This is a genomic window from Curtobacterium sp. Csp2, from assembly GCF_013347165.1.
Genome location: NZ_CP054593.1, coordinates 336,314 through 393,666 on the forward strand (window position 1 = coordinate 336,314; position 57,353 = coordinate 393,666).

Annotated in this window: 60 protein-coding genes (1 of these 60 cut by a window edge); 56 read left to right on the plus strand and 4 right to left on the minus strand. The window is 69.7% G+C overall.

The features are described from left to right. Positions 1-38: 38 nt before the first annotated feature. The 3 genes from HUN59_RS01710 to HUN59_RS01720 all read left to right on the plus strand — a co-directional run bounded on the left by HUN59_RS01710 (position 39) and on the right by HUN59_RS01720 (position 8,575). On the plus strand, positions 39-821 hold the full coding sequence (locus tag HUN59_RS01710) for a hypothetical protein (protein WP_174777330.1): 783 nt from the start codon (positions 39-41) through the stop codon (positions 819-821). 336 nt (positions 822-1,157) lie between these two features. After that, the gene (rpoB, locus tag HUN59_RS01715; RefSeq protein ID WP_174777331.1) at positions 1,158-4,646 is read left to right on the plus strand and encodes a DNA-directed RNA polymerase subunit beta; all 3,489 of its coding nucleotides are present in this window, start codon (positions 1,158-1,160) and stop codon (positions 4,644-4,646) included. A gap of 47 nt (positions 4,647-4,693) precedes the next feature. Beyond that, the gene (locus HUN59_RS01720) at positions 4,694-8,575 is read left to right on the plus strand and encodes a DNA-directed RNA polymerase subunit beta' (protein ID WP_058741131.1); all 3,882 of its coding nucleotides are present in this window, start codon (positions 4,694-4,696) and stop codon (positions 8,573-8,575) included. Between the two features lie 139 nt (positions 8,576-8,714). On the opposite strand, the gene HUN59_RS01725 is transcribed toward HUN59_RS01720, so the two are convergent. Further along, positions 8,715-9,080 (minus strand): VOC family protein, encoded by a 366-nt coding sequence (locus HUN59_RS01725; RefSeq protein WP_058741130.1) that lies wholly within the window; start codon positions 9,078-9,080, stop codon positions 8,715-8,717. 317 nt (positions 9,081-9,397) lie between these two features. Between HUN59_RS01725 and HUN59_RS01730 the strand changes: the two genes are divergently transcribed. The 43 genes from HUN59_RS01730 to map all read left to right on the plus strand — a co-directional run bounded on the left by HUN59_RS01730 (position 9,398) and on the right by map (position 44,316). After that, positions 9,398-11,068 (plus strand): GspE/PulE family protein, encoded by a 1,671-nt coding sequence (locus HUN59_RS01730; protein WP_174779329.1) that lies wholly within the window; start codon positions 9,398-9,400, stop codon positions 11,066-11,068. A 22-nt stretch (positions 11,069-11,090) separates the two neighbouring features. Continuing rightward, positions 11,091-12,767: a type IV pilus twitching motility protein PilT gene (locus tag HUN59_RS01735; protein ID WP_174777332.1), complete on the plus strand. Its 1,677-nt coding sequence runs from the start codon at positions 11,091-11,093 to the stop codon at positions 12,765-12,767. Next, a complete protein-coding gene (locus HUN59_RS01740; RefSeq protein ID WP_174777333.1) occupies positions 12,767-13,990 on the plus strand; it encodes a type II secretion system F family protein in 1,224 nt (407 codons plus the stop codon). The genes HUN59_RS01735 and HUN59_RS01740 overlap by 1 nt, the downstream gene beginning before the upstream one ends. Positions 13,991-14,171: 181 nt before the next feature. Next, the gene (locus HUN59_RS19915) at positions 14,172-14,672 is read left to right on the plus strand and encodes a type II secretion system protein (RefSeq protein WP_058741128.1); all 501 of its coding nucleotides are present in this window, start codon (positions 14,172-14,174) and stop codon (positions 14,670-14,672) included. A 70-nt stretch (positions 14,673-14,742) separates the two neighbouring features. Then, positions 14,743-16,125, plus strand: a complete 1,383-nt coding sequence (locus tag HUN59_RS01750; RefSeq protein ID WP_174777334.1) for a type IV pilus modification PilV family protein — start codon at positions 14,743-14,745, stop codon at positions 16,123-16,125. Then, on the plus strand, positions 16,122-16,820 hold the full coding sequence (locus tag HUN59_RS01755; RefSeq protein WP_174777335.1) for a PulJ/GspJ family protein: 699 nt from the start codon (positions 16,122-16,124) through the stop codon (positions 16,818-16,820). The genes HUN59_RS01750 and HUN59_RS01755 overlap by 4 nt, the downstream gene beginning before the upstream one ends. Next, positions 16,817-18,601 (plus strand): hypothetical protein, encoded by a 1,785-nt coding sequence (locus HUN59_RS01760; RefSeq protein ID WP_174777336.1) that lies wholly within the window; start codon positions 16,817-16,819, stop codon positions 18,599-18,601. Before HUN59_RS01755 ends, HUN59_RS01760 begins: the two co-directional genes overlap by 4 nt. Next, positions 18,598-19,437: a prepilin peptidase gene (locus HUN59_RS01765; RefSeq protein WP_254629965.1), complete on the plus strand. Its 840-nt coding sequence runs from the start codon at positions 18,598-18,600 to the stop codon at positions 19,435-19,437. The genes HUN59_RS01760 and HUN59_RS01765 overlap by 4 nt, the downstream gene beginning before the upstream one ends. Positions 19,438-19,458: 21 nt before the next feature. Beyond that, entirely contained in the window at positions 19,459-20,508 is a 1,050-nt protein-coding gene (gene pilM, locus HUN59_RS01770; protein ID WP_174777337.1) for a type IV pilus assembly protein PilM, read from the plus strand. Further along, positions 20,505-21,257 (plus strand): hypothetical protein, encoded by a 753-nt coding sequence (locus HUN59_RS01775; protein ID WP_174777338.1) that lies wholly within the window; start codon positions 20,505-20,507, stop codon positions 21,255-21,257. Before pilM ends, HUN59_RS01775 begins: the two co-directional genes overlap by 4 nt. Then, a complete protein-coding gene (locus HUN59_RS01780) occupies positions 21,254-22,261 on the plus strand; it encodes a hypothetical protein (protein ID WP_174777339.1) in 1,008 nt (335 codons plus the stop codon). The genes HUN59_RS01775 and HUN59_RS01780 overlap by 4 nt, the downstream gene beginning before the upstream one ends. A 20-nt stretch (positions 22,262-22,281) precedes the next feature. Then, on the plus strand, positions 22,282-22,857 hold the full coding sequence (locus HUN59_RS01785) for a hypothetical protein (protein ID WP_174777340.1): 576 nt from the start codon (positions 22,282-22,284) through the stop codon (positions 22,855-22,857). Positions 22,858-22,915: 58 nt separating this feature from the next. Next, positions 22,916-23,368 carry a DUF6121 family protein gene (locus tag HUN59_RS01790; protein ID WP_174777341.1) on the plus strand — a complete coding sequence of 151 codons (453 nt, stop codon included), beginning with the start codon at positions 22,916-22,918 and terminating at the stop codon, positions 23,366-23,368. Between the two features lie 100 nt (positions 23,369-23,468). Next, positions 23,469-24,599: a hypothetical protein gene (locus HUN59_RS01795; protein WP_174777342.1), complete on the plus strand. Its 1,131-nt coding sequence runs from the start codon at positions 23,469-23,471 to the stop codon at positions 24,597-24,599. 337 nt (positions 24,600-24,936) lie between these two features. Beyond that, complete coding sequence (rpsL, locus tag HUN59_RS01800; RefSeq protein ID WP_058728453.1) at positions 24,937-25,305, plus strand: 30S ribosomal protein S12; 369 nt, start codon at positions 24,937-24,939, stop codon at positions 25,303-25,305. A gap of 5 nt (positions 25,306-25,310) precedes the next feature. Beyond that, a complete protein-coding gene (rpsG, locus tag HUN59_RS01805; RefSeq protein ID WP_058742332.1) occupies positions 25,311-25,781 on the plus strand; it encodes a 30S ribosomal protein S7 in 471 nt (156 codons plus the stop codon). Between the two features lie 99 nt (positions 25,782-25,880). Next, positions 25,881-27,995, plus strand: coding sequence for an elongation factor G (gene fusA, locus HUN59_RS01810; protein ID WP_058742333.1), 2,115 nt, complete (start codon positions 25,881-25,883; stop codon positions 27,993-27,995). Between the two features lie 137 nt (positions 27,996-28,132). Continuing rightward, positions 28,133-29,320: an elongation factor Tu gene (tuf, locus tag HUN59_RS01815; protein ID WP_058742334.1), complete on the plus strand. Its 1,188-nt coding sequence runs from the start codon at positions 28,133-28,135 to the stop codon at positions 29,318-29,320. A gap of 136 nt (positions 29,321-29,456) precedes the next feature. Further along, positions 29,457-30,434, plus strand: coding sequence for a DNA topoisomerase IB (locus HUN59_RS01820; RefSeq protein WP_058742335.1), 978 nt, complete (start codon positions 29,457-29,459; stop codon positions 30,432-30,434). 113 nt (positions 30,435-30,547) lie between these two features. Next, positions 30,548-31,363, plus strand: a complete 816-nt coding sequence (locus tag HUN59_RS01825; protein ID WP_174777343.1) for a DarT ssDNA thymidine ADP-ribosyltransferase family protein — start codon at positions 30,548-30,550, stop codon at positions 31,361-31,363. A 517-nt stretch (positions 31,364-31,880) separates the two neighbouring features. After that, positions 31,881-32,189, plus strand: a complete 309-nt coding sequence (rpsJ, locus tag HUN59_RS01830) for a 30S ribosomal protein S10 (RefSeq protein WP_022903286.1) — start codon at positions 31,881-31,883, stop codon at positions 32,187-32,189. 13 nt (positions 32,190-32,202) lie between these two features. Beyond that, positions 32,203-32,856, plus strand: coding sequence for a 50S ribosomal protein L3 (gene rplC / locus HUN59_RS01835; protein WP_022906340.1), 654 nt, complete (start codon positions 32,203-32,205; stop codon positions 32,854-32,856). Positions 32,857-32,858: 2 nt separating this feature from the next. Then, complete coding sequence (rplD, locus tag HUN59_RS01840) at positions 32,859-33,518, plus strand: 50S ribosomal protein L4 (RefSeq protein WP_058742337.1); 660 nt, start codon at positions 32,859-32,861, stop codon at positions 33,516-33,518. Further along, on the plus strand, positions 33,515-33,814 hold the full coding sequence (gene rplW, locus HUN59_RS01845) for a 50S ribosomal protein L23 (RefSeq protein ID WP_058742338.1): 300 nt from the start codon (positions 33,515-33,517) through the stop codon (positions 33,812-33,814). The genes rplD and rplW overlap by 4 nt, the downstream gene beginning before the upstream one ends. An 18-nt stretch (positions 33,815-33,832) precedes the next feature. Continuing rightward, positions 33,833-34,672: a 50S ribosomal protein L2 gene (gene rplB / locus HUN59_RS01850; RefSeq protein WP_022903282.1), complete on the plus strand. Its 840-nt coding sequence runs from the start codon at positions 33,833-33,835 to the stop codon at positions 34,670-34,672. Positions 34,673-34,683: 11 nt separating this feature from the next. Continuing rightward, positions 34,684-34,965: a 30S ribosomal protein S19 gene (gene rpsS, locus HUN59_RS01855; protein WP_017885529.1), complete on the plus strand. Its 282-nt coding sequence runs from the start codon at positions 34,684-34,686 to the stop codon at positions 34,963-34,965. Positions 34,966-34,990: 25 nt separating this feature from the next. Next, positions 34,991-35,383, plus strand: a complete 393-nt coding sequence (rplV, locus tag HUN59_RS01860; protein ID WP_058742339.1) for a 50S ribosomal protein L22 — start codon at positions 34,991-34,993, stop codon at positions 35,381-35,383. Continuing rightward, on the plus strand, positions 35,383-36,180 hold the full coding sequence (rpsC, locus tag HUN59_RS01865; RefSeq protein ID WP_058742340.1) for a 30S ribosomal protein S3: 798 nt from the start codon (positions 35,383-35,385) through the stop codon (positions 36,178-36,180). The genes rplV and rpsC overlap by 1 nt, the downstream gene beginning before the upstream one ends. Before the next feature lie 2 nt (positions 36,181-36,182). Beyond that, positions 36,183-36,602 carry a 50S ribosomal protein L16 gene (rplP, locus tag HUN59_RS01870; RefSeq protein WP_022903279.1) on the plus strand — a complete coding sequence of 140 codons (420 nt, stop codon included), beginning with the start codon at positions 36,183-36,185 and terminating at the stop codon, positions 36,600-36,602. After that, complete coding sequence (gene rpmC, locus HUN59_RS19920; protein ID WP_058742341.1) at positions 36,602-36,922, plus strand: 50S ribosomal protein L29; 321 nt, start codon at positions 36,602-36,604, stop codon at positions 36,920-36,922. The genes rplP and rpmC overlap by 1 nt, the downstream gene beginning before the upstream one ends. Next, positions 36,922-37,206 (plus strand): 30S ribosomal protein S17, encoded by a 285-nt coding sequence (rpsQ, locus tag HUN59_RS01880; RefSeq protein WP_058728266.1) that lies wholly within the window; start codon positions 36,922-36,924, stop codon positions 37,204-37,206. Before rpmC ends, rpsQ begins: the two co-directional genes overlap by 1 nt. A gap of 31 nt (positions 37,207-37,237) precedes the next feature. Then, positions 37,238-37,606, plus strand: a complete 369-nt coding sequence (gene rplN, locus HUN59_RS01885; RefSeq protein ID WP_017885523.1) for a 50S ribosomal protein L14 — start codon at positions 37,238-37,240, stop codon at positions 37,604-37,606. Between the two features lie 3 nt (positions 37,607-37,609). Continuing rightward, on the plus strand, positions 37,610-37,969 hold the full coding sequence (gene rplX, locus HUN59_RS01890) for a 50S ribosomal protein L24 (protein ID WP_058742342.1): 360 nt from the start codon (positions 37,610-37,612) through the stop codon (positions 37,967-37,969). Beyond that, on the plus strand, positions 37,969-38,559 hold the full coding sequence (gene rplE, locus HUN59_RS01895; RefSeq protein ID WP_058742343.1) for a 50S ribosomal protein L5: 591 nt from the start codon (positions 37,969-37,971) through the stop codon (positions 38,557-38,559). The genes rplX and rplE overlap by 1 nt, the downstream gene beginning before the upstream one ends. Positions 38,560-38,713: 154 nt before the next feature. After that, positions 38,714-39,112, plus strand: a complete 399-nt coding sequence (gene rpsH, locus HUN59_RS01900; RefSeq protein ID WP_058725384.1) for a 30S ribosomal protein S8 — start codon at positions 38,714-38,716, stop codon at positions 39,110-39,112. 6 nt (positions 39,113-39,118) lie between these two features. Further along, positions 39,119-39,655 (plus strand): 50S ribosomal protein L6, encoded by a 537-nt coding sequence (gene rplF / locus HUN59_RS01905; RefSeq protein WP_058742344.1) that lies wholly within the window; start codon positions 39,119-39,121, stop codon positions 39,653-39,655. A 2-nt stretch (positions 39,656-39,657) separates the two neighbouring features. Then, positions 39,658-40,029, plus strand: coding sequence for a 50S ribosomal protein L18 (gene rplR / locus HUN59_RS01910; protein WP_058742351.1), 372 nt, complete (start codon positions 39,658-39,660; stop codon positions 40,027-40,029). Positions 40,030-40,034: 5 nt separating this feature from the next. Then, positions 40,035-40,760, plus strand: coding sequence for a 30S ribosomal protein S5 (gene rpsE / locus HUN59_RS01915; protein WP_058742352.1), 726 nt, complete (start codon positions 40,035-40,037; stop codon positions 40,758-40,760). Further along, complete coding sequence (rpmD, locus tag HUN59_RS01920) at positions 40,760-40,945, plus strand: 50S ribosomal protein L30 (RefSeq protein ID WP_031273241.1); 186 nt, start codon at positions 40,760-40,762, stop codon at positions 40,943-40,945. Before rpsE ends, rpmD begins: the two co-directional genes overlap by 1 nt. Continuing rightward, the gene (gene rplO / locus HUN59_RS01925) at positions 40,942-41,406 is read left to right on the plus strand and encodes a 50S ribosomal protein L15 (protein ID WP_058728270.1); all 465 of its coding nucleotides are present in this window, start codon (positions 40,942-40,944) and stop codon (positions 41,404-41,406) included. Before rpmD ends, rplO begins: the two co-directional genes overlap by 4 nt. Before the next feature lie 146 nt (positions 41,407-41,552). Further along, the gene (secY, locus tag HUN59_RS01930) at positions 41,553-42,875 is read left to right on the plus strand and encodes a preprotein translocase subunit SecY (protein WP_058742353.1); all 1,323 of its coding nucleotides are present in this window, start codon (positions 41,553-41,555) and stop codon (positions 42,873-42,875) included. After that, positions 42,872-43,462 (plus strand): adenylate kinase, encoded by a 591-nt coding sequence (locus HUN59_RS01935; protein WP_058742345.1) that lies wholly within the window; start codon positions 42,872-42,874, stop codon positions 43,460-43,462. Before secY ends, HUN59_RS01935 begins: the two co-directional genes overlap by 4 nt. A 23-nt stretch (positions 43,463-43,485) precedes the next feature. Then, entirely contained in the window at positions 43,486-44,316 is an 831-nt protein-coding gene (map, locus tag HUN59_RS01940) for a type I methionyl aminopeptidase (RefSeq protein WP_288466890.1), read from the plus strand. Between the two features lie 233 nt (positions 44,317-44,549). Here the strand turns inward: map and HUN59_RS01945 are convergent, their stop codons facing one another. After that, the gene (locus tag HUN59_RS01945; RefSeq protein WP_174777344.1) at positions 44,550-45,830 is read right to left on the minus strand and encodes an LCP family protein; all 1,281 of its coding nucleotides are present in this window, start codon (positions 45,828-45,830) and stop codon (positions 44,550-44,552) included. Between the two features lie 303 nt (positions 45,831-46,133). Between HUN59_RS01945 and infA the strand changes: the two genes are divergently transcribed. The 8 genes from infA (at position 46,134) to HUN59_RS01985 (ending at position 53,895) form a co-directional block, all read left to right on the plus strand. Continuing rightward, entirely contained in the window at positions 46,134-46,355 is a 222-nt protein-coding gene (gene infA, locus HUN59_RS01950; RefSeq protein ID WP_017885509.1) for a translation initiation factor IF-1, read from the plus strand. Between the two features lie 70 nt (positions 46,356-46,425). Then, positions 46,426-46,542, plus strand: a complete 117-nt coding sequence (gene rpmJ, locus HUN59_RS01955; RefSeq protein WP_022903266.1) for a 50S ribosomal protein L36 — start codon at positions 46,426-46,428, stop codon at positions 46,540-46,542. 139 nt (positions 46,543-46,681) lie between these two features. Continuing rightward, positions 46,682-47,056 (plus strand): 30S ribosomal protein S13, encoded by a 375-nt coding sequence (gene rpsM / locus HUN59_RS01960; protein ID WP_058742347.1) that lies wholly within the window; start codon positions 46,682-46,684, stop codon positions 47,054-47,056. 9 nt (positions 47,057-47,065) lie between these two features. Then, positions 47,066-47,464: a 30S ribosomal protein S11 gene (gene rpsK, locus HUN59_RS01965; RefSeq protein WP_017885507.1), complete on the plus strand. Its 399-nt coding sequence runs from the start codon at positions 47,066-47,068 to the stop codon at positions 47,462-47,464. A gap of 206 nt (positions 47,465-47,670) precedes the next feature. Continuing rightward, entirely contained in the window at positions 47,671-48,663 is a 993-nt protein-coding gene (locus tag HUN59_RS01970; protein WP_058742348.1) for a DNA-directed RNA polymerase subunit alpha, read from the plus strand. Positions 48,664-48,723: 60 nt separating this feature from the next. Then, the gene (gene rplQ, locus HUN59_RS01975) at positions 48,724-49,299 is read left to right on the plus strand and encodes a 50S ribosomal protein L17 (RefSeq protein ID WP_174777345.1); all 576 of its coding nucleotides are present in this window, start codon (positions 48,724-48,726) and stop codon (positions 49,297-49,299) included. Positions 49,300-49,459: 160 nt separating this feature from the next. After that, the gene (locus HUN59_RS01980) at positions 49,460-50,572 is read left to right on the plus strand and encodes an FUSC family protein (RefSeq protein ID WP_174777346.1); all 1,113 of its coding nucleotides are present in this window, start codon (positions 49,460-49,462) and stop codon (positions 50,570-50,572) included. 26 nt (positions 50,573-50,598) lie between these two features. Continuing rightward, positions 50,599-53,895 carry a BTAD domain-containing putative transcriptional regulator gene (locus tag HUN59_RS01985; RefSeq protein WP_174777347.1) on the plus strand — a complete coding sequence of 1,099 codons (3,297 nt, stop codon included), beginning with the start codon at positions 50,599-50,601 and terminating at the stop codon, positions 53,893-53,895. Between the two features lie 22 nt (positions 53,896-53,917). Here the strand turns inward: HUN59_RS01985 and HUN59_RS01990 are convergent, their stop codons facing one another. Both HUN59_RS01990 and HUN59_RS01995 read right to left on the minus strand, forming a co-directional pair. Continuing rightward, positions 53,918-54,751, minus strand: a complete 834-nt coding sequence (locus HUN59_RS01990) for an ABC transporter permease (protein WP_058743221.1) — start codon at positions 54,749-54,751, stop codon at positions 53,918-53,920. Beyond that, complete coding sequence (locus HUN59_RS01995; RefSeq protein ID WP_174777348.1) at positions 54,748-55,749, minus strand: ATP-binding cassette domain-containing protein; 1,002 nt, start codon at positions 55,747-55,749, stop codon at positions 54,748-54,750. Before HUN59_RS01995 ends, HUN59_RS01990 begins: the two co-directional genes overlap by 4 nt. A gap of 166 nt (positions 55,750-55,915) precedes the next feature. Between HUN59_RS01995 and HUN59_RS02000 the strand changes: the two genes are divergently transcribed. Next, complete coding sequence (locus HUN59_RS02000; protein WP_254629966.1) at positions 55,916-56,833, plus strand: tRNA pseudouridine synthase A; 918 nt, start codon at positions 55,916-55,918, stop codon at positions 56,831-56,833. Beyond that, positions 56,830-57,353 carry the 5' portion of an MBL fold metallo-hydrolase gene (locus HUN59_RS02005; protein ID WP_058743224.1) on the plus strand. It continues 223 nt past the right edge of the window, so 524 of the gene's 747 nt are visible here — the first part of the coding sequence; the start codon lies at positions 56,830-56,832; its stop codon lies off the right edge, out of view. Before HUN59_RS02000 ends, HUN59_RS02005 begins: the two co-directional genes overlap by 4 nt.

Genomic DNA, 57,353 nt, shown 5'->3' on the forward strand with positions numbered 1-57,353 from the left:
GACCCGCTAGTGTTTTTTTTTTCCGAGAAGAGAGGGGCATGCGAGATGCGCAGGAGTCCCGGGGGCTCGGAGATGTGTATAAGAGCAGGGGCCTGGGGCGGGCCCTCCGCGGGGCCCCGGAGCCGCCGGCGGCTGAAGCCGACCACGGCGGCGAGCAGCACGCCCGCGCCGGTGCCGAGGACGACCGACACCGAGGCGCCCGCAACCACGGCGGTCCCCGCGACGAGGACCACGGCGACGACCGCCGCGACCGGCCCCACCCGCAGGAGTACCCCGTGACCGACACCGTGAACGTCCCGACGTTCCGCCTCGCCGAGGCGACCCGACCCACCCGGACCACCCGTGCCTCCCGGCCGACCACCACCCACGCGCCGGTGGCCGCCGACGGCGAATCGGCACCCACCTGGATGCGCGCGCTCGGCGCGGTCCTGCTGCTCGGCGGCGGTGCGCTGACCGCTGCCGTGCTCGGCTGGCCCGGTGACGCACCGGAGGTCGCGCTCCTGGTGCCCGGTGTCGTGGCGCTCGTCGGCGGTGCCCTGCTGCTCCTCGCGCGGACGCGCATCGCGGTGACCGACACCGAGGTCGTGCTGCGCTTCCGGCCCCTCCCCGCACGCCGGATCGACCGTCGGCGGATCGCCGACGTCGCGGTCGTCGAGGCGGACGCGGCCACCTACGGCGGGCTCGGCCTGCGCGTCCGACGGGGCGTCCGTGCCCTCATCCTGACGCCCGGACGGGGCGTGCGCATCACGGACGACCGCGGCCGCGTGACGTTCGTGCGGGCCGCGGAGCCGGAGCGCGTCCTGCACGCGCTCGACGACTGAGATCGGGCCCGGCGCCGGGTGGCCAGCGCCTTATACACGCCTGCGACGAATCCGGTCAAGCCAGGACTGGACAGCGCGGGTCAGGGCGACCTATGATTGCAGTTCGCGCTCCCTGGCATTCGTGTGTCGTCATATTGCGGTCGAACACGCGCCCTGGTGCAGCCGGTCCCGTATATGGCGGCGGGTCCCGCTCACCGATCTTCGCACAAGTCCAACCGGACGCTCGTCCGGCTGTGCACCGTGTGTCGGTCCCGGGGTCGCGCCGAGCGATCAATCCACTCACCTACGTGCTGCTCGTCAGTACCGGCCCGACGGGGCCTACCGGAGGTCACACCCTTGGCTGCTGCGCCCAACGCATCCACCAACCCCAAGAACGGTCGCAACCACTCGCGACTCTCGTTCGCCAAGATCACGGACACGCTCACGGTCCCTGATCTGCTCGCACTCCAGACGGAGAGCTTCGACTGGCTCGTCGGCAACGACGTCTGGAAGGCCCGCCTCGCCGAGGGACAGGAGCAGGGTCGCACCGACCTCGCACTGCACTCCGGCCTCGAGGAGATCTTCGAGGAGATCTCCCCGATCGAGGACCTCGGCGAGACGATGCAGCTCTCGTTCACGTCCCCGGAGCTCGAGGACCCGAAGTACTCCATCGACGAGTGCAAGGAGCGTGGCAAGACCTACGCCGCTCCGCTCTACGTCAACGCCGAGTTCATGAACCACATGACCGGTGAGATCAAGACGCAGACCGTCTTCATGGGCGACTTCCCGCTCATGACCGAGCGCGGCACGTTCATCATCAACGGCACCGAGCGCGTCGTCGTCTCGCAGCTCGTCCGCTCGCCGGGCGTGTACTTCGAGCGCCAGCAGGAGAAGACGTCCGACAAGGACATCTACTCCGCGCGCATCATCCCCTCGCGCGGTGCCTGGCTCGAGTTCGAGATCGACAAGCGCGACCAGGTGGGCGTGCGCATCGACCGCAAGCGCAAGCAGTCCGTGACCGTCTTCCTCAAGGCCCTCGGCCTGACGAGCGAGGAGATCATGGAGGAGTTCCAGGGCTTCGCCTCGATCGAGTCGACGCTCGAGAAGGACGCCGTCCTGACGAAGGAAGAGGCGCTCAAGGACATCTACCGCAAGCTGCGTCCGGGCGAGCAGGTCGCCGCCGAGGCCGCGCGTGCGCTCCTCGACAACTTCTACTTCAACCCGAAGCGCTACGACCTGGCCAAGGTCGGTCGCTACAAGCTCGACCGCAAGCTCGGCATCGACGCGCCGCTGTCGGACTCGGTGCTCTCCGTGCAGGACATCGTCCGCACGATCAAGTACCTCGTCTCGCTGCACGCCGAGAAGACCACGCTCGACGGTGTCCGCGACGGCGAGCCCGTCCAGCTCCGCCTCGACGTGGACGACATCGACCACTTCGGCAACCGTCGCATCCGCGCGGTGGGCGAGCTCATCCAGAACCAGGTCCGCACGGGTCTGTCCCGCATGGAGCGCGTCGTCCGCGAGCGCATGACCACGCAGGACATCGAGGCCATCACGCCGCAGACGCTCATCAACGTGCGTCCCGTCGTGGCTGCGATCAAGGAGTTCTTCGGGACGTCCCAGCTGTCGCAGTTCATGGACCAGAACAACCCGCTCGCGGGTCTGACGCACAAGCGTCGCCTGTCGGCCCTCGGCCCGGGTGGTCTGTCCCGTGAGCGTACCGGCGTCGAGGTCCGCGACGTCCACCCGTCGCACTACGGCCGCATGTGCCCGATCGAGACCCCGGAAGGCCCGAACATCGGCCTGATCGGCTCGCTCGCGTCCTTCGGTCGGATCAACTCGTTCGGCTTCATCGAGACGCCGTACCGCCGGGTCGTGAACGGTCAGGTCACCACCCAGATCGACTACCTGACGGCATCGGAAGAGGACGACTTCGTCGTCGCCCAGGCCAACGCGCCGCTCACCGACTCCTTCCACTTCGCGGACGACAAGGTCCTCGTGCGGAAGAAGGGCGGCGAGGTCGAGCTCGTCGGCAAGGACGAGGTCGACTACATGGACGTCTCGCCGCGCCAGATGGTGTCGGTCGCGACCTCGCTCATCCCGTTCCTCGAGCACGACGACGCGAACCGCGCCCTCATGGGTGCGAACATGCAGCGCCAGGCCGTGCCGCTCCTGCGTTCCGAGTCGCCGCTCGTCGGCACCGGCATGGAGGGCTACACCGCCATCGACGCCGGTGACGTCGTCACCGCCGACAAGGCCGGTGTGGTCTCCGAGGTCTCGGCCGACGCCGTGACCCTGCAGCTCGACGAGGGCGGCACGCAGACCTACTACCTGCGCAAGTTCGACCGCTCGAACCAGGGCACGAGCTACAACCACCGCGTCATCGTCTCCTCAGGCGAGCGCGTGGAGCAGGGCGAGGTCATCGCCGACGGCCCCGCGACGGAGAACGGCGAGCTCGCGCTCGGCAAGAACCTCCTCGTCGCGTTCATGCCGTGGGAGGGCTACAACTACGAGGACGCGATGATCCTGTCGCAGAACCTCGTGAAGGACGACACGCTCTCCTCGATCCACATCGAGGAGTACGAGGTCGACGCCCGCGACACCAAGCTCGGCAAGGAAGAGATCACCCGCGACCTGCCGAACGTCAGCCCGGACCTCCTGGCCGACCTCGACGAGCGCGGCATCATCCGCATCGGTGCCGAGGTCCGCCCCGGCGACATCCTGGTCGGCAAGGTCACGCCGAAGGGCGAGACCGAGCTCTCCGCCGAGGAGCGCCTGCTCCGTGCGATCTTCAACGAGAAGTCGCGCGAGGTGCGCGACACCTCGCTGAAGGTGCCCCACGGTGAAGAGGGCACGATCATCGGCGTCAAGGTCTTCGACGCCCAGGACGGTGACGACGAGCTCGGCTCCGGTGTGAACCAGCGCGTGGTCGTCTACATCGCCCAGAAGCGCAAGATCACCGCCGGTGACAAGCTCGCCGGTCGTCACGGCAACAAGGGCGTCATCTCGACGATCCTGCCGGTCGAGGACATGCCGTTCCTGGCGGACGGCACCCCGGTCGACATCGTGCTCAACCCGCTCGGCGTCCCCGGCCGCATGAACTTCGGCCAGGTCCTCGAGATCCACCTCGGGTGGCTCGCGAAGCAGGGCTGGAACGTCGAGGGCATCCAGGAGTGGGCGTCCGCCCTCCCCGAGGCCGCCCGCCACGCGGAGCCCGGCACGAAGGTCGCCACCCCGGTGTTCGACGGTGCGTACGAGCGCGAGATCGAGGGCCTCCTCGACTCCACGCTCCCGAACCGCGACGGGGAGCGCCTGATCGGCTCCTCCGGCAAGGCGCAGCTCTTCGACGGCCGCTCCGGCGAGCCGTTCCCGGAGCCCGTCTCGGTCGGCTACATGTACATCCTCAAGCTGCACCACCTGGTCGATGACAAGATCCACGCCCGTTCGACCGGTCCGTACTCGATGATCACGCAGCAGCCGCTGGGTGGTAAGGCGCAGTTCGGTGGCCAGCGATTCGGTGAGATGGAGGTGTGGGCGCTCGAAGCGTACGGCGCCGCCTACGCCCTCCAGGAGCTCCTGACGATCAAGTCCGACGACATCCTCGGCCGCGTGAAGGTCTACGAGGCGATCGTCAAGGGCGAGAACATCCAGGAGCCGGGCATCCCCGAGTCGTTCAAGGTCCTCATGAAGGAGATGCAGTCGCTCTGCCTGAACGTCGAGGTCCTCTCGGCAGACGGCCAGGCGGTCAGCCTCCGCGACACGGACGACGAGGTCTTCCGTGCCGCTGAAGAGCTCGGCATCAACATCTCCTCGCGGTTCGAGTCGTCCTCCGTCGACGACATCTGATCCCCGCCCGCACCGACACGTCTCGAACTCAGCAAGAGAGAAGAACATTGCTCGAAGCAACTTCCTTTGACGCCATCCGGATCGGTCTCGCGACCGCCGAGGACATCCGTCAGTGGTCGTACGGCGAGGTCAAGAAGCCGGAGACCATCAACTACCGCACCCTGAAGCCCGAGAAGGACGGTCTGTTCGGCGAGCAGATCTTCGGTCCGTCCCGGGACTGGGAGTGCGCCTGCGGCAAGTACAAGCGCGTGCGCTTCAAGGGCATCGTGTGCGAGCGCTGCGGCGTCGAGGTCACCAAGTCCTCGGTCCGTCGTGAGCGCATGGGCCACATCGAGCTCGCCGCCCCCGTCACGCACATCTGGTACTTCAAGGGCGTCCCGTCGCGCCTCGGGTACCTCCTCGACATGGCGCCGAAGGACCTCGAGAAGGTCATCTACTTCGCGGCGTACATGATCATCGACATCGATGAAGAGGGCCGTCACGCCGACATGCCCGGTCTCGAGAACGAGATGCGCCTCGAGATCAAGAACCTCGAGGGTCAGCGCGACTCGATCATCGCCGACCGCCTCAAGAAGCTCGAGGACGACCTCGCAGCGCTCGAGGAAGAGGGCGCCAAGGCCGACGTGAAGCGCCGGACCAAGGACACCGCCGAGAAGGAGATGTCCCAGGTCCGCAAGTCCTTCGACGAGGACATCACCCGCCTCGAGCGCGTGTGGGAGGACTTCCGCAACCTCAAGGTGGGCGACCTCAAGCCCGAGGACGCCGTCTTCCACGAGCTCCAGGACCGCTTCGGGATCTACTTCGACGCCTACATGGGCGCCGAGGCGATCAAGCTGCGGCTCGAGGCGTTCGACCTGGCCGCCGAGGCCGAGGCGCTGCGCCTGCAGATCGCCGAGGGCAAGGGCCAGAAGAAGATCCGCGCGATCAAGCGTCTGCGCGTCGTCAGCTCCTTCCTCGCCACCGGCAACTCGCCGGCCGCGATGGTGCTCGACGTCGTGCCGGTCATCCCGCCGGAGCTCCGCCCGATGGTGCAGCTCGACGGTGGCCGCTTCGCCACGTCGGACCTCAACGACCTCTACCGTCGTGTGATCAACCGCAACAACCGTCTCCGCCGCCTGCTCGACCTCGGTGCCCCCGAGATCATCGTGAACAACGAGAAGCGCATGCTGCAGGAAGCGGTCGACGCGCTGTTCGACAACGGTCGTCGTGGTCGTCCGGTCACGGGTACCGGCAACCGCGCCCTGAAGTCCCTGAGCGACATGCTCAAGGGCAAGCAGGGTCGTTTCCGCCAGAACCTGCTCGGCAAGCGCGTCGACTACTCGGGCCGTTCGGTCATCATCGTCGGCCCGCAGCTCAAGCTGCACCAGTGCGGTCTGCCGAAGCAGATGGCGCTCGAGCTGTTCAAGCCGTTCGTCATCAAGCGCCTGATCGACCTGTCGCACGCGCAGAACATCAAGTCGGCCAAGCGCATGGTCGAGCGTTCGCGTCCGCAGGTGTGGGACGTGCTCGAGGAGATCATCCGCGAGCGCCCCGTGCTGCTGAACCGTGCGCCGACGCTGCACCGTCTGGGCATCCAGGCGTTCGAGCCGCAGCTCGTCGAGGGCAAGGCCATCCAGCTCCACCCGCTCGTGTGTGCTGCGTTCAACGCGGACTTCGACGGTGACCAGATGGCCGTGCACCTGCCGCTGTCGGTCGAGGCCCAGGCCGAGGCCCGCATCCTGATGCTCGCGTCGAACAACATCCTCAAGCCGTCGGACGGCCGTCCGGTGACCCTGCCCGCACAGGACATGATCATCGGTCTGCACCACCTGACGACCGTCCGCGAGGGCGCCGTCGGTGAGGGCCGTTCGTTCTCCTCGGTCGCCGAGGCGATCATGGCGAAGGACCAGAACACGCTGGACCTCAACGCGATGGTGAAGATCCGCATGTCGGGTGTCCACTTCGCCGAGGGCGAGGCTCCCGAGGGCTACGAGGTGGGTCAGTCGATCCTCCTCGAGACCACGCTGGGCCGCGCGCTCTTCAACGAGACCCTGCCGGCGGACTACCCGTTCGTGCAGCGCGTCACCGACAAGGGCACCCTCTCCGCGATCGTCAACGACCTCGCCGAGCGCTACTCCAAGACCGAGACGGCCGCCGCGCTGGACCGGATCAAGGACGCGGGCTTCTACTGGGGCACGCGCTCCGGTGTGACCGTCGCGCTCTCCGACGTCGTGACGCCGCCGCGCAAGAAGGAGATCATCGCGGGCTACGAGGTCCAGGCCGCCAAGGTCCAGGGCGAGTTCGACAAGGGTCTGATCACCGACGCGGAGCGCCGCGCCGACCTGATCAAGATCTGGACCGAGGCCACGAACGAGATCGCGCAGGAGATGCGCGACAACTTCCCGATCGACAACACCATCAACCGCATGGTGTCGTCGGGTGCTCGTGGTAACTGGCTGCAGGTGCGCAACATCGCCGGTATGCGTGGTCTGGTGAACAACCCGAAGGGTGAGATCATCGCCCGCCCGATCATCAACTCGTACCGCGAGGGCCTGACCGTGGCGGAGTACTTCATCGCCACGCACGGTGCGCGCAAGGGCCTGGCGGACACGGCTCTCCGCACCGCCGACTCGGGCTACCTGACGCGTCGTCTCGTCGACGTCTCGCAGGACGTCATCATCCGTGAGGACGACTGCGGCACGACCCGTGGCCTCGAGCTGCCGATCGCGACCAAGGGCGAGGACGGCAAGCTCGTCCGCGACCCGCGCGTCGAGAACACGGTGTACTCGCGCACCCTGGCCGTCGAGGCCGTGGACGCGAACGGCACCGTGGTGGCCGAGGCCGGTTCGGACGTCGGTGACGTCCTGCTGGACACGCTGCTCGAGGCCGGTGTCGAGAGCATCAAGGTGCGCTCGGTCCTGACCTGCGAGTCCGCCGTCGGTGTCTGCGCGAAGTGCTACGGCCGTTCGCTCGCCACGGGCAACCTCGTCGACATCGGCGAGGCGGTCGGCATCATCGCCGCCCAGTCCATCGGTGAGCCCGGTACCCAGCTGACGATGCGTACCTTCCACACGGGTGGTTCGGCCTCGGCCGACGACATCACGCAGGGTCTGCCCCGCGTGACGGAGCTCTTCGAGGCCCGCACCCCGAAGGGCGCGTCCCCGATCGCCGAGGCCCCCGGCCGCGTCACGATCGAGGACACGGACAAGGGTCGTCGGATCATCCTCACGCCGGACAACGGCGACGAACCGTTCATCTACCCGGTGCTCAAGCGTGCGACCCTCCTCATCGAGGACGGCCAGCACGTCGAGCTCGGCGAGCAGTTCATCGCCGGCACGGTGGACCCGAAGGAGGTCCTCCGGGTCAAGGGTGTGCGCGAGGTCCAGAAGCACCTCGTCAACGGTGTGCAGGACGTGTACGGCTCGCAGGGCGTGCCGATCCACGACAAGCACATCGAGGTCATCGTCCGTCAGATGCTCCGCAAGGTCACCGTCGTCGACCACGGCGACACCGACCTGCTGCCGGGTGAGCTCGTCGACCGGTCGCGCTACAACGCGCTGAACCGTGCGGCGCTGCAGGAGGGTCGCAAGACCGCCTCGGCTCGCCAGGAGGTCATGGGCATCACGAAGGCGTCCCTCGCGACCGAGTCGTGGCTGTCCGCCGCGTCCTTCCAGGAGACCACCCGCGTCCTCACGCAGGCGGCCATGGAGGGCAAGCAGGACCACCTCGTCGGCCTCAAGGAGAACGTCATCATCGGTAAGCTCATCCCCGCCGGGACGGGCCTCAGCCGGTACCGTGACGTGGACGTCGCCGCGACCGAGGAAGCCAAGGCGGAGCGGTACCCCAACCGCATCTTCGCCGACGACTCCTCGTTCTCGGACGCCGACCTGAGCTTCGTCGACTTCGACAGCTTCTCGTCGGACGACTTCACGCCGGGCACCTACAACTGAGCCTGAGCTGAACCCGGAAGGCCCCCGCATCCTCGGATGCGGGGGCCTTCCTCGTTGTCCGACCGGAAGTCACGTCGTCGGATCGGGAAACGGACTGGAGGATCGTGGCGGGCCCCGCCACGATCCTCCAGTCCGCCGGTCAGGCCGTCCGGCCCTTCTCGTCGACGAGCGAGTACAGGCTGAGCACGTTCCCGTCGGGGTCGCGGACGTCGAACCAGTCGACGGCACCGTCGACGCACTCGACCGGGCCGACGTCGATCCCGAGGGACCCGATGCGCGCGTGCTGCGCGCGGACGTCGTCGACGCCGAAGCGGACGGTCGCGGGGCGCTGCTCGGCGTCCGCGGCGGCGTACAACTGCAGCCAGATGCCGCCGATCTCGTACTCGACGACGCCGTCCTCCGGCTCGAGGTCGGGATCGGTGCGCTGGAACACGGCGCCGTACCAGAGGCACGACGCCTCGACGTCGCTGACGGGCAACCCCACGGTCACGCTCGTGATGTCCATGTCTCATCATGTCCCGCGGGTCCGGTCCGCGTCGAGGGTCGGACGCTGAACGTTCCTCCACAGCCGAATGCTCGGCGCCGTCCGTCCACAGACCGCAGGCGGGGGTCACCGTCGCGTGGTCCGCCACCGCAGGATCGACGCATGGACGTCACCCGACAGCACCCGGCACCCCTGCTCTGGGGCCACCGGACACCCCGTCGCCCCCTCGTTGTGGGACTGCGGTCCCCGCGTTCCGCGGCCCTAGCGTGGACGAGCGCCGCGACGTCGCTGCGCCGACACCCGAACCCGAGCTCGACCCGAAGGAGTTCCCGGGGCACATGGCCACGCTCTCCGAGATCCTCATCCTCAACGGCGCCCTGCCGATCGAACACCTCGACTCCATGACCGGAGACGAGGAGATCGACGAACGGTCCATCCGCGCGCTCGTCGACCAGGGCGTCGTGAGCGAGGCGCAGTACATCACCGCCCGCGCCGCGTCGCACAACTCCCGCACGGTCCCGCTCACCGACTACCCGGTCGACGGCACCGCGGTGTCGATGCTCCCCGCGGCGCTCTGCCGGCGGCACGGCGTGCTCGGCATCGGGTTCGAGGGCGAGACCCTCGTGCTCGCGATGGTCAACCCGACGAACGTGCTCGCGATCGACGACGCCCGCACCGCGTCCGGCCGGACCGTGAAGCCGCTGCAGGTCGACGAGCGCGAGCTGCAGTCCGCGCTCGACCGCTACCTGCGCGCCGACGACGAGCTGAACGACCTGACCTCGTCCCTCGAGGAAGAAGCGTCCGCGCAGGCGAACCAGCAGGTGGACCTGACCGACGGTGCGCTCGACGACGTCCCGATCGTCCGGTTCGTGAACCTGCTCGTGTCCCAGGCGATCCAGGACCACGCCTCGGACATCCACATCGAGCCCGGGGAGCACGAGGTCCGGGTGCGTTACCGCATCGACGGCGTGCTGCACGAGATGGCACCGGCGCCGAAGAACATCCAGAACGGCGTCATCAGCCGGCTCAAGATCATGAGCGACATCGACATCGCCGAGCGTCGGAAGCCGCAGGACGGTCGCATGTCGGTGCGGCACGGCGGCCGTCAGATCGACCTGCGCGTGGCGACGCTCCCCACGGTGTGGGGCGAGAAGGTCGTCATGCGGATCCTCGACAACACGAACACGTCGATGACCCTGACCGACCTCAACCTGCTCGAGCAGAACTTCGCGGCGTACCAGCGGTCCTACTCGAAGCCGTACGGCATGATCCTGGTCACCGGGCCCACCGGCTCGGGCAAGTCGACCACGCTCTACACGACCCTCAACGCCGTCGCCCGTCCGGAGATCAACGTGATCACGGTCGAGGACCCGGTCGAGTACCGGATGGCCGGCATCAACCAGGTGCAGGTCAACCCGAAGGCCGGGCTGACCTTCGCCTCGGCGCTGCGGTCGATCCTGCGATCCGACCCGGACGTGGTGCTCCTCGGCGAGATCCGTGACCACGAGACGGCGCAGATCGCGATCGAGGCGTCGCTGACCGGCCACCTCGTGCTCTCGACGCTGCACACGAACGACGCCCCGTCGGCCGTCACGCGGCTCACCGAGATGGACATCGAACCGTTCCTGGTCGGGTCCGCGCTCGACTCCGTCGTCGCGCAGCGCCTCGCCCGCCGGCTCTGCGACCGCTGCAAGGCGCCCGCGCAGTACACGCCGGCGCAGCTGCAGGCGCTCGGGTTCCTCGCGTCGGACGTCGACACCGTGCCGGAGTTCTTCGGGCCGGTCGGCTGCGCCGTCTGCTCGAACACCGGGTACCGGGGCCGCATCGCCCTGCACGAGGTCATGACCGTCACCGAGGAGATCGAGCGGCTCGCGGTCGCGCGGGCGTCGAGCGCCGAGATCGGCCGGGTCGCGCAGCAGCAGGGCATGCTGACGCTCCGTCAGGACGGGTGGGAGAAGGTCCTGCGCGGGATGACGAGCGTCGACGAGATCCTCCGCGTGGTCGCGTAGGCGCAGCAGGGACGACAGGACGATGGACGAATCCGTGTACGACATCGAGGCGGGCGACGACCCCGTCGCCGGCTGGCACCCCGGGCAGCCGGGCAACGAGGTCGGTGGCCGCCGTGCCGCACGCCTCGCCGCCGCTGCGGCGGAGGCGGCCGCGTGGACCCCGACGTCGCCCGACGTCGTCGCGCCCGCTGCCCCGGTCGCCGGCGGCGCGGTGTACGACCTGTCCGCAGAGCTCCACCCGTCGGACGAGCAGCCCTGGTACGTGCCCGGGAGCACCGGCGGCGGCGCGGCCGGTGCCCCGGGGCCGAGCTCGCTCGTCGGAGGTGCCGCCGCGGTGCCGGTGGCGCAGCCGCAGGCTGCGCCGGCAACGCCGCCGGCGGCCGTTCCCGCCTCGACGGCGTCGTACGGGTACCCCGACGCGGTGACCCAGCACCTGCCGGTGGTGCCCGCGGAACCGACCACGATCCTCCCGGCCGTGCCCGTCGCGCACCAGCCGGCCGTCGGCGGTGTCGCGCACACCGAGATCGGCTTCACCCGCCACGCGCGCGAGGTCGCGGACGCCGACCTCGTGACCGCGCTCGCGCAGGTGGTCTACCAGGACGCCTCCGACCTGCACGTCACCGCGGACGCGCCACCGACCGTCCGCGTCGACGGGTCCCTCCGTCCCGCCGTCCCCGGCGGACCGTGGTCCCGAAACAAGGTGATCGCCGCGCTGAAGACGCTCCTGACCCCCGAGCAGGCCGGCCAGTTCGACCACGAGCAGGAGCTCGACTTCGCGTACTCGCTGTCGCCGGAGTACCGCTTCCGTGTGAACTACTACCAGCAGCGGGGCAACTGGGGCGCGGCCTTCCGCATCATCCCCACGCAGATCAAGACGCTCAAGCAGCTCGGCATCCCCGACCACGTCGGCGCGTTCGCGAAGCTCCCGCGCGGCCTCGTGCTCGTCACCGGACCGACCGGCTCCGGCAAGTCGACGACCCTCGCGGCGCTCATCGACCTGGTCAACGAGACCCGCGCCGACCACATCGTGACGGTCGAGGACCCGATCGAGTTCATGCACGACCACAAGAAGGCGATCATCAACCAGCGCGAGGTCGGCGCCGACACGCACTCGTTCGCCGCCGCGCTGAAGCACGTCCTCCGGCAGGACCCCGACGTCATCCTGATCGGCGAGCTCCGCGACCTCGAGACCATCTCCGTCGCGCTGACCGCCGCCGAGACCGGACACCTGGTGTTCGCCACCCTGCACACGCAGAGCGCCCCCGGCACGATCGACCGTGTCATCGACGTCTTCCCCCCGCACCAGCAGGGCCAGATCCGGACGCAGCTCGCGGCGACGCTCGAGGGCGTCGTCTGCCAGACGCTCGTGCCGAAGGCCAACGGCTCCGGCCGGGTCGTCGCGACCGAGATCATGCGGACCACCCCGGCGATCGCGAACCTGGTCCGCGAGGGCAAGACCTACCAGATCACCTCGGCCATGCAGGCCGGGCGGGACAGCGGCATGCACACAATGGACCAGGACCTCGCCGAGCTCGTCAACGTCGGCACCATCACGCGCGCCGCCGCGATGGAGAAGGTGCAGGACGAGGACGGCTTCGACCGCCTGGTGCAGCGCGTGGAGTCGCCGTCCGACTCGTCCGCGGCGGCGATCGCCGCCTCGGAGATCGACTTCGGCGACAAGTTCTCGGGGGGCCACTGATGTCGCTCGCGTACGACTACCGGGGACGGGACGGCAACGGGAAGCTCGTCAAGGGACGGCTCGACGCCGCGTCCGAGGGTGCCGTCGTCCAGCGGCTCCGAGGGATGGGCGTCTCGCCGATCGCGATCTCCGAGGCGAAGCCGGGCACCGGGCTGCAGACCGAGATCAAGATCCCGGGCTTCGAGCGGGGCGTCGGGCTGAAGGAGCTCGCGATCATGTCGCGGCAGGCCTCGACGATGCTGTCCTCGGGGCTCTCCCTGCTCCGGGCCCTCACGATCCTCGCCGACCAGACCGAGAGCAAGAAGCTCAAGGAGATCCTCGGCAAGGTGCGGGACGACGTCGAGCGCGGCGTCTCGTTCTCGGACGCGGTCGGCAAGTACCCGGTGGACTTCCCGCCGATCATGATCAACATGATCCGGGCGGGGGAGACCGGCGGCTTCCTCGACCAGGCGATGGACTCGATCGCGACGAACTTCGAGAAGGAGCACAAGCTCCGTTCGACGATCAAGTCCGCGATGACCTACCCCGTCGTGGTCCTCGTGATGTCGCTGGTCGCGGTCGTGGTGATGCTCGTCTTCATCGTGCCGATCTTCCAGAAGATGTTCGCGTCGCTCGGGGGGCAGTTGCCGCTGCCGACGCTGCTGCTCGTCTACGCCTCGAACGCGATGGTGTGGGTCGGGCCGATCCTCGTCGCCGCGGTCGTCGCCGGCTGGTTCTGGTGGCGCGCGAAGCAGCACACCGATGCCGTCCGCGCCGTCGTCGACCCGCTGCGACTGAAGCTCCCGGTCTTCGGCGCGCTCAACCGCAAGATCGTCATCGCACGCTTCGCCCGGAACTTCTCGAACATGATCGGCGCCGGCGTGCCGATCCTGCAGGCGCTGCAGATCGTCGGCGAGGTCTCGAACAACTTCACGGTCCAGCGCGCGCTGGAGCGGGTCGCCGAAGCGGTCCGGAAGGGCGAGTCGATCGCAGAACCCCTGGCGCGCGAGAGCGTGTTCCCGGAGATGGTCTCGCAGATGGTCGCGGTCGGCGAGGACGCCGGTTCCCTCGAGGTGATGCTGGAGAAGATCGCGGTCTTCTACGACAACGAGGTGGAATCCACGACCGAGGCGTTGACCGCATTGATCGAGCCATTGTTGATCGCATTCTTGGGTGTCGTGGTCGGCGGCATGATCATCGCGCTGTACCTGCCGATCTTCAAGATCTCGTCGCTCATCCACTGAGGCGTATGCCCCGTTCAGGGGTGGTTTGGTCGCTGCCTGGCCCCGGTAATGGGGGTATTTCGCTGGCGTTCCACCCCCCGTTCTCGGGATTATGCCCGGAAAGTGCCGTCAATACGCTTGACGGCGGCGGCAGCACAGCCCCCGACCCACCCGAATGCATTCTTGAAAGAATGGAACAACCATGTACTTCGCGCTGCTGGGCAAGCTCAACGCTCGCCGCAACGAGATCGCCAAGGAGTCCGACAAGGGCTTCACGCTCATCGAGCTCCTGGTGGTCGTGATCATCATCGGCATCCTCGCCGCGATCGCCATCCCGGTGTACCTCGGCGTGCAGAACAACGCGCGTGACTCGGGTGTGCAGAACGACGTGTCGAACCTCAAGACGGCGGTCGTGAGCATCTCGACCCAGAACAGCAACACGCTGCCCGCCAACCTGTCCACGAAGGCCGCCTCTGGGCTCAACGCTGCGGGCGTGACCGGCGGCCAGACCTGGTCCGCCGCCGGCGCGACCTTCAGCGACGCCGAAGCGCAGCTCGTCTACTCCGGCTCGGGGACGTCGTTCTGCGTGATGGGCATCAGCTCGACCGGCAAGTCCTTCGCCGCGACGGAGAGCGCCGGCGTCAAGGCCGGGAGCTGCTCCGGCACCTCGTTCTCGGCCGCGAACGCGACCGTCACGCCGTAACACCCGTCGCACGGGGGTCGAGCGATCCGCTCGGCCCCCGTCCGCGCGTCGAACCGGGAAGGAGACAGTGGTGAACACCAAGGAACGACCGCGTGACGCGGGCTTCACGCTCGTCGAGGTCATCGTGGCCATCACCGTCTTCGGCGTCATCATCGCGGGCGCCCTCGTCGGCATCGCCTCCGTGATGCGCATCACCTCGGACAACTCCGCCCGCGCGCAGGCCGTGAACCTCGCCGCGGGGGCGATCGACACCGCCCGCATCCAGGCGCAGACGAACATCACCGGAATGGCCGGCAGCACCGAGACGCCGCAGGTCGACGGCCGCACCTACACGGTGCGCCGGACCCTCGACTGGCAGTACACCGACGGCACCACGAATCGCTGCTCCGCGTCCGCCGCCGGCACCACCGCACAGCTCCTGTTCCTCAACGTGCACATCAAGGTCACGTGGCCCGGCATGGGCTCGGCGGCTCCGGTCACGCAGGAGACCGTCTTCTCGCCCTCCACCAAGATCAACGACCCGACCCTCGGCACGATCCTCGTGCAGGTGCAGTCGATCACCGGGAGCGGTGGGACCGCGGGCGTGCCCGTGTCCGTCGTCCCGACGCCGCTCGCCGACGTGCCCGGCAACACCGCGCTCGCGCTCGCGACCCAGCCGACGGTGACGAACGCCGACGGGTGCACCGTCGCCATCAAGGTCGTCCCCGGCACGTACACGGTCACGCTCGGCGGTCCGGGTGGGGCGCAGTACCGGGACCAGGACCAGCAGGCCGCCCCGACGAAGACCGTCGTCGTCAAGGCCGGGCAGTCCGGTGGGGCGTCCTTCACGTACGACCCGGCGATCGCCGTCGCGATGCAGTACGCGAGCAACACGCCGGGTGCGATGCTGCCGACGAACCTCACGACCTCGTTCGTGTCGACCTACGGGGTCGCCCGGCTGACCGGGACGCCCGCCACGCAGTACCTCAGCCCGATCCCGTCGGGCTACGTCGTCTACCCGGGGATCTACGACTCGAACACGACGAACGGTGACGGTACCGTCAACGCGAGCAGTTGCCTATCGACCGACCCGACCGCCTGGCCGAAGGCGTCCGACGGACGGATCGGCAAGACCCCGACACCGGCGGTCTCGAAGGACCAGCTCACCGCGGCGGTCGCCACCGGTGCCGTCACGGTGACGATCAACCGGTCGGACACGGTCCTGACCGCGACGACGGCCGCACCGGCGAACGGCGATCCCGGCTGCCGGGTGACCCAGCGCTACACGTTCGCCCGCGCGGCGTCGGGCACGTCCGGCACGACCGACGTCACCCTCGCGCTGCCGTACGGGACCTGGTCGGTGACGGCCCAGAAGGATGCGACCTCACTGCCGCGGAACGTGACCGCGAAGGGGCTCCTCGGGGTCCTCCTGAACACCGGGTCCGTGACCCTCGACCCCCGGGTCGCGCCGTGAACCGCCTCGCGCGCACGGTCCTCGACCGCGTCCGCCGCGACGACCGCGGGTTGACCCTCGTGGAGCTCCTCATCGCGATGGGTCTCTTCGCCGTCCTGCTCGCGATCGTCGGCGGCACCTTCTACTCGATCACCACGGCGACGACGTTCGCGGCGGCGCGTGACCAGAACGGTCGGGCCGCGTCGACCGCCATGAACGAGGTCGTCCGCAAGGTGCGTTCCGCCGCGGACAACCCGCGTCTCGGGACGAGCGACGCCCCGGCCTTCGCCGTCGCGGGCACGAACACGGTGCAGTTCACGACCCTGGTCGCGACCGGGCGGACCGCGGCGCCCCAGCAGGTCCGCTTCACGGTCGGCTCCTCGGGCACACTGACCGAGCAGATCGTCCCCGGGATCACGACCGACAACGCGTACTACACGTTCCCCGGATCCGGCACGACGACGACGATCACCTCGTCGATCGAGGTCCCGGCCGCCGGGGCCACCCCGGTGTTCGAGTACCTGCAGCTCTCCGGTGCCACCCTGACCCCCGATCCGTCGACCGGTTTGCTCTCCGCGGCCCAGCTGGGTCAGATCGCGTTCGTCCGCGTCACGCTCCGGGTGTCGTCGTCGGCGAGCACCCTGCAGAACGGCACGACCCTCCGGAACACCATCGGTCTGCCGAACCTCCTCGACCCGACAGGGGACCAGTCGTGATCCGCCTCCGACGCGCACTGCACCTCGACGCGCTCCGCGACGAACGGGGCATGGCCCTCGCGATCGCCATCATCTTCGGGACGGTCGTGGTGTTCATGATCGCCACCGCGACCACGGTCGCCGTCGCCGGGATCAAGAAGTCCTCGTCCGACTCCGACTGGAACGCCGCGCTCAGTGCTGCCTACGCCGGGGTCCAGGACTACGAGGCGCGGCTCTCGAACGACACCGGGTACACCCAGTACGGGAACCCCGCCGCGCCCTTCTCCTCGACGAGCACGGCACTGACGCTCCCCACGGGGCTCGCCAGCAACCCCGCGTTCGGTACCGGTGCGACCGGCACCTGGGCGACGGTCCCGGGAGGCGACGGTCGCTCCGCCTACCGGTACGAGGTCGACGCCTCGAAGTACCTCGACACGGGGAGCATCCGGATCCGGGCCACGGGGAAGGTCGGCTCCGCCGTCCGGTCCGTCGTGGCGAGCATCCGCCAGCAGGGCTTCATCGACTTCCTGTACTTCACCGACTACGAGATCCAGGACCCGGTGCTCACGGGGGTCCCACAGTCGTGCGTCAAGCATGCGTGGGAGGGACGTCCCGCGATCCGGAACGGCAACCAGTGCGGGGAGATCGCGTTCTCCGGCGGGGACACCATCGACGGTCCGGCGCACTCGAACGACACGATGCGCATCTGCCAGGCGAGCTTCACGAAGCAGATCACGACGTCGAACCCGACCAGCGGCCTCCGGTACAACCCGGTGGACTCGAACGGCGTGTCCTGCTCCGGGCAGTCCTTCCCCGCGGGGGTGACGCAACCGGCCTTCACGTCGACGATCGGCATGCCGTCGACGAACGCGCAGCAGAAGTCCGCCACCCAGTACAACACCGTCGCGTCGGCGACCCGCACGCCCGGATGCATGTACACCGGTCCGACGGACATCACCTTCAACGCGGACGGCACCATGACCGTGCGCTCGCCGTGGTCGAAGATGACGAGGACCGACGCGACGAACCCCCTACAGGGCACCGCGCCGGCGGCGTGCGGCAAGCCCGGCACCGGTGCCGGTGCGCTCGGTTCGAGCGCCGGCGCGACCGTCCCGGTCCCGGCGAACAACCTCGTGTACGTCCAGAACGTGCCCCAGGCGGGCGACGTGAACGCGTCCTCGACGACCGCGCTGCCGGACACCTGCAACCAGGGCAACGGGGTCGGGTACCCGCGCGCCGGCGAGGTGCAACTGAGCTCGTCCCCGTGCAGCTACGGTTCCCGGTCCGGCGATGCGTTCGTGCACGGCGTCGTCGACGGGCAGGTGACCGTGGCCGCGGAGAACTACCTCTACGTGACGGGCGACACCACCTACGAGGACCGCGGCTCCGACATGCTCGGGCTCACCGCCACCAACGCCGTCATGGTCTGGAACCCCGTGCAGAACTCGGCGTGCGGACGGAGCACGTGCGTGACATCGATGCTCGGGGACACCGACCGCGAGATCGACGCGGCCATCATCTCGGCGGCGCACACCTTCCAGGTCCAGAACTACGCTTACGGCGGCGACCGCGGCACCCTCACCATCTTCGGGGCGATCGCGCAGAAGTTCCGCGGTGTCGTGCGCTCCGGGTCGAGCGGGTACCGGAAGGCCTACTCCTACGACGCGCGGCTGCAGCACTCGGCGCCGCCGAGCTTCCTCAACCCGGTGACGACGACGTACGGCGTCACGACGATGGGTGAGGTCTCCGCGGCGTACGCGGTGTCCGGTGCGTGCGTCCAGCGAGCGGGGGTGTGCGTGTGAACGCCCTGCAACCGCTCGCGCCGACCATCGTGTGCCTCGCGGCGGTCCTCGGGCTGCTCGTCGGCTCGTTCCTCAACGTCGTGGTGCACCGCGTGCCGGCCGGGCTGTCGGTCGTACGGCCCGCGAGCTCGTGCGCGGCGTGCCGAGCCGAGATCCGCGCGTTCGACAACGTCCCGGTGCTGTCGTGGATCGTCCTCCGTGGCGCCTGTCGCGACTGCGGATCGCGCATCTCGGCGCGGTACCCGCTCGTCGAGGCGGGTACGAGCGCGTCGTTCGCACTGGTCACCGGCGGAGTCCTCGCATCCGGGGTCGTGCACGCAGCGCCCGCGGGTCCGACCCTGGTGCTGCTCGTCGGGCTGCTGTACCTGATGGCCGTGTCGATCTCGTTGGCGTTGATCGACCTCGACACGCACCGGCTGCCCGACGCGATCGTGCTCCCCGCGTACCCGGTGCTCGGGGTCCTGCTCGCGACGACCTCCGCGACGACGGGGGACTGGGGTGCACTCCTGCGGGCCGTCGGCGGTGCAGCGATCATGTTCGTCCTGTACCTCGCCCTCGCCGTGGTCGTCCCGGGCGGGATGGGCATGGGTGACGTGAAGCTCGCGGGCGTCCTCGGGCTGGTGCTGGCGTACCTCGGATGGGGACCCCTCGCAGTGGGAGCTTTCGGGGGGTTCGCCCTCGGCGCTACGTTCGCCATCGGCCTGCTCGTGACCCGTCGCGCAGCGCGTGGGAGCGGCATCCCGTTCGGGCCCTGGATGCTCGGCGGGGCATGGCTCGGCATCCTCCTCGGCACGCCGCTGTGGAACGCGTACCTCGGCCTCATCGGCCTCACCTGATCACGAGCGGAAGAACGAGCAATGGCGAAGAACGTCGTCGGGATCGACATCGGCAGCACATCCATCCGTGCCGTCGAGGTCGCGCGGACCCGCGGGAACGCCCCGTCCATCCTCCGCATCGCAGAGGTCCCGCTGCCGATCGGGTCGACCAGTCGCGGTGAGGTCCTCGAGCCGAACACCGTCGCCGCCGCGCTCCGGGAGCTGTGGGCCGTCGGTCGTTTCCGGACCAAGGACGTCGCGCTCGGCATGGGCAACCAGCGGGTGCTCTCGCGGGACCTCACCGTCCCCAAGGCGCCGCTGGCACAGATCCGTGAGTCGCTCCCGTTCCAGGTCCAGGACCTCCTCCCGGTCCCGGTGGGCGAGGCCATCCTCGACTTCTACCCGATCGCCGAGGGCAGCGGCGAGGGCGGACCCGTCGTGCACGGCCTGCTCGTGGCCGCCATCAAGGACGCCGTGCTCGCCAACGTCCGAGCCGTCCAGCTCGCCGGTCTCCACCCGGTCGGCGTCGACCTGATCCCGTTCGCCCTCAGCCGCGTGCTCGCACCCACCGACGTCCCGGCCGCCGCCATCGTCGAGCTCGGCGGCAACGCCACCACCGTGGTCATCGCCCGCCACGGGGTCCCGCACTTCGTCCGGATCATCCCGACCGGCGGCGACGAGGTCACGAAGCAGATCGCCGTGCGGCTCGAGATCTCCCTCGAGCAGGCCGAGGTCGTGAAGCGCTGGATCGGCACCGGGGCGCGGGCGCAGACCGCCGACGACGTCCGCGCCGCCGCGGTCGTCCGCGAAGCCACGAACGAGCTCATCGCGAGCATCCGCAACACGCTGAACTACTTCGTGAACACGAAGGGCGACGGCGCGCCGATCGCACGGCTCGTCCTCGCCGGGGCGGGCAGCGGCCTGCCGGGCTTCGGCGAGGCCCTGGCCGAGACGACCGGCGTCCCGACCGTCGTGGGAGACCCCTTCACGGGCGTCCACTGGGCGCGGAGCATCGCGCCGGAGGTCGTGGCCGAACGCGGGCAGTCGATGGCGGTGGCCTGGGGCCTCGCCGCGGGAGGACGAGCAGCATGACCGGCACGATGGAACGGCTCCGCGCAGTCCGACCGACCTCGTCGGCCGCCAAGCTCGTGTCCGACCACGAGAAGCGCTCGAGGCAGCAGAACCGCCGGGCTCCCCGGGACCTCGTCGTCGGTGGCTCGCCCCGGGTCGACCTCCTCCCCACCGAGGTGCTCGTCGACCGTCGCCAGCGCGTCGTCGTCCGCCGGGTCTGGTTCGGGGTGGCCGTGGTCGCCGCGCTCGTGCTCGTCGGGACCGGGATGACGGCGCTGGACCAGATGACCTCGGCCAGCCAGCTCCGGACGGCCCAGAGCGAGGGCACCGCGCTGCTGCAGCAGCAGGGACAGTACTCGGACGTCCGCGACGTCGAGGGGCGCTCCGACCTCGTCCGTTCGGCGCAGGCGGTCGGCGGAGCGACGGAGATCGACTGGGCTGCGTACCTGCAGAGCGCCCAGGACTCGCTGCCCGCCGGTGTGGCCATCACCGGGGTGACCGTCGACTCGGCGTCGCCGCTCGCGCCGTACACGCAGGCGGACGCCCCGCTGCAGGGTGTCCGGATCGCCACGGTCACCTTCGACGCGGACAGCCCGACGCTGCCCTCGATCCCGGACTGGCTGGACCGCGTGCGTGGGCTGAAGGGGTTCGTCGACGCGAACGCGAACGCCGTGTCGCGTGTCGACGAGGACGGCCACTACACGGTGAACATGACCGTGCACGTGAACGAAGCCGCCTACGACGGCAAGTACGAGGAGCGAGCGAAGTGACCAGGAACCGGCTCCACCTCGTCGTGGCACTCGTCATCGGCAGCGTCGTCCTCGTCGGCGGGTTCTTCCTCGGCGTGCAACCTCAGCTGGCCGCCGCCGCGGCGAACCGGCAGCAGCAGGCGTCCATCGAGGCGACGAACGAGACCTACCGGAGCGAACTCGCCCGACTCGCGGAGCAGTCGAAGGAGCTTCCGAGCAAGCAGCAGGAGCTCGCGACGCTCGAGGCCTCCGTCCCGTCGACCCCCGCCACCGCAGCCTTCTACAAGGAGATCGACGCGGTCGCGTCCTCGTCCGGCGTCACGGTAACGGGCATCACGACGGCGTGGGCGGCCGCGTACGCACCGCCGGCGTCGACCGGGACGACCGGTGGAGTACCTGCGTCCACCGGCACGAGCGCGACCCCGGCGCCCAGCGGCGAGCCGACGGCCGCTGCGCCGACGTCGCCCGTGGCCCCGGCGACGAAGACGGACAGCCGCATCACCGGCGCCAACTTCTCGACCATCGCGGTGAGCATCGACGTCTCGGGGTCGTTCGCGCAGGCGCTGCAGTTCACCAAGGGCGTGCAGAGCGGAGAGCGCCTGTTCCTCGTCAACGGCATCACCTCGCAGAAGCAGGAGACCGCGGCCGACGCGTCCGCTGCCCCGACCGCAGGCGGGACCACCTGGACCCTCTCGGGGTTCGTGTACGTCCTCGCTGATGCGAGCCGCCCAGGTGTCGCAGGCGACCGAGAACGCGTCCGCGACCGCCTCGCCGACCCCTTCCGCCACCGCCACCCCCGCCGGCTGACATCCCCTCGGAACCCACCCCGCGAAGTGGGTGCGCCACGCCACGCCGCACCCACTTCCGCGACACCCGTCGGTGTGCCTACGATGCTCCCGACGTCGCACTCGCGACTGCTCACCCCCCTCTCGGACGGTCGCCTCTGGACGGCCGTTCCTCGTCGTGCCCGGAGTCGCGCGTGTTGGTCGGAATCGTGGAGTTCCTCGGTTGGTTCGGAGCCGTAACCGTCCTTGCTGGTTACCTGTTGTTCTCGCTCGGGAAGATCCCCAACGGGCCGCTGTACCAGGTGTTCAACCTCGTCGGAGGACTGTCGGTGGCGATCAACGTCGCGGCCCACCACGCGATCCCGTCGACCATCGTGAACGGCATCTGGGCGGTCGTCGCGGTCGTCGTGCTGGTCCGGATGGGGCGCGCGCGCCGAGCCCGGGTGCGTGCCGGCCGGTCCACGACCGAGCCCGTCGTCCTGCACGCGGAGCCGCCGACGACGACCGCGGTCCTGCCGGTCGTCGGACCCGCGCTCCGCGACCACCAGGCGGAGCCGCTCGCGCCCGCCCGGGCCGAGCCGCGCCTCCAGACCGGGCCGCTCCCCGCGGCCGAGCCGCGCCTCCAGACCGAGTCCGCGCCCACCGTGCCGATCACCGGGTCCATCCCGGTGATCACCGCGACCATCGCGCTCGCCCTCGTCGCCGCAGCGAACGAGCAGGCGGCGCAGGACCAGGCGACCCAGGACGAGGTGCCTCAGGGGCAGGGCCACGCGACCCAGGATCAGGACGGAACCGCACGGGCGCCGATGCCGGCCGACCAGCCCGCCCGCCCCTGAACCGGCCCGATCGCGCAGCCGGACGCCCCCGTGGGCGGCCCGGCGGTACGATCGCCCCATGTCCCGGTGGCTGATCGCGACGATGACGTCGGTCCTCTTCATCGCGCTCGTCATCGCGGTGACGGGCTTCGAGGCCCTGCTTGCCGACGTCGAGGCGATCCCCCAACCGGACGCGACCGCGTACCTGGGCCCGGCGATGGTCCTCGGGGCCGGCGTGGTGGTCTTCGTCACGACGGCCGCCGGCATCCGCGAGGGCAACCCCGGTGTGACCGGACTCGTGGCCGCCGCGTCGACGTACCTCGTGATGCTCGCGGTCGGTTCGTTCGGTTACTCCATGGTCCGCGGCGACGCGACCGAGCTCCTCGTGTTCCCGGCCGGCTCGGCGCTGAGCCCGTTCGTCGTCGGCTCGGTCGTCGTGGCGCTGCTCTGCGTCGTCGGCGGCATCGCGGCGGCGCGACACCAGGCCCGCACCGCACCGCAGCAGGCCCCGGCGGACTCCGACCACCGCTGACGGGCGAGGACGGGGTGCGCGGAGACCGCAGCCCGGTCCGACGTCGTCCCCCGGCGGTAGGATCCCGGAGCACGCACGCACCAGGCACGACGGGGGACGCATGACCGAGCAGCGACAGGCGGCCGACTGGGCCGCGACACCGCACGTCGACACCATCAGGGGCACGGCCGAGCAGCCGGTCGCACCCCGACCGGTGCCGCCCGGACGGCGCCTCGGTCGCGGTCCGCTCATCAGCATCATCGCCGGCGGGGCCGCGATCGTGCTGCTGGCCGTCGCCGGGATCGTCGGCTACTCCGTCGGCACCTCCTCGCATTCGCCCGACCGTCCGGTCCGCGCCTTCCTCGACGACCTGACCGCTGGTCGCGTGGACGACGCCCTGTCGGCAGCGGGCATCGAGCACGGCAAGAACGACGTGCTCCTCACGGACGCCGCGTACGCCAAGGCCTCCGGGCGGGTGACCGGCTACCGGATCGCCGCGACCGACACCGCCGGCGACACCGCCCGCGTCCGCGCCTACCTGAAGCAGGGCGGCCGCGACGTCGCCGCGACGTTCACGCTCGACAAGACGGGCACCGACTGGGGCGTCTTCCCGGTCTGGGACCTCGAGGCGCCCCGCCTCGGACAGGTGCAGGTGGCGGTGAGCGGCCCCAGCGGCACCGCGGTCCGCGTCGCCGATCAGAAGGTCGCGACGTCGAAGGACGGCATCGCGACGCTCAAGGCCCTGCCGGGGGAGTACTCGATCGCCGTCGACGGCGGCAAGTGGTTCACCGCGGACGCCCAGCGCACGACCGTGTCGGGCTTCGGCGGTGCCGGGGGATCGGTGCCGGTCACGCTGCAGACGACCCTCACCGACGCCGGCCAGCAGGCCGCGAAGGACGCGGTCGACAAGTGGGTCGACGGCTGCATCGCCTCGACCGAGACGGCGCCGCCCGGGTGCAGCTTCTACGCCTACGGCGAGGACCCGGCCTACACGTACACGAACCAGAAGTGGACGCTCGAGTCCCGTCCGGTCGTCGCGGTCAGCGACTGGGTCTCCCGCGGCTGGCTGGTCTCGACCACCACCAACGGGCGCGCGAAGTTCACGGCGGACATCTCGAACTCCGCCGGCACCGGCACGGCCTCGGCGGGTCCGATGAACGTCAACGCGAGCGGCTACATCACGGGCTTCACCGACCAGGGGGCGACGTTCGTCTCGGCCGTCGGCAACGGCTCGTCGGACTCCGGCTCCTGACCCGGCACCCGTCCGGCGGGTGGTCGGGTCCCCGGCCTGGAGGCACGACCCACCCCCGCGGATCGGCTCGCCTCCGCCGTCGGGCGGGCAACCGACCGACCGTACCCGCTCCGGCGCGCAGGTGGTGCGCGCCACGACGCGCCCGGATTGATTTCGCCCGACCGCGCGGGTAGGCTCTCCCGGGTGTGCGCCCTCGGGCGCGCCCGAAATCCCGGGTCGGCATCGTCGGCTCGGACATCCATCCCCGCCCCCTCCGCCGTCAGGCGGCGATCGGCGTGGGATGAGGAAGCCAGCGGAACGCGCTGGCCAGAGCACGAGCGAAGAACCAGGAGAACAGTTGCCTACCATCCAGCAGCTCGTTCGCAAGGGCCGCACGCCGAAGGTCGTCAAGACCAAGGCGCCGGCACTGAAGGCGAACCCCCAGCAGCGTGGTGTCTGCACCCGCGTCTACACCACCACCCCCAAGAAGCCGAACTCGGCCCTGCGCAAGGTCGCTCGTGTCAAGCTCTCGAACGGCACCGAGGTCACGGCCTACATCCCCGGTGAGGGCCACAACCTGCAGGAGCACTCGATGGTGCTCGTCCGCGGCGGTCGTGTGAAGGACCTCCCCGGCGTGCGCTACAAGATCATCCGTGGTGCCCTGGACACCCAGGCCGTCAAGAACCGTAAGCAGGCCCGCAGCCGCTACGGCGCGAAGAAGGGTTGAGTTAGATGCCTCGCAAGGGTCCCGCCCCGAAGCGTCCCGTCGTCGCCGACCCGGTGTACGGCGCGCCGATCGTGTCGCAGCTCGTCAACAAAATCCTCCTGGACGGCAAGAAGGGCCTCGCCGAGCGCATCGTCTACGATGCACTCGAAGGCGTCACCGCCAAGAACCAGCAGGATGCCGTCGCGACGCTGAAGAAGGCGCTCGACAACGTCCGTCCGACCCTCGAGGTCCGCAGCCGCCGCGTCGGCGGCTCGACCTACCAGGTGCCGGTCGAGGTCAAGCCGCACCGCGCGAACACCCTCGCGCTCCGCTGGCTCACCTCGTACGCCAAGGCCCGTCGCGAGAAGACGATGACCGAGCGTCTCATGAACGAGATCCTCGACGCGTCGAACGGTCTCGGTGCCGCGGTCAAGCGCCGTGAGGACACGCACAAGATGGCCGAGTCGAACAAGGCCTTCGCCCACTACCGCTGGTAAGTCCGGCCGGTAGTCCCGGCACCGGGAGGGCGTCGGCGGTCAAGAACCCCGGCGCCCTCCCGGACGCCAACCTCTCCTACAACTCTTCCGGAGGAACCTGTGGCACAGGACGTGCTCACCGACCTGAACAAGGTCCGCAACATCGGCATCATGGCGCACATCGATGCCGGCAAGACCACGACGACCGAGCGCATCCTGTTCTACACGGGCATCACGCACAAGATCGGTGAGGTCCACGACGGCGCCGCGACGATGGACTGGATGGCGCAGGAGCAGGAGCGCGGCATCACGATCACGTCGGCCGCGACGACCTGCTTCTGGGACAACAACCAGATCAACATCATCGACACCCCCGGTCACGTGGACTTCACGGTCGAGGTGGAGCGTTCGCTCCGCGTCCTCGACGGTGCCGTCGCCGTCTTCGACGGCAAGGAGGGCGTCGAGCCCCAGTCCGAGACCGTGTGGCGTCAGGCGGACAAGTACGACGTCCCCCGCATCTGCTTCGTCAACAAGATGGACAAGCTCGGCGCGGACTTCTACTTCACCGTCGACACGATCATCAACCGCCTCGGCGCTGAGCCCCTCGTGCTCCAGCTCCCGATCGGTGCCGAGAACGACTTCGTCGGCGTCGTCGACCTCATCGAGATGCACGCCAAGGTCTGGCCCGGCGATGCCAAGGGTGACGTCACCATGGGTGCCCAGTACGAGGTCCAGGAGATCCCCGCGGACCTCCAGGCCCGTGCTGAGGAGTACCGCGCGAAGCTGATCGAGCGCGTCGCCGAGACCGACGACGCCCTGCTCGAGAAGTTCTTCGGTGGCGAGGAGCTCACCAAGGCCGAGATCAAGGGCGCGATCCGCAAGCTCACGATCGCCTCCGAGGTCTACCCGGTCCTCTGTGGTTCGGCCTTCAAGAACCGCGGTGTCCAGCCGATGCTCGACGCGGTCATCGACTACCTCCCGTCCCCGCTCGACGTGCCGCCGATGATCGGTCACGACGTCAAGGACGAAGAGAAGGAGATCATCCGGAAGCCCGACGCCACCGAGCCGTTCTCGGCCCTGGCGTTCAAGGTCGCGGTGCACCCGTTCTTCGGTCGTCTGACCTACGTCCGCGTGTACTCCGGCTCGATCGAGTCCGGTGCCCAGGTCGTCAACTCGACCAAGGGCAAGAAGGAGCGCATCGGCAAGATCTTCCAGATGCACTCCAACAAGGAGAACCCGGTCGACAACGTCACCGCCGGGCACATCTACGCGGTCATCGGCCTCAAGGACACCACCACCGGTGACACCCTGTGCGACCCGACCAACCAGGTCGTCCTCGAGTCGATGACGTTCCCGGAGCCGGTCATCGAGGTCGCCATCGAGCCGAACACGAAGGCCGACCAGGAGAAGCTCTCCACGGCCATCCAGAAGCTCGCCGAAGAGGACCCGACGTTCCGCGTCGAGCTCAACGCCGAGACCGGTCAGACGACGATCAAGGGAATGGGCGAGCTCCACCTCGACATCCTCGTCGACCGCATGAAGCGCGAGTTCAAGGTCGAGGCCAGCGTCGGCAAGCCGCAGGTCGCGTACCGCGAGACCCTGACCAAGGTCGTCGAGCGCTACGACTACACGCACAAGAAGCAGACCGGTGGTTCCGGCCAGTTCGCGAAGGTGCAGATCGCCCTCGAGCCGATGGAAGTCACGGCCGAGAAGGTCTACGAGTTCGAGAACGCCGTCACCGGTGGTCGCGTCCCGCGTGAGTACATCCCCTCGGTCGACGCCGGTATCCAGGACGCCATGCAGGTCGGCATCCTGGCCGGGTACCCGACCGTCGGCGTGAAGGCCATCCTCAAGGACGGCGCGGCGCACGACGTCGACTCGTCCGAGATGGCGTTCAAGATCGCCGGTTCCATCGCCTACAAGGAGGCCGCCCGCAAGGCCGGCCCCGCCATCCTCGAGCCGATCATGGCCGTCGAGGTGCGTACTCCGGAGGAGTACATGGGCGACGTCATCGGTGACCTCAACTCCCGTCGTGGCCAGATCGCCTCGATGGAGGACGCCTCGGGCGTCAAGGTGGTCCGCGCGAGCGTTCCGCTGTCCGAGATGTTCGGCTACGTCGGGGACCTGCGGTCCAAGACCTCTGGTCGTGCGGTCTACTCGATGACCTTCGAGACCTACAGCCAGGTCCCGGCCAAGGTCGCCGAGGAGATCATCGCGAAGAACAGCGGAGAGTAACGCTCCGGCGTTCTCTCCACAGGCGAGGGTGCCCGGCGACGGGCCCCTCGCCACCAAGTACAGTAATGACACACACCCTGCACGCCAACGGTCTCGCGACCGGGGGCTTGCTCTCCGAGTCCTGAGGAGGACCCACAGTGGCCAAGGCCAAGTTCGAGCGGACCAAGCCGCACGTCAACATCGGAACCATCGGTCACGTCGACCACGGCAAGACCACGCTCACGGCGGCGATCACCAAGGTTCTGCACGACCAGTACCCGGACCTCAACGAGGCCCGTGACTTCGCACAGATCGACAGCGCTCCCGAGGAGCGCGACCGCGGCATCACGATCAACATCTCCCACGTCGAGTACCAGACGGAGAAGCGTCACTACGCTCACGTCGACGCTCCGGGTCACGCTGACTACGTGAAGAACATGATCACGGGTGCGGCGCAGATGGACGGCGCGATCCTCGTGGTCGCCGCCACCGACGGCCCGATGCCCCAGACGCGTGAGCACGTGCTGCTCGCCCGCCAGGTCGGCGTCCCCTACATCGTCGTCGCGCTGAACAAGTCCGACATGGTGGACGACGAGGAGATCCTGGAGCTCGTCGAGCTCGAGGTCCGTGAGCTCCTCGGCTCGCAGGAGTTCGACGAGGACGCCCCCGTCGTGCAGGTCTCGGCGCTCAAGGCGCTCGAGGGCGACGAGAAGTGGGTCAAGTCCGTCCAGGACCTGATGGCCGCCGTCGACGAGAACGTCCCGGACCCGGTGCGCGCCACCGACCAGCCGTTCCTCATGCCGATCGAGGACGTCTTCACGATCACCGGTCGTGGCACCGTCGTCACCGGTCGTGTCGAGCGTGGCACGCTCGACCTCAACTCCGAGGTCGAGATCGTCGGCATCCGCCCGACGCAGAAGACCACGGTCACGGGCATCGAGATGTTCCGCAAGCTGCTCGACAAGGCCGAGGCCGGTGACAACACCGGTCTGCTCATCCGTGGCCTCAAGCGCGAGGACGTGGAGCGCGGCCAGGTCGTCGTCAAGCCGGGTTCGGTCACGCCGCACACGGACTTCAAGGCGAACGCCTACATCCTGACCAAGGACGAGGGCGGCCGTCACAACCCGTTCTACGCGAACTACCGTCCGCAGTTCTACTTCCGCACCACGGACGTCACCGGCGTCATCACGCTGCCCGAGGGCACCGAGATGGTCATGCCCGGCGACACCGTCTCCATGACCGTCGAGCTGATCCAGCCGATCGCCATGGAGGCCGGCCTCCGCTTCGCCATCCGTGAGGGTGGTCGTACGGTCGGTGCCGGTACGGTCGAGGAGATCATCAAGTAACTCCGTCCAACGGAGTACTGCGCAAGCGGGGTCGGGCCTTCGGGTCCGGCCCCGCTTCGTCGTTCCGACGGCATCTGCTCGTCCGGCGGTGGCAGTCCGTGGTCCGTCCCAGGTGTGCACGTGTTGCATCGGTGCGGTGACCCGTCTCCGCCGATCCGCGACCAACGGCCGCGGCTACCACCGTGTCCGCAGCGGTCGCGGCTTCTCGTACCGCGACCCGGACGGCAACACCGTCACCGACCCCGAGGTGCGCCAGCGGCTCGAGGACCTCGTGATCCCGCCGGCGTGGGACGACGTCTGGATCTCGCCGTACGAGAACGGGCACGTCCTCGCGACGGGCATCGACGGAGCCGGTCGCCGGCAGTACATGTACCACCCGTCGTGGCGGGAGCGGATGGACCGGATCAAGTACGACCGGGCCCTCGCGCTGGCGGAGTCACTGCCCGGCGCGCGTCGGATGGTGACGCAGGACCTCCGCCGACCGGAGCCCGACCGTCGACGCGCACTGGCCGCGGCGTTCCGGATGCTCGACCAGGGATCGCTCCGGGTGGGCTCGGAGCGCTACGCGACCGAGCACGGGAGCCGTGGGCTCTCGACGCTCCTGTGCGCGCACGCCCACGTCTCGGGGAACGACATCGAGCTCGACTTCCCGGGCAAGAGCGGGCAGGAGTGGTCCTCGACGATCCACGACGCCGACCTGGCGCGGGTGATCGCCGGGATGAAGCGCCGTGGGGCGAACGCCCGGCTGCTGGCCTTCCGGGAGCGTCGCGGCGCCGAGTGGGAGCCGCTCGCCGCCGAGGACATCAACGAGTACGTCAAGGAGCGCGCCGGCGACGCGTTCACCGCGAAGGACTTCCGGACCCTGCACGGGACCGTGGCGGCAGCGGTCGACCTGGCGAAGACCGGCACGCAGCCCAGCCAGGCGAAGCGGAAGAAGGCGGTGTCGCACGCGGTGAAGGCCGCCAGCGAGGAACTCGGCAACACCCCGACCGTGTGCCGGCAGAGCTACATCGACCCGCGGCTGCTCGATGCGTACGAGCACGGCGAGACGATCGACCCGGCGCGGCTGCACGCAGCGGAGTCCGAGGTGCGCGCCCTGCTCTACCGCCAGTGACGCCGTCCCGCTCTGACGACGACGGGCGGTGACCGCGTGCGCCGGATCATGACGTACGGTTGGACACCGTGCCCGACCACCCCCACACGGGCACGGAAGGACCCTCCCCAGTCGTGACCGACGAGTGCATCCACGGTTTCCCCACCGAGCTCTGCGACATCTGCTCCCCCCGCCAGCGCGAGACGCCGGCGGTCCCCACCACGCCGGCGCCCCGCCGGACCCGCATCACCACCGACCTCCGATCCACCCCCGCGCCCGCGCGCGGCTCCTCGTCGCTGCGGTCGCCCGCTGCGCCCGAGCTGCCGGAACCCCGTGACTTCGCGTCGCTCCGGGCGCACCACGCCACCCACGTCGACAACCTCGCGTCGATCGTCGCCGAGGGCGCGATCCTCGCGGCCGACGCGGCGACACCCGCGGTCGACGTCAGCTCCCCGGCCACCCGCGCCGCACGCGCGGACGCGTCCGCGCCGAACGGCGGTCCGGTGTCCGGGCACGTGACGTTCTCGCTCTCGCCCGACGCCACGCGGTGGGACGAGCTCCGCCGCGGCGCCGAGGGGGAGCGGTGGTCCGACGCCGCCCGACGCACACGTGCGGTCGAGTACGTCGTCCTCGTCGTGCCCGTCTCCGCCTTCGGCGCCTCGGTGATCGTCGCCGACCAGGACGCCGACGCCGAGGACGTCCGGTTCGCCGTCGGCCCCGCGGCCGCGACGAACCTCATCCGCCGCACGGACTTCACCGACCCGGAGATGCACGGCCTCGAACTGCTCGCCGGGCCGCGCGTGCCGCTGTCCTCGGTCGCCGTGATCGGCGTCCCGAACGACCGCGTCCGCCAGCAGGTCAAGACGCTCCTGGCCGAGCAGGGGGGCCGCGCGCCCCGCGTCGCGGTGTTCCCGCCGTGGTTCGTGCCGCCCGTGGTGGACGCCGACTAGGCGTCCGGAGCATCGCCAGCGCACCCTCCCGACCACGTCGGGAGGGTGCGCTGCGTGACGGGGGTGATCCGATCCTCCAGGCCGGTCCGAAGTCCGCGGATCCGGGCCCGTGAGCCGGCCGCGACACGCCACGAATTCGCGACACGCCCGGGTTGCACGCTTGGCGTGCCTGTGCGAGACTTGTCCGGTTCCGAATTCCGCGGGCGTTCGCGCGCGCAGGATCACTGCTCTGGCAGTGCACAACCCCTCCGTCCAGCGGAGCTGGGTTGGGCCGCAGGCAGCAGAACACGATCGAATCCCCACCACGGTGTGCGGCACTGCTGTGCCACGGCGCCGGGGAAGCGACATGCCCACGCTGGACGGCCCCGGTCGCCCTGCGCGGTTGACAGGAGAACAGCGGTCATCCCCAGCGGATGCGGCCGGTTGGTTCAGGAAAACAGCCAAGCCCTGCAGGAATGCACGGCACGGCGGCGTCAGGCGGCCCGAGGGTGCGCGGCGCAGAGAGGACAAGAGACACATGGCGGGACAGAAGATCCGCATCCGGCTCAAGTCGTACGACCACGAGGTCATCGACACGTCGGCCCGGAAGATCGTCGACACGGTGACCCGTGCCGGTGCGACCGTGGTCGGCCCGGTGCCGCTCCCCACCGAGAAGAACGTGGTCACCGTGATCCGTTCGCCCCACAAGTACAAGGACTCGCGCGAGCACTTCGAGAAGCGCACGCACAAGCGGGTCATCGACATCGTCGACCCGACGCCGAAGGCCGTCGACTCGCTCATGCGACTCGACCTCCCGGCGGACGTCAACATCGAGATCAAGCTGTAAGGGGGCTGGACTGATGGCGAACTCAACCAAGACCGTCAAGGGCCTCCTCGGCAAGAAGCTCGGGATGACCCAGGTGTGGGACGAGAACAACAAGTTCATCCCCGTCACCGTGATCGAGGTCGGCCCGAACGTGGTCACCCAGATCCGCAACGTCGAGCGCGACGGCTACGAGGCGATCCAGATCGCCGCCGGTGCGATCGACCCGCGCAAGGTCAACAAGCCGGCTGCCGGCCACTTCGAGGCTGCTGGTGTGACCCCGCGTCGCACCCTCACCGAGATCCGCACCAACGACTCCGCCGAGTACTCGCTCGGCCAGGAGCTCACCGTCGACACCTTCGAGGCCGGCCAGAAGGTCGACGTCGTCGGGACGTCGAAGGGCAAGGGCTTCGCTGGTGTCATGAAGCGCCACGGCTTCGCCGGTGTGTCCGCTTCGCACGGTGCGCACCGCAACCACCGCAAGCCCGGTTCGATCGGTGCCTCGTCGACCCCGTCGCGTGTCTTCAAGGGCATGCGCATGGCTGGTCGCATGGGTGGCGAGCGCGTGACCGTCCTCAACCTCACGGTGCACGCCGTCGACGCCGAGAAGGGTCTGCTGCTCGTCAAGGGCGCCGTCCCCGGTGCTCGTGGCCGCTCCGTCTTCGTCCGTACCGCCGTGAAGGGTAAGTGATCATGGCCACCGAGACCGCAACCACGATCGACGTCCTCGACGCGACCGGAGCCGTCGCCGGCAGCATCGAGCTGCCCGCCGAGCTCTTCGACGTCGAGACGAACGTCCCGCTGATCCACCAGGTCGTCACCGCGCAGCTCGCAGCCGCGCGTCAGGGCACCCACAAGACCAAGAACCGCGGCGAGGTCCGCGGTGCTGGTCGCAAGCCGTTCAAGCAGAAGGGCACCGGCCGCTCCCGTCAGGGTTCGGTCCGCGCACCGGAGCACACCGGCGGTGGCGTCGTCCACGGACCGACCCCGCGCGACTACTCGCAGCGCACCCCGAAGAAGATGATCGCCGCTGCGCTGCTCGGCTCGCTCTCGGACCGCGCCCGCGGTGGCCGCATCTCCGCTGTGGAGGGCTTCGTCGCGGCTGAGACGCCGTCGACCAAGACCGCCCGCACGCTCATCGAGAAGGTCGCGCCCGTCAAGAACGTGCTCGTCGTGCTCGAGTCGGACGACGAGCTCACGCTCAAGTCCGTCCGCAACCTGCCGAACGTCCACGCGCTCTCGTACGGCCAGCTCAACGCCTACGACGTGCTCAAGGCCGACGCCCTCGTCTTCAGCAAGAGCGCCCTCGACGCATTCATCGCGTCGAAGACCGCGAAGGAGATCTCCGCATGAGCGGCTTCAACAAGGACCCGCGCGACATCATCATCTCGCCGGTCGTCTCGGAGAAGAGCTACGGCCTGATCGACCAGGGCAAGTACACGTTCATCGTGGACCCCCGTTCGAACAAGACCGAGATCAAGCTCGCCATCGAGAAGATCTTCGACGTCAAGGTCGCGAGCATCAACACGCTGAACCGTCCGGGCAAGACCCGTCGCACGAAGTTCGGCCTGGGCAAGCGCAAGGACACCAAGCGTGCCATCGTGACGCTCAAGTCCGGTTCGATCGACATCTTCACGGCTGTCGGCTGAGGACCAGAGGGATAAATCATGGCTATTCGTAACTACAAGCCGACGACCCCTGGTCGTCGCGGCTCGTCGGTCGCCGACTTCGCTGAGATCACCCGTTCGACGCCGGAGAAGTCGCTGCTTCGTCCGCTGCCGAAGACCGGTGGCCGCAACAGCTCCGGCCGCATCACGACCCGTCACATCGGTGGTGGCCACAAGCGCCAGTACCGCGTGATCGACTTCCGTCGTCACGACAAGGACGGCGTCGACGCCAAGGTCGCGCACATCGAGTACGACCCGAACCGCACGGCGCGCATCGCGCTCCTGCACTACGTGGACGGCACGAAGCGCTACATCATCGCGCCGAACAAGCTCAAGCAGGGCGACGTCGTCGAGCAGGGTCCCGGCGCGGACATCAAGCCCGGCAACAACCTGCCGCTGCGCAACATCCCGGTCGGTACCGTGATCCACGCGATCGAGCTCCGTCCCGGTGGCGGCGCGAAGATGGCCCGGTCCGCCGGTGCCTCGGTGCGTCTCGTCGCCAAGGACGGCCCCTACGCGCAGCTCCGTCTGCCGTCGGGCGAGGTCCGCAACGTCGACGCCCGCTGCCGCGCCACCATCGGCGAGGTCGGCAACGCCGAGCAGTCCAACATCAACTGGGGCAAGGCCGGCCGCATGCGTTGGAAGGGCGTCCGCCCGACCGTGCGTGGTGTCGCGATGAACCCGGTCGACCACCCGCACGGTGGTGGTGAGGGCAAGACGTCCGGTGGTCGTCACCCCGTCAGCCCCTGGGGCCAGGCCGAGGGTCGCACGCGCAAGCCGAACAAGCCGAGCGACAAGCTCATCGTCCGTCGGCGTAACGCCGGCAAGAAGCGCAAGTAGGAGTTCAGAAGATGCCACGCAGTCTGAAGAAGGGCCCCTTCGTCGACGAGCACCTGCTCCGCAAGGTCGTCACGCAGAACGAGGCCAACACCAAGAACGTGATCCGTACGTGGTCGCGTCGCTCGATGATCGTCCCGAACATGCTCGGACACACGATCGCCGTGCACGACGGCCGCAAGCACATCCCGGTGTTCGTCACCGAGTCGATGGTCGGTCACAAGCTCGGCGAGTTCGCGCCGACCCGCACCTTCCGTGGTCACGTGAAGGACGACAAGAAGGGCCGTCGCCGCTAACGCGGGGACGCAGAGGAGGAACGAAATGGTGGAGTCGATCGCACGCGTGCGACACATCCGCGTCACGCCTCAGAAGGCCCGTCGCGTCATCGAGCTGATCCGCGGCAAGCAGGCCCACGAGGCGCTCGCCATCCTGAAGTTCGCCCCGCAGGCCGCTTCGGAGCCCGTGTACAAGCTGGTCGCCTCGGCGATCGCGAACGCCCGGGTGAAGGCGGACTCGACGAACAGCTTCCTGGACGAGCGCGACCTCTACGTGAGCCGCGTCTTCGTCGACGAGGGAACGACCCTGAAGCGGTTCCAGCCGCGCGCCCAGGGCCGCGCCTTCCGGATCAACAAGCGCACCTCCCACATCACGGTCGTCCTCGCGACGCCGGATGAGGTCGAGGCTGCCGCCACGAGCAAGAAGGCGAGCAACTAATGGGCCAGAAGGTCAACCCGTACGGTTTCCGTCTCGGGATCACGACGGACCACGTCTCGCACTGGTTCACCGACAGCACGAAGGCCGGTCAGCGCTACGCCGACTACGTGGCCGAGGACATCAAGGTGCGCGAGTACCTGAAGAAGACCCTCGACCGCGCCGGTGTCGCCCGCATCGAGCTCGAGCGCACCCGTGACCGCGTCCGCGTGGACATCCACACGGCGCGTCCGGGCATCGTCATCGGCCGCCGCGGCGCCGAGGCGGAGCGCGTCCGCAGCGAGCTGGAGAAGCTCACCAAGAAGCAGATCCAGCTCAACATCCTCGAGGTCAAGAACCCCGAGACCGAGGCCCAGCTCGTCGCGCAGGGTATCGCCGAGCAGCTCTCCGCTCGTGTCGCGTTCCGTCGCGCCATGCGCAAGGGCCTGCAGGGTGCACAGCGCGCCGGCGCCAAGGGTGTCCGGATCCAGGTGTCGGGCCGCCTCGGCGGCGCCGAGATGTCCCGCTCGGAGTTCTACCGCGAGGGCCGCGTGCCCCTGCACACGCTCCGCGCGAACATCGACTACGGCTTCTACGAGGCTCGGACCACCTTCGGCCGCATCGGCGTGAAGGTCTGGATCTACAAGGGCGACATCACGAACAAGGAGCTCGCTCGCGAGCAGGCGAACCAGCGTTCGTCGCGCCCGGAGCGTCGTGGCGGCCCCCGTGGCGAGCGCGGCGACCGCCGTGGCGGCGACCGTGGCGGCCGTCAGCAGCAGGCCCCGCAGGACGCGCCGGCCGGCGCAGGAGTTGAGGCGTAACCATGCTTATTCCCCGTCGAGTCAAGCACCGCAAGCAGCACCACCCGAAGCGTTCGGGTCAGGCCACCGGCGGTACCAAGGTCAGCTTCGGCGACTTCGGTATCCAGGCCCTCACCCCGGCCTACGTGACGAACCGGCAGATCGAGTCCGCTCGTATCGCCATGACGCGTCACATCAAGCGTGGCGGCAAGGTGTGGATCAACATCTACCCGGACCGTCCGCTGACCAAGAAGCCGGCTGAGACCCGCATGGGTTCCGGTAAGGGCTCGCCCGAGTGGTGGGTCGCCAACGTCAAGCCGGGTCGTGTGCTCTTCGAGCTCTCCGGCGTCAACGAGGACATCGCCCGCGAGGCGCTGACCCGTGCAATCCACAAGCTGCCCCTCAAGGCACGCATCATCAAGCGCGAGGAGGGCGACGCGTAATGGCGATCGGTTCCAAGGAGCTCCGTCCGACGGAGCTCGACACGTTCGAGAACGAGCGTCTCGCTGACGAGCTCAAGAAGGCCAAGGAGGAACTCTTCAACCTCCGCTTCCAGTCGGCCACCGGCCAGCTGGAGAGCCACGGTCGTCTCCGTGCCGTCAAGCGCGACATCGCACGCATCTACACCGTCCTCCGCGAGCGCGAGCTCGGCATCCGTGCCACCCCCGCGCCCGTCGAGACCGCCACCAAGGCCAAGAAGACGACGAAGAAGGCTGACAAGGCCGCCGAGTCGACCGAGGCCGCTACCGCCGAGGAGAACTGATGGCGAACGAAGAGAAGAACTCCGCCGCCTCGACCCGCGGCTACCGCAAGACGCGTCGCGGCTACGTGACGAGCGACAAGATGGACAAGACCATCGTGGTCGAGGTCGAGGACCGCGTGAAGCACGCGCTCTACGGCAAGATCATCCGCCGCACGTCCAAGGTGAAGGCCCACGACGAGCTCGGCACCGCGGGTGTCGGCGACCTCGTCGTGATCAGCGAGACCCGTCCCCTCAGCGCCTCCAAGCGCTGGCGCCTGGTCGAGATCCTCGAGAAGGCCAAGTAGGCCCCGGCCTGCTTCGGAATAGGAGACAGCAGTGATTCAGCAGGAATCCCGCCTGAAGGTCGCCGACAACACGGGTGCCAAGGAGATCTTGACCATCCGCGTGCTCGGTGGCTCGGGTCGTCGCTACGCCGGTCTCGGTGACGTCATCGTCGCCACGGTGAAGGACGCCATCCCCGGCGGCAACGTGAAGAAGGGTGACGTCGTCAAGGCGGTCATCGTTCGCACCAAGAAGGAGACCCGTCGCCAGGACGGCTCCTACATCAAGTTCGACGAGAACGCGGCAGTGATCCTCAAGGCCGACGGCGACCCGCGCGGTACGCGCATCTTCGGTCCGGTCGGTCGTGAGCTCCGTGACAAGAAGTTCATGAAGATCATCTCGCTCGCGCCGGAGGTGCTGTAAGCCATGGCGAACATCAAGAAGGGTGACCTCGTCCAGGTCATCACGGGCGCCAAGCAGGAGCGTGGCGGCGACCGTGGCAAGCAGGGCAAGGTCATCGAGGTCCTCAAGGACAAGAACCGGGTCGTCGTCGAGGGCGTGAACTTCGTCACGAAGCACGTCCGCGTCGGCCAGACGCAGCGCGGTTCGAAGACCGGTGGCATCGAGCAGCACGAGGCTCCGATCCACGTCTCGAACGTCGCGATCGTCGACCCGAAGACCAAGAAGCCGACCCGCGTCGGTTTCCGTACCGAACAGGTGGAGAAGGACGGCGTCACCAAGACCGTCCGCGTCCGCTACGCCAAGAAGTCGGGTGAGAAGCTCTGATGACCGACACGACTGCCGCGCCGGAGACCAAGGTCGAGCCGCGCCTCAAGCAGAAGTACAAGAACGAGATCAAGGCTGCCCTCACCGAGCAGTTCGGGTACGCGAACGTCAACCAGGTCCCCGGCCTGGTCAAGGTCGTCGTGAACACGGGCGTCGGCGAGGCGGCTCGCGACTCGAAGATCATCGAGGGGGCCGTCAAGGACCTCACGGCGATCACGGGTCAGAAGCCGGTCGTGACCAAGGCCCGCAAGTCCATCGCGCAGTTCAAGCTGCGTGAGGGCCAGGCCATCGGCGCGCACGTCACCCTCCGCGGTGACCGCGCGTGGGAGTTCATCGACCGCCTCGTCACCCTCGCCCTGCCCCGCATCCGCGACTTCCGCGGACTCAGCGACAAGCAGTTCGACGGCAACGGCAACTACACGTTCGGTCTCACGGAGCAGTCGATGTTCCACGAGATCGACCAGGACCGCATCGACCGCGTGCGTGGTTTCGACATCACCGTCGTGACCACCGCGAAGACGGACGACGAGGGCCGCGCGCTGCTCCGCCAGCTCGGGTTCCCGTTCCGTTCTGCCGAGCAGACGGTCTAAGATACTTCGGGCGGTGCGGGCCGGAGGATTCACGTCCTCCGGCCCGCACCCTTGAACACACCGATCCCGGGGAACCGCTCCGGGATCACCCCGATCGCTCAGGTCGGCATTCGTGGAACGGGTGTCGAAACCAGGCGAAGAATGGACGACCATCATGACGATGACCGATCCGGTCGCAGACATGCTGACCAGATTGCGGAACGCGAACTCGGCGCACCACGACGCCGTCTCGCTTCCCAGCTCCAAGCTGAAGAAGAACATCGCCGAGATCCTCAAGCGCGAGGGTTACATCAGCGAGTGGAAGATCGAGGACGCCCGCGTGGGCCAGACCCTCACGATCGACCTCAAGTACGGCCCCGAGCGCGAGCGTTCGATCGCCGGCATCAAGCGCGTCTCGAAGCCCGGTCTCCGGGTCTACGCGAAGTCGACGGAGATCCCCCAGGTCCTCGGTGGCCTCGGCGTGGCGATCCTCTCGACCTCCTCGGGACTGCTCACCGACCGTGAAGCCGAGCAGAAGGGCGTGGGTGGGGAAGTCCTCGCCTACGTGTGGTGATCGACAATGTCTCGAATCGGACGTCTCCCCATCGACATCCCCGCCGGCGTCACCGTCTCCATCGACGGCCAGACCGTGGCGGTCAAGGGCCCCAAGGGTGAGCTCGCGCTCACCGTTGCCGAGCCCATCCAGGCCAAGGTCGAGGAGAACCAGGTCCTCGTCACCCGCCCGGACGACGAGCGTGAGTCCCGTGCCCTGCACGGCCTGACCCGCACGCTCATCGCGAACAACATCCTCGGCGTGACCCAGGGCTACTCCAAGGGCCTCGAGGTCGTCGGCACCGGTTACCGCGTGCAGGCCAAGGGCAGCAACGTCGAGTTCGCGCTCGGGTACTCCCACCCCATCACGGTCGAGCCGCCGGCGGGCATCAGCTTCGCCGTCGAGGGCAACAACAAGCTCACCGTGTCGGGCATCGACAAGCAGGCCGTCGGCGAGGTGGCTGCCAACATCCGCAAGCTGCGCAAGCCCGAGCCCTACAAGGGCAAGGGTGTCCGCTACGCCGGCGAGATCGTGCGCCGCAAGGCCGGAAAGTCAGGTAAGTGATCATGGCTCTCGGTATCCGAGGAAAGAGCAAGTCGGCCGCCAAGGCGCGCCGTCACAACCGTCTCCGCAAGAAGATCACCGGCACCGAGTCGCGTCCGCGTCTCGCTGTCTTCCGGTCGTCGCGTCACGTGTTCGTCCAGGTCATCGACGACGCGCAGGGCCACACGCTGGCCAGCGCCTCGACGATGGAGGCCGACCTCCGTTCGTTCGACGGCGACAAGACGGCCAAGGCCCGTCGCGTCGGCGAGCTCCTCGCCGAGCGCGCGAAGGCCGCCGGCGTCGAGGCCGTGGTCTTCGACCGCGGTGGTAGCAAGTACGCCGGTCGCGTCGCCGCGATCGCCGATGGTGCCCGTGAAGGAGGGCTGAACCTGTGAGCGACATCGCGAACAACAACGAAGCGGCCGAGACCAAGGCCCCGGCAGCCGACGCTGCTGCGGTCGCCGAGCGTCCGGTCGAGACCGCCGCGGGCTCTGCGTCCAACAACCGCGACAACGCCGACCAGCGCGGCCGTCGTGGCGGCGGGCGTGACCGTCAGCAGGGTCGTGACCGCAACAACCGCGGTGGCGACAGCCAGTTCCTCGAGCGCGTGGTGACCATCAACCGCGTCTCGAAGGTCGTCAAGGGTGGTCGTCGCTTCAGCTTCACGGCGCTCGTCGTCGTCGGTGACGGCAACGGCCTCGTCGGTGTCGGCTACGGCAAGGCGAAGGAAGTCCCGACCGCGATCTCGAAGGGCGTCGAGGAGGCGAAGAAGAACTTCTTCCGCGTCCCCCGCGTCGGCAACACCATCCCGCACCCGGTGCAGGGTGAGGCCGCTGCCGGTGTCGTCCTGCTGCGTCCGGCCGCTGCCGGTACCGGTGTCATCGCCGGTGGTCCGGTCCGCGCCGTGCTCGAGTGCGCCGGCATCCACGACGTCCTGAGCAAGTCGCTCGGTTCGTCGAACACCATCAACATCGTGCACGCGACCGTCGAGGCGCTGCAGCAGCTCGAGGAGCCCCGCGCCGTCGCGAGCCGTCGTGGCCTCGACGTCGACCGGGTCGTCCCGGCTCGTCTGCTCCACGCCGAGGCCGCGGCCCTGCGTGCCGCGACCGAGAAGGCAGGTGCGTGATGGCGATGCTGAAGATCACGCAGACGAAGTCCGTTATCAGCGAGAAGCAGTACCAGCGCGACACCCTGCGCAGCCTGGGCCTCAAGCGCATCGGCCGTACGGTCCTGCGTGAGGACAACGCCCAGAACCGCGGGTACATCGCGACGGTCGCGCACCTCGTGAAGGTCGAGGAGGTCGACGCATGAGCGACGAGAAGAACGAGCGCGTGCAGGTGCTGAAGCTGCACCACCTCCGCCCCGCTGCGGGCGCCAAGAAGGACCGCACCCGTGTGGGTCGCGGTGAGGGCTCGAAGGGCAAGACCGCGGGCCGTGGCACCAAGGGTCAGAAGGCCCGCTACCAGGTCAAGGTCGGCTTCGAGGGTGGGCAGATGCCGCTGCACATGCGCACCCCGAAGCTCCGCGGGTTCAAGAACCCGTTCCGCGTCGAGTACCAGGTCGTGAACCTGGACAAGATCGCGGAGCTCTACCCCAACGGTGGCGACGTCACCGTCGCGGACCTGGTCGCCAAGGGCGCCGTCCGCAAGAACGAGAAGGTCAAGGTTCTCGGTCAGGGTGACATCAGCGTGAAGCTCACGGTCTCGGTCGACAAGGTCTCGGCGTCCGCCGCCGAGAAGATCGTGGCTGCTGGCGGCACCGTCTCCCAGTAACCCCCGTCGGCGGCCCGTGCGTTTGCGCACGGGCCGCCGTTACGGTTTCCTTGACAGTGGCCGTCGTCCGACGGCCGGGTCGGCGCTGCCGACCGAACCGTGACGAGCCCGCTCGGGCCGTGCGGTCCCAGAAGTTCGGAGTCCTCGTGTTCAGAGCGGTCGCGCGCATCATGCGCACCCCAGATCTTCGCAAGAAGATCGGCTTCACCCTCGCGATCATCGCGCTGTTCCGCCTGGGGTCGTACATCCCCGCACCGTTCGTCGACTACGCCTCGGTGCAGAGCTGCCTCGCGAGCGCCTCGTCCTCCGGCGGGCTCTACGACCTGATCAACCTGTTCTCCGGTGGCGCGCTGCTGAAGCTCTCGGTCTTCGCGCTCGGGATCATGCCGTACATCACGTCGTCGATCATCGTGCAGCTGCTGCGCGTCGTGATCCCGCACTTCGACGCCCTCTACAAGGAGGGCCAGTCCGGCCAGGCGAAGCTGACGCAGTACACGCGCTACCTCACCATCGCGCTCGGCGTGCTGCAGTCCACGACGCTCATCACGGTCGCCCGCTCGGGTGCCCTGTTCGGCACGAACGCCTCGGCCTCCTGCTCGTCGATCATCTCGAACGACAGCTGGTACGCGATCATGCTGATGGTCGTCACGCTGACCGCCGGTACCGGCCTCATCATGTGGATGGGCGAGCTCGTCACCGAGCGCGGCATCGGCAACGGCATGTCGCTCCTCATCTTCACGTCGATCGCGGCGCAGTTCCCGTCGGCGCTCTGGGCGATCGAGCAGTCGCAGTCGTTCGAGCTGTTCCTGTTCGTCATCCTCGTCGGACTGGTCATCATGATGGCCGTCGTGTTCGTCGAGCAGTCGCAGCGACGCATCCCCGTCCAGTACGCCAAGCGCATGGTCGGTCGACGCACCTACGGCGGCAACAACACCTACATCCCGATCAAGGTGAACATGGCCGGCGTCGTGCCCGTCATCTTCGCCTCGTCGCTGCTGTACCTGCCGGCCCTGGTCGCGCAGTTCAACCAGCCGTCCGACGGCTCCGAGCCGGCGGCCTGGGTGACCTGGATCCAGAACAACCTGACCTCGGGTGACAACTGGTTCTACATGGTCCTGTACTTCCTGCTCATCGTCGGCTTCACGTACTTCTACGTCGCGATCACCTTCAACCCCGAAGAGGTCGCCGACAACATGAAGAAGTACGGCGGCTTCATCCCGGGCATCCGGGCCGGCCGTCCGACGGCCGAGTACCTCGACTTCGTCCTGACCCGGGTGACGTTGCCCGGCTCGCTCTACCTCGGTCTCATCGCGCTCATCCCGCTGGCAGCACTGGCGCTGTTCGGCGCGAACCAGAACTTCCCGTTCGGCGGCGCGAGCATCCTCATCATCGTGGGTGTCGGTCTCGAGACCGTGAAGCAGATCGACTCGCAGCTGCAGCAACGTCACTACGAAGGGCTTCTCCGTTGAGCGCACGCCTCATCATCGTCGGACCTCCCGGAGCCGGGAAGGGCACCCAGGCCGGTCGCATCGCCGAGTCGTTCGGAATCCCCGCGATCTCGACGGGTGACATCTTCCGCAAGAACGTCTCCGAGGGCACGCCGCTCGGTGTGCAGGCGAAGGCGATCATGGACGCGGGCAACTACGTCCCGGACGAGCTGACCAACGAACTCGTGAAGTCCCGGCTGTCCGAGTCCGACGCCGAGCAGGGCTTCCTGCTCGACGGGTACCCCCGCACGGTCGGCCAGGTCGCGTACCTCGACGCGCTGCTCGCCGAGCAGGGCACCGGGATCGACGCGGTCGTGCAGCTCGTCGCGGACCAGGACGAGCTCGTGGGCCGGCTGCTCAAGCGCGCCGAGGATCAGGGTCGCAGCGACGACAACGAGGAGACCATCCGCCGTCGGCAGGAGGTCTACACGAACGAGACCGCCCCGATCGTGGCGACCTACGCCGACCGCGGTCTCGTGGTCGAGGTGGACGGTCTCGGCGGCATCGACGAGGTCGGCGACCGCATCCAGTCCGCGCTCGTCTCGCGCGGCCTCGGCGCCGGCGTCTGACCCGCGGGCGTCTGACCACCCTCGTGCGTCGTCGCAAGCCGTCGATCTACAAGACCCCGGACGAGCTCCGGGCGATGGTGCGCCCCGGTCTGCTGACCGAGGCGGCCCTGACAGCCGTCCGTGCGGCGATCCGTCCCGGCGTCACGACCGGTGAGCTCGACGCGATCGCCGAGCGCACCATCCGGGACGGCGGCGGCGTCCCGAACTTCCAGCTCGTGCCGGGGTACCGGCACACGCTCTGCGTCTCGGTCAACGACGAGGTCGTCCACGGCATCCCGGGGGAGCGCGTCGTCCAGCCCGGCGACATCGTGTCGGTGGACGCCGGCGCCGAGGTCGACGGGTGGAACGGCGACAGCGCGTTCACGCTCGTGGTGCCCGGGGGCGACGCGGCGCGCACGGCCGCTCGGCAGACGCTCTGCGACACGACGGAGCGTGCGCTCTGGCACGGGATAGCGGCCCTCGCGCACGCTCGGAACCTCAACGAGGTGGGCGCGGTCATCGAGGACGCCATCGACGAGACCGGTGCCTGGGGCATCATCGAGGACTTCACCGGGCACGGCATCGGCCGCTCGATGCACGAGGACCCACCCGTCTTCAACTACCGGGTCCGCGGCGCTGGTCCGGCGGTCCGGCCCGGTCTCGTGGTCGCGATCGAGCCGATGGTCACCGCCGGGACGATCGACAGTTCGACGGACGACGACGACTGGACGATCCGCACGCTCGACGGCTCGGACGCGGCGCACTGGGAGCACACCGTCGCGGTGCACGCCGACGGCATCTGGGTCACGACTGCCTCGGACGGCGGTGCGGCCGGTCTCGAGCCGCTCGGCGTGACACCGGTCCCCGTCCCGTAGCGCGGCTCGCCCCCGACTCTGGTCCGGCGACGGCCTGGAGGCACGTCCCACCCGGCGCGCGCCCGCTGCGGTCCGCCGGCGTCCGCGGCTCGCGGCGTGCGGTGTCCCTCGGGCGAGTCTCGGCCCGACGGACACGACTCGCGCTCCGGGAGGCGAGTCTCGTCCGTCAGCGCGAGACTCGCGCCCGTCCGCCCGCCGCCCGCTCGGCCGGAGGACGCCCCCGACCGGTGCGGTCAGTTGCCCACGGAGCAGGTCTGCTCGGAGGCGCTCTGCCCGGTGATGCTCGAGGGCAGCGGGGTCGCGCTCGGCGTCGACGTCGCGGCGGTCCCGCCCGTGGCCGGTGCGGAGGACGATCCGGTGGCCGGTGCTCCCGTCGCCGGGGCCTCGGTCGGTGTGGGTGTCGAGCCCGCTGCCGGGGTCCCGCCCGCGTCGGGCGCCTCGGCGGACGCGCGGCCCGTGGTCGAGTCGGTCAGCGAGGTCTTCTGGTCCTGCTGCAGCGCGACGTTGAGCGCGTGCGCGGGTTCCTCGGACACGAGCACGTGCGCGGAGTCCGACGGGTCGTCGACCACGGGGTACTGCACGAACAGCATGTTCGACGTGCTCATGCCGCGGAGGGTCGAGGCGAGCCCGACGAGGGTGCGGGTCTGCGCGAGGCCGTCGGACAGGGTCATGTTCGACAGGGCCGCCCCGGCGAGCTTGTAGAGCAGGATCGGGTTCGAGAGCGTGCCGTCCGAGGTCACCTTGCGCAGGAGCGCGGACAGGAAGACCTGCTGCGAACTGATCCGGGCGAGGTCACTGCCGTCGCCGACACCGTGCCGGCTGCGGAGGAACGCGAGCGCGTCCTGGCCGGTGAGCGTGTGCTGGCCGGCGGAGAGCTGCAGCCCCGTGTAGGTGTCGTCGATCGGCTTCGCGACGCAGACGTCGACGCCGCCGAGCGCGTTCGACATCTCGATGACGCCGTCGAACGTGATGAGGCCGGCGTACGGGATGGTCAGGCCGGTCAGGTTCTCCACCGTGTCGACCACGCACGAGACGCCGCCGTGGCCGAGGGACTCGTTGATGAGCTCGCTGCTCGCGGCGGGGTAGGTCGTCCCGGTCTGCGGGTTCGTGCACGCCGGGATCGGCACCTTCAGGTCGCGGGGGAAGCTGACGGCCGTGAGCTGCTGGTGGTCCTGCGAGATGTGGACCAGGATCGTGACGTCGTTCCGGGCGCCCTCGACGTCCTCGTCCGAGTCGAACTGCCCGATCCGGGTGTCGCTGCCGATGAGCAGGATGTTCGCGCCGCCCTTGATCGCGGTGATGTCCGCGACCTTCGCCGTGTTCTGGTCGTCCTTGCTCAGCTGCACGGTGTGCGGCGCGGTTGCGAGCTGTGCTCCCGCGATCGCCGCCACGCTCGTCCCGCTCACGAGCACCACCGCCAGGGCCGAGGCGACGACGGTGGCGGCGGTCGCCCACCCGCGACGGCGCGGCAGGCGCCCGTGGCTGGCGATGGGGCGGCGGGGCGCGTTCGGCACGTGGTCTCCGTTCGGTGGTCCGGCGTCGGCAGCGGCCGCGCGACCGGGTCGTCGGCCAGGCTACGGTCGGGACCGTCGCCGGGACCCCGGAGCGGCCCGTCAAACCACTGTGGAACGCTCAGGGAGCCAGCGGAAGCCCCACTCGTGGGGTCCGCGCGTGCGGGCCTGCCGTGCTGCACTTGGCAATCGCGGGTCTATCACATAAGGTTGATCTTTGGTGTGCCATGCCCAGCGGCGTGGCGCCCGACCCGCAGACCGGCTCGGGGATCACACCGGTTCATCCAACCAAGCGACAGTGAGGCTATGGCCAAGAAAGACGGCGTCATCGAGATCGAGGGCTCGGTGCTCGAAGCTCTGCCCAACGCGATGTTCCGCGTTGAGCTGACCAACGGACACAAGGTCCTCGCGCACATCTCCGGGAAGATGCGCCAGCACTACATCCGCATCCTCCCCGAGGACCGCGTGATCGTGGAGCTGAGCCCGTACGACCTGACCCGCGGCCGGATCGTCTACCGCTACAAGTGATCCGCGAGCTGGAAAGGAACGGCTCGGCGAACCCGCCGGGCACGAAGCCAGCGAGCACGAGGAAACAACCATGAAGGTCAACCCCAGCGTCAAGCCCATCTGCGAGCACTGCCGAGTGATCCGCCGGAAGGGCCGCGTCATGGTGATCTGCAAGAGCAACCCGCGCCACAAGCAGCGCCAGGGCTGAGCTCCCAGCAGGACCCACAACTCAACACTGAACACGCAGTACCAGATCCCGCGGCTCCGGCCACGGGGGACACCTCGGGGCGGAGGCCCGGGCACCGGTACTGCGCCACACCTCCATCGACAACAGGAGCAGCCAGCACATGGCACGTCTAGCAGGCGTCGACATCCCGCGCGAGAAGCGCGTGGAGATCGCACTCACGTACATCTACGGCGTCGGCCGTACCCGCGCGGTCCAGGCACTCGCCGAGACCGGTATCTCCGGTGACATCCGCGTCAAGGACCTGACCGACGACCAGCTCGTCGCCCTCCGTGACTTCATCGAGGGCAACTACAAGGTGGAGGGTGACCTCCGCCGCGAGGTCGCCGCCGACATCCGCCGCAAGGTCGAGATCGGTAGCTACGAGGGTCTCCGCCACCGTCGTGGTCTCCCGGTGCGCGGTCAGCGCACCAAGACCAACGCGCGTACCCGCAAGGGACCGAAGCGCACCGTGGCAGGCAAGAAGAAGGCCCGATAGGAGATCATCATGGCTACCCCCAAGACTGCCGCGCGCAAGCCGCGTCGCAAGGAGAAGAAGAACGTCGCCGTGGGCCAGGCCCACATCAAGAGCACGTTCAACAACACCATCGTCAGCATCACCGACCCGTCGGGTGCCGTCCTCAGCTGGGCGTCCTCGGGTGCCGTGGGCTTCAAGGGTTCGCGCAAGTCGACGCCGTTCGCGGCGCAGCTCGCCGCCGAGTCCGCTGCCCGTCAGGCGCAGGAGCACGGTGTCAAGAAGGTCGACGTCTTCGTCAAGGGCCCGGGCTCGGGTCGCGAGACCGCGATCCGCTCGCTCCAGGCCGCTGGCCTCGAGGTCGGCTCGATCAACGACGTCACCCCCCAGGCGCACAACGGCTGCCGTCCGCCGAAGCGCCGCCGCGTCTGACGCGAGGAGCAACCGGCCGTCCCCCGCTCGTGCCCGCAACGGGAGCGAGCGGGGCCGGCCATTCCTGGTCGTTCGATCGCACACGCCGGGCCCTCCCGGCCCGACCGTGCGCGTGATCACAACTCAACAGACCCGTCGGGGCCCGGTCGGCCCCGTCGTACCGCCGAGTGTCATATAGCGGACACTCCGCCGAAAGGAATCCCACAGTGCTCATTGCACAGCGCCCCACCCTGACCGAGGAGTCGATCTCCGAGTACCGCTCGCGATTCGTCATCGAGCCGCTCGAGCCGGGCTTCGGTTACACCCTCGGCAACTCGCTGCGCCGCACGCTCCTCTCCTCGATCCCCGGCGCGGCCGTCACCAGCATCCGCATCGACGGTGTCCTCCACGAGTTCAGCACCGTGCCCGGTGTCAAGGAAGACGTCACCGAGATCATCCTCAACATCAAGAGCCTCGTCGTCTCCTCGGAGCACGACGAGCCGATCACCGCGTACCTGCGCAAGCAGGGTGCCGGTCAGGTCACCGCAGCGGACATCTCCGCTCCGGCCGGTGTCGAGATCCACAACCCGGACCTCGTCATCGCGACCCTGAACGACACCGCGCGGTTCGAGCTCGAGCTGACGATCGAGCGTGGCCGTGGCTACGTGTCGGCCACGCAGAACCGTTCCGAGTTCAGCGAGGCCGGTCAGATCCCGATCGACTCGATCTACTCGCCGGTCCTCAAGGTCACCTACCGCGTCGAGGCGACGCGTGCCGGTGAGCGCACGGACTTCGACCGCCTGGTCGTCGACGTCGAGACGAAGCCGGCGATCTCGCCGCGCGACGCCATCGCGTCGGCCGGCCGCACGCTGGTCGAGCTGTTCGGTCTTGCTCGCGAGCTGAACACGGCGGCCGAGGGCATCGAGATCGGCCCCGCGCCGGTCGACGCGGTGCTCTCGAACGAGCTGCAGACCCCGATCGAGGACCTCGACCTGTCGGTCCGCAGCTACAACTGCCTCAAGCGGGAGGGCATCAACACGGTGTCCGAGCTCGTCGCCCTGTCGGAGACGCAGCTCATGAACATCCGCAACTTCGGTCAGAAGTCGGTGGACGAGGTCAAGGACAAGCTCACCGAGCTCGGCCTGTCCCTCAAGGACACCGTCCCCGGATTCGACGGCGCCCACTTCTACAGCGGGTACGACGAGGACGAGTCCAACTGACCTCGCGCGAACGCGCACGCGCGCTGACGCGCGCACCACTTTCACCACTGGAGAACTGACATGCCGAAGCCCACCAAGGGCCCCCGCCTCGGTGGCGGTCCCGCCCACGAGCGCCTGCTGCTGAGCAACCTCGCCAACGCCCTGTTCACGCACGGTCGCATCACGACCACCGAGACGAAGGCCAAGCGCCTTCGTCCGGTCGCCGAGCGTCTCATCACGTTCGCGAAGCGTGGCGACCTGCACGCGCGTCGTCGCGTGATCAGCATCCTGCGCGACAAGTCCGTCGTGCACACGCTGTTCACCGAGATCGCCCCGCAGGTCGAGGACCGTCAGGGCGGCTACACCCGCATCACGAAGCTCGGCTTCCGCAAGGGTGACAACGCGCCGCTCGCCTCGATCGAGCTCGTGCTCGAGCCGGTCTCGGGGGGGCCCGCTCCGGTCAAGCGCTACGCCGCCCCGGCTGCTGCCGCGCCGGCCGCCGCCGAGACCCCTGCCGAGGAGGCCCCGGTCGAGGAGACCGAGACCACCGAGGAGTCGGCCCCGGTCGAGACCGAGAACGAGACCGCGGCTGCTGCCGAGGTCGAGGACGACGCCGCCGCCAAGGGCGACGACGCCGAGGCTGACGACACCAAGTAAGGCACCGCACCTCACCGAGGAAGCCCCCGCGACGCACGTCGCGGGGGCTTCCTCGCGTTCCGGGGGTGACCGCAGGGCGGACGGGAGGCACGGGGCGGGCCCGCCACGTGCCTCCCGTCCGGATGGGTTCACAGCGCCCCGCACGTACCGTGGCCGCGTCATGGCACGAGCAGAGCGGATCACGGGCGCGGGGCGCCGCGTGTGGCAGTGGAGCCGCGACTCGGGGACGCAGCCGCGGCTGCTGCTCGCGGCGAAGGCCGCGCTCGCGGCCGTGATCGCGTGGACGCTGGCGAAGTACGCCCCCGGGGTCGCCGCCGAGTACCCGTACTACGCGCCGCTCGGGGCCATCGTCGCGATGCGGACGACCGTGTTCGCCGGCATCCGTGCGGGGGTGCAGACGCTCGTGGGGATCACGCTCGGGATCCTCATCGCCGGGTTCACGATGCTCGTCGGTGACCCGGGGGTGATCGCCGTCGCGCTCGTGGTCGGGCTCGGGGTGCTCGTGAGCGGGTTCCGGGTCCTCGGAGAGGGGTACTCGTGGGTGCCGATGGCGGCGCTCTTCGTGCTGCTCGTCGGCGGGGGCAACGCCGAGAACTACTCGTTCGCGTACGTCGTGCAGATGGGGATCGGGATCGCCATCGGCCTCGCGGTGAACTTCGCGATCGTGCCGCCGCTGCACTTCTGGGACGCGGAACGGCGCATCGACCAGGTGAACGGGGTCCTGGCGGAGCACCTGGACGACCTCGCCGACGTCCTCGACGCGGGCGAGCCCGACGTGCACGCGTGGGACCGGCAGCAGGCGAAGCTCGACCGGGCGATCGCGGACGTGCGGGACCGGGTGTCGGTCGCGCAGGAGAGCCGCCGGATGAACCCGCGCTCGGCCCTCCGCGGCTCGCGGGCCCGGCTCGCCACCGACGGTGCCCGGTTCCGTGCCCTGGAACGAGCCGCTTGGTACACGACGGACCTCACCGAACTCGTGGCCAGCTCGGGTCCGGTCGCGGACAGCCTCGGGCGCCCGGACCCGGCGTTCGCCGAACCGTTCGCGGCGGCGCTCCGCCAGGTCGCCTGCGTGGTTCGCGGAGAGTGCCCGGAGGACGAGGGTGACCGTGCGATCGTGCGGCTCGAGGAGGCGCTCGACGCCAGCCGCTCGAACCCCTCGCACGTGACCGTCACCTCGAGTGCGATCATCGCCCTGCGTGGGGTGCTCGAGTCGGAGAAGCGCGCGACCGAGGACGTCGACACGAAGACGGGACCGTTCGGCCGGAAGCGGTGACGGCACCGGCTCCGTAGACTCCGACCGTGCCGAACGACTGCCGGATCAGCGTGCTCGGGCCCGTGTCGGTCAGCGATCGGTCCGGGGTGCCGACGGCCGTGCCGGGTGCGCTCGCGCGGGTGTTCCTCGTCGCGCTGGTGCTCGCCCGGGGGCAGACCCTGACGACCGAGGCGCTCATCGACGAGCTGTGGCCGGAGGAGCGTCCCCGGGGCGCCCGTGCGGCCCTGCAGACGCTCGTGTCCCGGCTCCGCCGGAGCGTGGCGGACGGCCTGGTCGTCTCGACGAGTACCGGGTACGCGCTCGGTGGCGGCGACGACGGCGACATCGATCTCCTCCGCGCCGAGCGTGCGGCTGCGAGCGACGATCCGGCCGCCATCCGTGCGGCGCTCGACGCCTGGCGCGGCGACCCGGGATCGGACGTCGAGGGAACTGCGGGCGAGGAGCTCGCCGACCGCGCGGCCGCAGTGCGTCGTGCGCTCCGACGACGGCTCGCGGGGCTCCTGCTCGACGCCGGTGACACCGCCGAGGCCGCCGCGGTCTGGCTCGCGGAGACCACCGCGGACCCCTTCGACGAGGTGGCGGTGGCCGGGTGCATGCACGCCCTCGCCGCGGACGGCCGGGTGACCGAGGCGCTCGCCATGTTCGCGGCGCACCGGGACCGCCTGGTCGAGGAGCTCGGCGCCGATCCCTCCGCCGAGCTCGTGCGACTGAACGCCGACCTGCTCCGCCGCTCAGTCCCGACCGCAGGGGCCGCGCGACGGATCGGCCTCCGGGCCGCGCCGAACGCCCTGGTCGGGCGCGAGGTCGACCTCGCCGCCGTCACGGACCTGCTGGCGCACCACCGGCTCGTCACGGTGCTCGGTGCCGGCGGTCTCGGCAAGACCCGGCTCGCGCAGGCCGTCGCGGCGGGGCTCCCCGCGACGACGGCGGTCGTGGTGTGCGAGCTCGCCCCGCTGACCGACGCCGACGACCTGCTGCCGGCGCTCGCGGCACTGCTCGGGATCGCTGAGGTGCGCTCGGCGCGGTCGATCCGGGACGCCGTCACCACGGACCTGCGCAGCCGCGTCGTCGGGGTGCTCGACGACGGGCCGACCGTGCTCGTGCTCGACAACTGCGAGCACCTCGTCGCCGGGGTCGCACGGCAGACCGCCGAGCTGCTCGCCGCGGCGCCGTCGCTCCGGGTGCTCGCGACCTCGCGCGCACCGCTCGCCGTCGCCGGCGAGGTCGTGGCCCCCCTCGCCCCGCTCCCCGTCGCCGAGGACGGGGCCGCCGTCCGGCTCTTCACGGACCGTGCCCGCGCGGCCCGCCCCGGAGCGGTGCTGCCGGTCGACGCGGTCCGGCGCATCTGCACCCGGCTGGACGGGTCCCCGCTCGCGATCGAGCTCGCCGCCGCGCGCGTCCGCGGCATGAGCGTCGAGGAGGTCGAACGCCGGCTCGACGACCGGTTCGCCCTGCTCCGCGGCGGCGACCGCAGCGCCCCCGAACGACACCGCACGCTGCTCGCGGTGATCGAGTGGAGCTGGCGGCTCCTCGACCCCGGGGCGCAGGAGCTCCTGACCCGGCTCGCGCTCTTCCCCGACGGGGTCCCCGTCGACGCCGTCCAGGCCGTGGCGCCGGGCGGGGACGACCTCGCGGCGTTCGACGACCTCGCCGAGCTCGTGGAGCAGTCCCTCGTGCAGCTCGTCGAGACCGAGGGCGAGCCGGTGCGCTACCGGCTGCTCGAGACCGTCCGCGAGTTCGGGGCCGCACGGCTGACCGACCGTGGCGCGATCGACGACGTCCGCGCCGCGATGACGTCCTGGGGCCGCGGGTTCTCGGCGGCGCGGAACCTGTTCGCCACCTCCGGTCCCGCGCAGCTCGTCGCGTTCCGGGAGGTCCGGCGGGAGGCCGAGAACCTCGTGACGCTGCTCCGGTGGGCGCTCCGGGACGACGACGTCCCGACGGTCGCGCACGTGTTCGCGGCGCTCGCCGGGTACTGGACGTTCCGCGGTACCCACGGCGAGGTCGTCGCCGCCGCCCCGGACGTCGTGGCCCTGCTCCGCGACCGACCCGTCGCGCCGGACGCCCGCGCGGCGACCGTCGTCTCGCTCGTCCTCTGCGGCGCCTCGGCGGCGTTCGGCGACCTGCGGACGAGCGCCCGGGCGATCTCGACGCTCCGACGGCTGCGGCGGACCGGCACGACCGGGTTCCCGGTGCTCGACGCCGAGACCGACCTGCTCCTGTCACTCGGCCGACCGGTCGAGGGGTCGGCCCTCCTCGCGCGCCTGCGGGAGGACCGCGACCCCGGGGTGGCCTGCCTCGCGCACATGCTCAGCGCACCGCTCGCCGAGAACGCCGGGGAACCGGAGGCGGCCTTCCGGTACGCCCGACGCGCCGCCGAGCTGTCGGCCGTGACCGGGGACGCGTGGACGAGCGGCTCGGCGGCGGTGACGCTCACGCAGCTGCACGCCCAGGGCGGCCGCTACGCCGAGGCCCTCGCCACCGCCGAGGCGGCCCGCGAGCAGCTCGAGCGGTTCGGCGCCGACGACGACCTGTACGAGATCAGCTGGACGGTCGGGCTCGCCTCGGCCGCCACCGGCGACCTGCACCGGGCCCGCACGATCGCCGAGGACCTGCGCCTGCGCCCGGTGACCCTCCGGGGTGGACCGCAGGACGGTGCGGCGCAGGTGGGGGTGCTCGCGCTCGCGATCGACGCCGAGTGTGCGCGGTGGGCGGGCGACCCGGACCGCGCGGCCGCGGCGTACACCGCGGCGTGGGACCTGCTGCGGGACCCCCGCACGCGCGCGGTGCACTGGCGGTTGATGGCCGGCGCGGCCCGCATCGCCGCCGTCGACGAACGCGAACGAGCACGTGTACGCGGGCGCGAGCGCGAACGCGAACGCGAGCACGAACCCGAACGCGACCGCGGAAGTGGACCCGACCGCGCCGCGGACGCGAGCCGGTCCGACGGGGCCGGCACGCGCCTCCCGGCCGGCGAACGCGACGTCGCACGCCGTCTGCGGACCGGGGCCCTCGTCCAGCTGCGCCTGCGGTCCGCGTGGCTCGACATGCCGGTCGTCGGGACCGCCCTGCTCGGCCTGGCGATCGCGCTGCTGCGGGACGGCCGCACGGCGGACGCGGCCCGCTGCTGGGCGGTCGCCACGCGGGTCGGCACCCGGCAGGACTACGCCGTCCTCGCGCACGCACGGGTCCGACCGCTCCTGGTGGCCGGTGTCGGCGAGCAGGCACTGGCGGACGCGGAGACGACCTCGTCCGGTTGGGGGCCGGACGAGGTCGTCGTGCGGACGCGGGCGCTCCTCGAGGAGCTCCGCGTCGAGCGGTGAGGCGCACCGCGCAGCGGGTGCGTCAGGCCTTCCGCATGTAGGCGCGGACCGTCAGCGGCGCGAACACCGCGACGATGACCGCGGCGCCGAGCAGGCTGAGCCACAGGTCGCCGCTGACGGTGCCGTGGTTCACCAGGTCGCGGACCGCCGTGATGAGGTGCGAGACCGGGTTGACCTCGGTGAACCACCGGAGCCACGCGGGCAGCGTGTTCGTCGGGACGAACGCGTTCGACAGGAACGTCAGCGGGAAGAGCACGAGGTTCGCGATGCCGGACACGCTCGACGCGGTGCGGGCGATGACGCCGAAGTACGCGAAGACCCAGCTGATCGCCCACGCGACCACGATCACGAGCAGGGCGGCGAGCAGCACCGCACCGAGGCCGCCGGCCGGGCGCAGGCCCATCACGATGCCGACCACGAAGGTGATCGTCGTGGCGATCGCGTACCGGACGGTGTCGGCGAGCAGGGCGCCGGCCAACGGGGCGATGCGGGCGATCGGCAGCGATCGGAAGCGGTCGAAGACGCCCTTGTCCATGTCCTCGCGGAGCTGGACACCGGTGACGACCGACGACGTGATCGCCGTCTGCACGAGGATGCCGGGGATGATCACGGGCAGGTAGCTGCCGACGTCGCCGGAGATCGCGCCGCCGAAGATGTACGTGAACATCACGGTGAAGACGATCGGCATGAGCGTCACGTCGAACAGCTGCTCGGGCGTCCGACGGATCTTGACGAGGCCGCGGTACGCCATCGTGAACGACTGGCGGACCGTGGCCGCGAGGCCGGAGCCGCCGACGCCCGGACGCGGGGTGACCCGGGGCGCGGCGGTGGTGGTGGGTTCGAGGACGGTGGTCATGCGAGGCTCCCTTCGAGCGCGCGCTCGGTCTCGGCCTGGTCGTCCGGGGACGACGGCGAACCGGTGATGGTGAGGAACACCTCGTCGAGCGTCGGCTTCTGCACGCTCATCTCGGCGAGGGAGACACCCGCGTCGCGGAACGACACGAGCAGGTCGGTGACGCGGTCGGGCGCCGTCATCGGTGCGGTCAGGCGCGCGCCCTCCGGGCTGACCACGGCTGGCGTGCCGAGCACTCGCTCGACGAGCGCGGCCGCCGTCGCGAGGGACCCCGGATCGGCGTCCGCCAGGCGCAGCTGCAGCGAGGCCGTGCCGACCGAGGACTTCAGGTCGTCGGCGGTGCCCTCGGCGACGACGCGGCCGTGGTCGATCACGGCGATGCGGTCGGCGAGCTGGTCGGCCTCGTCGAGGTACTGCGTCGTGAGCAGCACGGTCGACCCGGTCGCGACGAGCTCCCGGATCGTGTCCCACATCTGCGCGCGGGTCCGCGGGTCGAGCCCCGTGGTCGGCTCGTCGAGGAAGATCAGCGGCGGCTGCGCGATCAGGCTCGCCGCCAGGTCGAGGCGCCGACGCATGCCGCCGGAGAACGCCTTGAGGGGTCGGGAGGCCGCCTCGGTCAGGCCGAACCGCTCGAGCATCTCGGTCGCCTTGCGCTTCGCGTCGCCGCGGGACAGGCCGAGCAGCCGCGCGAAGATGACGAGGTTCTCGGTGGCGCTGAGGGTCTCGTCGACGCTCGCGTACTGCCCCGTCACGCCGATCAGGGAGCGGACGGCCTGCGGCTCGCGGCGGACGTCGTGGCCGAAGACGCGGGCCTCGCCGCCGTCCGGCTTCAGCAGGGTCGCGAGCATCGAGATGGTGGTCGTCTTGCCGGCGCCGTTCGGCCCGAGCACGCCGTAGACGGTCCCGGCCTCCACACGGAGGTCGACGCCGTCCACGGCGCGGTTCGACCCGAAGGTCTTGACGAGGCCGGTTGCCTCGACCGCGAGGGGGGTGGTGGTCATCGGGATGGTCCTTTCGTCGATGTCGAGGTCGATGGTGCCGAGGGGCGCTCACGCGCCACTGACGTGGCACTGACACGGGCTGACACGCGCTGACACCGGCTCGCGGTCGCGCGGCACGGCGACCGCCGGACGGGAGGCGCGCCTCGCCCCCGGTACGCTCGCTCGCGTGGACGAGACGGTCGGTTCGGCAGCGGTGCGGGTGCGCCTGGACGTCGCGTACGACGGAGCCGCGTTCTCGGGGTGGGCCCGGCAGCCGGGCCTGCGGACCGTGCAGGGGGCGCTCGAGGACGCACTCGCGACGGTGTTCACCCGGTGGGGCGCGCCGCCGCTCCTGACCGTCGCGGGACGCACCGACGCGGGGGTGCACGCGACCGGACAGGTCGCGCACCTGGACCTGTCGGCGGAACAGTGGGGGGCGCTGACCCGACCCCGCCGGTCGGCGCCGGACGGGCCGCCGCGGACGTCGCTCGACGGGCTCGTCAAGCGGCTGAACGGGCTCGCCGGGCGCACCGGGGACGTCGTGGTGACGCGGGCGTCGGTCGCGCCGGACGGGTTCGACGCCCGGTTCTCCCCGCTCTGGCGGCGCTACGAGTACCGGGTCGCGGACGCCGAGGTCGGTCGCGATCCGCGTCGTCGGGGGCACACGCTCTGGCACCCGACGCGGCTGGACCCGGTGGCGATGGAGCGCGGTGCGCTGACGCTGCTCGGCCTGCACGACTTCGCGACCTTCTGCAAGCCGCGCGAGGGCGCGACCACGATCCGGACGCTGCAGGAGTTCCGCTGGGACCGCGAGCCGGACGGCGTGCTGGTGGCGCGCCTCCAGGCCGACGCCTTCTGTCACTCCATGGTGCGCGCGATGGTCGGCGCGACCATCGCCGTGGGGGAGGGCCGCTTCGGCCCGGACCGGCTCGAGGAACTCCGGGTCGCCGAGCAGCGGACCAGCGCCTTCGCGGTCGCGCCCGCCGTCGGACTCACCCTGACCGAGGTCGGGTACCCGGCCGACGACGAACTCGCGGCCCGCGCGTCGCAGACGCGTGCGCGGCGGACGGACGACGAGCCGGACGCCGGTACCGTCGGGGCATGAGCTCCCGCGAACCCCGGTCCGTCGTCTCCGTCGCCCCCGGGGTCGTCTTCGTCGAGGGGCCGGTCTCGAACTGGGTCGTGCTCGCGGAGGAGGACGGCGTCGCCCTCATCGACGCGGGCTACCCGGCGGACAGCGACCTCGTGCTCGAGACCGTGCGCTGGGCCGGGCACGACCTCGCCGACCTGCGGCGTGTGTACGTCACCCACGGGCACGTCGACCACGTCGGTGGGATCCCGGGCATCCTCGAGCGGCACCCGCACGTGCAGGTCCTCGCGCACGCCGACGAGCTCGACAACGTCCGCGGACCCGAGCGGCAGCAGGTGACCCCGGCCGAGATCGGGGGACGGCTCGCCGCACCCCGGACGCTCCGCTGGCTCGCCCGCGCCCTGCGCTCCGACGCCCTCCGCCCCACGACCGTGCCGTCCGTCCGCGCCTTCACCGGGGCCGACTTCGCCGGGCGGGCGATCACGCCGCTGCCGGCCGACGGGCACACCGACGGGTCGACGGCCTACCTGCTGCC

Bases quoted from the DNA above. Each gene is read 5' to 3' on its own strand.
- HUN59_RS01710 (WP_174777330.1), top strand. From the start codon at position 39: ATGCGAGATGCGCAGGAGTCCCGGGGGCTCGGAGATGTGTATAAGAGC.
- HUN59_RS01725 (WP_058741130.1), bottom strand. From the start codon at position 9,080: ATGGACATCACGAGCGTGACCGTGGGGTTGCCCGTCAGCGACGTCGAG.
- HUN59_RS01730 (WP_174779329.1), top strand. From the start codon at position 9,398: ATGGCCACGCTCTCCGAGATCCTCATCCTCAACGGCGCCCTGCCGATC.
- HUN59_RS01735 (WP_174777332.1), top strand. From the start codon at position 11,091: ATGGACGAATCCGTGTACGACATCGAGGCGGGCGACGACCCCGTCGCC.
- HUN59_RS01740 (WP_174777333.1), top strand. From the start codon at position 12,767: ATGTCGCTCGCGTACGACTACCGGGGACGGGACGGCAACGGGAAGCTC.
- HUN59_RS19915 (WP_058741128.1), top strand. From the start codon at position 14,172: ATGTACTTCGCGCTGCTGGGCAAGCTCAACGCTCGCCGCAACGAGATC.
- pilM (WP_174777337.1), top strand. From the start codon at position 19,459: ATGGCGAAGAACGTCGTCGGGATCGACATCGGCAGCACATCCATCCGT.
- HUN59_RS01775 (WP_174777338.1), top strand. From the start codon at position 20,505: ATGACCGGCACGATGGAACGGCTCCGCGCAGTCCGACCGACCTCGTCG.
- HUN59_RS01790 (WP_174777341.1), top strand. From the start codon at position 22,916: ATGTCCCGGTGGCTGATCGCGACGATGACGTCGGTCCTCTTCATCGCG.
- HUN59_RS01795 (WP_174777342.1), top strand. From the start codon at position 23,469: ATGACCGAGCAGCGACAGGCGGCCGACTGGGCCGCGACACCGCACGTC.
- rpsG (WP_058742332.1), top strand. From the start codon at position 25,311: ATGCCTCGCAAGGGTCCCGCCCCGAAGCGTCCCGTCGTCGCCGACCCG.
- rpsJ (WP_022903286.1), top strand. From the start codon at position 31,881: ATGGCGGGACAGAAGATCCGCATCCGGCTCAAGTCGTACGACCACGAG.
- rplC (WP_022906340.1), top strand. From the start codon at position 32,203: ATGGCGAACTCAACCAAGACCGTCAAGGGCCTCCTCGGCAAGAAGCTC.
- rplD (WP_058742337.1), top strand. From the start codon at position 32,859: ATGGCCACCGAGACCGCAACCACGATCGACGTCCTCGACGCGACCGGA.
- rplW (WP_058742338.1), top strand. From the start codon at position 33,515: ATGAGCGGCTTCAACAAGGACCCGCGCGACATCATCATCTCGCCGGTC.
- rplB (WP_022903282.1), top strand. From the start codon at position 33,833: ATGGCTATTCGTAACTACAAGCCGACGACCCCTGGTCGTCGCGGCTCG.
- rpsS (WP_017885529.1), top strand. From the start codon at position 34,684: ATGCCACGCAGTCTGAAGAAGGGCCCCTTCGTCGACGAGCACCTGCTC.
- rplV (WP_058742339.1), top strand. From the start codon at position 34,991: ATGGTGGAGTCGATCGCACGCGTGCGACACATCCGCGTCACGCCTCAG.
- rpsC (WP_058742340.1), top strand. From the start codon at position 35,383: ATGGGCCAGAAGGTCAACCCGTACGGTTTCCGTCTCGGGATCACGACG.
- rplP (WP_022903279.1), top strand. From the start codon at position 36,183: ATGCTTATTCCCCGTCGAGTCAAGCACCGCAAGCAGCACCACCCGAAG.
- rpmC (WP_058742341.1), top strand. From the start codon at position 36,602: ATGGCGATCGGTTCCAAGGAGCTCCGTCCGACGGAGCTCGACACGTTC.
- rpsQ (WP_058728266.1), top strand. From the start codon at position 36,922: ATGGCGAACGAAGAGAAGAACTCCGCCGCCTCGACCCGCGGCTACCGC.
- rplX (WP_058742342.1), top strand. From the start codon at position 37,610: ATGGCGAACATCAAGAAGGGTGACCTCGTCCAGGTCATCACGGGCGCC.
- rplE (WP_058742343.1), top strand. From the start codon at position 37,969: ATGACCGACACGACTGCCGCGCCGGAGACCAAGGTCGAGCCGCGCCTC.
- rpsH (WP_058725384.1), top strand. From the start codon at position 38,714: ATGACGATGACCGATCCGGTCGCAGACATGCTGACCAGATTGCGGAAC.
- rplF (WP_058742344.1), top strand. From the start codon at position 39,119: ATGTCTCGAATCGGACGTCTCCCCATCGACATCCCCGCCGGCGTCACC.
- rplR (WP_058742351.1), top strand. From the start codon at position 39,658: ATGGCTCTCGGTATCCGAGGAAAGAGCAAGTCGGCCGCCAAGGCGCGC.
- rpmD (WP_031273241.1), top strand. From the start codon at position 40,760: ATGGCGATGCTGAAGATCACGCAGACGAAGTCCGTTATCAGCGAGAAG.
- rplO (WP_058728270.1), top strand. From the start codon at position 40,942: ATGAGCGACGAGAAGAACGAGCGCGTGCAGGTGCTGAAGCTGCACCAC.
- infA (WP_017885509.1), top strand. From the start codon at position 46,134: ATGGCCAAGAAAGACGGCGTCATCGAGATCGAGGGCTCGGTGCTCGAA.
- rpmJ (WP_022903266.1), top strand. From the start codon at position 46,426: ATGAAGGTCAACCCCAGCGTCAAGCCCATCTGCGAGCACTGCCGAGTG.
- rpsM (WP_058742347.1), top strand. From the start codon at position 46,682: ATGGCACGTCTAGCAGGCGTCGACATCCCGCGCGAGAAGCGCGTGGAG.
- rpsK (WP_017885507.1), top strand. From the start codon at position 47,066: ATGGCTACCCCCAAGACTGCCGCGCGCAAGCCGCGTCGCAAGGAGAAG.
- rplQ (WP_174777345.1), top strand. From the start codon at position 48,724: ATGCCGAAGCCCACCAAGGGCCCCCGCCTCGGTGGCGGTCCCGCCCAC.
- HUN59_RS01980 (WP_174777346.1), top strand. From the start codon at position 49,460: ATGGCACGAGCAGAGCGGATCACGGGCGCGGGGCGCCGCGTGTGGCAG.
- HUN59_RS01990 (WP_058743221.1), bottom strand. From the start codon at position 54,751: ATGACCACCGTCCTCGAACCCACCACCACCGCCGCGCCCCGGGTCACC.
- HUN59_RS01995 (WP_174777348.1), bottom strand. From the start codon at position 55,749: ATGACCACCACCCCCCTCGCGGTCGAGGCAACCGGCCTCGTCAAGACC.